This window comes from Pseudomonas sp. NFXW11 (assembly GCF_049887815.1).
Classification (GTDB): Bacteria; Pseudomonadota; Gammaproteobacteria; order Pseudomonadales; family Pseudomonadaceae; genus Aquipseudomonas.
In genome coordinates this window covers 1-56,128 of record NZ_JAGEKI010000028.1, presented here as the reverse complement: position 1 = coordinate 56,128, position 56,128 = coordinate 1, and the positions used below count along the sequence as shown (strand labels likewise).

Below are 56,128 nucleotides of genomic sequence, written 5' to 3'. Positions count from 1 at the left end.
GTGCAGTGTCATGCCGGACGATCCGCCACCGCCGCCTCGGCAAAAGTCGCCATCTGCCCGTGCAGGTCACAGGCCAGGCGCAGCAAGGGCACCGCCAAGGCGGCACCGCTGCCCTCTCCCAGGCGCAGGCCCAGATCCAGCAGAGGCTCGGCCTCAAGGCTGTGCAACAGGTGCCGATGCCCGGGCTCGGCGCCCTGGTGGGCGAACAGCAGCCATGGCCGGCAAGCCGGGTTCAGACGCACCGCCACCAGGGCCGCGACGCTGCAGATAAATCCGTCCACCAGCACTGCGATACCTTCCTGGGCGCAGGCCAGATACGCTCCCACCAATGCCGCCACTTCAAATCCGCCTAGGCAGAACAGCGCCTGCAAGGCATCGCCCTTGCTCGCACCGTGCAGCGCCAGGGCGCGCTCTATCACTTGGGCCTTGTGATTGACCCCGGCGGCATTCAGCCCGGTGCCTGGCCCGGCCAACTGCGCCACCGGAATATCCAGCAAGGCGCAGGCAATGGCACTGGCGGCAGTGGTATTGCCAATGCCCATTTCGCCGCCGATAAACAGCTGGGCGCCGTTGGCCCTGGCACGCAGCGCGCTGTCACGGCCGGCTTGCAGCGCCTGCTCGCCCTGCTCTTGGCTCATCGCCGGGCCCTGGACAAAGTTCTGCGTGCCGGCCCCCAGGTGCAGATGGCGCACCCCCGGCAGGTTCAGGTCAGGGGTTACCGTGCCCAGGTCCACCACCTCCAGTTGCGCGCCCAATTGCCGGGCCAGAACGCTGATTGCCGCGCCGCCACTGACGAAGTTCAGCAGCATCTGCCCGGTGACTTCCTGCGGGTAGGCGGAAACCCCTTCGGCAACCACCCCGTGATCCCCGGCAAAGATCGCGATCCACAGCTGCTCGAGAGCGGGCTTGAGCCGCCCCTGCAAACCCGCCAGGCGCACCGCCAGGGGTTCCAGCCGGCCAAGGGAGCCGGCCGGCTTGGTCAATTGCTGCTGACGCGCCAGCGCCTGCTCGGCCATCTGCGTATCTATTGCCTTGCACGGGTTCAGCCACCAGGAGTGAGTCATAAGGCAGTTCCTTTCAAAGTCAGGGGCAGGCCGGCCACCGTCAGCACCACACGCTGACAACGCTCGGCCAGGGCTTGATGCAGCCAGCCGGCTTCATCCACATAGCGGCGAGTCAATTCGCCCAGCGGCACGACACCCATTCCGGTCTCGTTGCTGACAAAAATGATTTCCCCCGGCAAGGTCGCCAGGCATTCCAACAGGGCCTCGCGTTCGGCGGCCAGGCGCTGCTCGTCCTCGAGCAGCAACAGGTTGGTCAGCCACAGGGTCAGGCAATCCACCAGCAGGCAGCGCCCACTGGCGGCCGCCTGCTGCAGCACCCGGGCCAGCGCCAGCGGCTCTTCGATCAAGCCCCAGTGCGCCGGGCGCCGTTCGCGATGATGGGCGATACGTTGATTCATCTCGCCGTCCAGCGGCTGGCTGGTGGCGATGTAGATCACCTCCAGGGCGCTGTCGCTGGCCAGGCGCTCCGCCAGGCGGCTCTTGCCGGAGCGGGCACCGCCGAGGATCAGTTGCAGCATGGGTGGGCACCTTTGAAAAGAGAGTCGGTCACGGCCCTAGAGGCCGCAGAGCTTGCGCAGGGCGCGGGTGTCCAGATGAGCTTCCACCAGGTCCGCCAGGCGCTCGATATCACGCTCGCGCAAGGCGTGGTAGTCCACCTCCTGCACGTCTTCCAGCCCGGCCCAGCGCAACAGCGCGCCACAGGCTGCCGGGGTTTCGAACAGCCCGTGCAGGTAGGTGCCGAGTATCTGTCCATCGGTGCTGCAGGCGCCATCGCTGCGGCCGTCATCCAGTTGCAGTGCGGCCTGCTCAAGGGCAGGGCCGCGGGTGACCCCGGCATGAATTTCATAGCCGCTGACCGCGGCGTTTTCCAGGCTCAGGCGGCCGCTGACATTGCGCAGTTGCTTCTCGGTTTCGAGCACGGTCTCGAACGCCAGCAGCCCCAGGCCCGGGCTGGAACCCGCCGCGCCTTCCAGGCCCAGTGGATCGTGCAATTGTTCACCAAGCATTTGCAGGCCGCCGCAGATCCCCAGCAGCTTGCCGCCATAGCGCAGGTGCCGGGCAATGGCCCGCTCCCAACCATTGGCGCGCAGGTAGGCCAGGTCGCTGCGCACGCTTTTCGAGCCGGGAAGAATGATCAGGTCGGCGGCGGGAATCGCCTGCCCCGGGCCGATGAACTGCAAGTCCACCTGCGGGTGCAGGCGCAGCGGATCGAAGTCGGTGTGATTGCTGATGCGCGGCAGCACCGGCACCACCACCTTCAGTACCCGTTCGAGCTTGTTGGCCTGACGCGAGTCGATGCCATCCTCGGCCTCCAGGTGCAGGTCCATGACATAGGGCAGCACGCCGATCACCGGCTTGCCGGTGCGGGCTTGCAGCCAGTCCAGCCCCGGTTGCAGCAATGCCAGGTCACCGCGAAAACGATTGATGATGAAGCCCTGAACCCGCGCCTGCTCGCTGGGCGACAGCAGCTCCAGGGTGCCCACCAGATGGGCGAACACGCCGCCGCGATTGATATCGGCGATCAGCAATACCGGGCAGTCCACCGCCTCGGCAAAGCCCATATTGGCGATATCCCCGGCCCGCAGGTTGATCTCCGCCGGCGAGCCGGCGCCTTCCACCATCACCACCTGGTAAGCGTCCCGCAGGCGTTCATGGGAGGCCAGTACGGCCTGCATGGCGATGGCCTTGTAGTCGTGATAGGCCACGGCATTCATGCTGGTGACCGCACGTCCATGGACGATCACCTGGGAACCGGTATCGCTGTTGGGCTTGAGCAGCACCGGGTTCATGTCAGTGTGCGGCGCCAGATGGGCAGCCTGGGCCTGGACCGCCTGGGCCCGGCCGATTTCGCCGCCATCGGCGGTCACGGCGCTGTTGAGCGCCATGTTCTGCGGCTTGAACGGCACCACGCTCACGCCCTGGCGCCGCAACCAGCGGCACAGGGCGGTCACCAGGGTGCTCTTGCCAGCATCCGAAGTGGTGCCTTGAACCATCAGCGTGCTCATGGAAATTCCTTGCGGTAGGCCTGCAGCGCCTGTTCCAGGCGCGCCCAGTCGGCTTCCTCGGCGGGCAGGCCGAAGCGCAGGCTGCTGTTGTGGGTGAACAGCCGCAAGAGAATGCCGCGCCGCGCCATAAAGTGATAAAGGTGCTCGGCCTCGGCACTGATCAGCCATTGGAACAATGCACAGCCGCCCTGGGGCTTGAAGTCGAACCGCTCCAGCACCTCACTCAGGCGCTGGCTAGCGAGCTCGCTGCGCTGGCGTTGCCGGGCGTGACCTTCGACATCCAGCAGGCAGGCCTGCCCCAGCACCCGGGTCGGCCCGCTGACCGCCCAGGGCCCGACCTGTTCGGCGAGCAGCTTGAGCAGCCGATGCTCGGCCAGGACAAACCCCAGGCGCACACCGGCCAGTCCGAAGAACTTGCCGAACGAACGCAGCACGATCAGCCCCACCTGATGGGCATGACGAGCCAGGCTCAGGTGCGGGGTGTTGTCCATAAAGGCTTCGTCCACCACCAGCCAGCCACCGCGTTGCGCCAGCCGCCCATGCCACTCCAGCAAGCGCTCCGGGGTCAGGCTCAACCCGGTGGGGTTGTTGGGGTTGACCACCACCAGCACATCGAGGCTGTCGAGGAAGAAGTCCACCTCCTGCTCCAGCACCTCACGTACCCGGTAGCCACTGCGGCGCCAGGCCTCGGCGTGCTCGGCATAGCAAGGCGACAGCACGCCGACCCGGCCGGTGCGCCGCAACCGTGGCAGCAACTGGATCGCTGCCTGGGAGCCGGCCACCGGCAATACCTCGCTGGCACCGTAGTAGGTGCAGGCCGCCTGTTCAAGGCCGTCGTCGGTTTCCGGCAGGCGTGCCCAGGCACGCAGGGGAATCGCCGGCAGGGGAAACGGCCAGGGCGCCAGGCCACTGGACAGATCGAGCCAGGCTTCTTCGGCGATGCCATGTTCCTTGGCCGCCTTGCGCAACCGTCCACCGTGCTCAAGCATAGAATTGCGCCCCCAGGCAAAGAATCAGTAACCACAACCACACGCCCCGCTGCACCAGTTGCCAGCCACGGTCGATGGAAATGGCACTGGCCGGCTCGCCCTCGCCCAACTGCGGACGCTGGTGCAGCTCGCCGTGATACACCGCCGCGCCACCCAGCTCCACCCCCAGGGCACCGGCCCCGGCCGCCATCACCGGACCGGCATTGGGGCTGTCCCAGGTCGGCCCCTGGCGCCACCAGCAGCGCAATGCCAGGCGAGTCTTGCCCAGCAGGGCGTAGGTCAGGGCCACCAGCCGTGCAGGCAGGTAGTTGAGCAGGTCATCGATCCGCGCCGCGGCCCAGCCGAAGCGTTCGAAGCGCTCGTTACGATAGCCCCACATGGCATCCAGGGTATTGCTCAGTCGGTAGAGCACCACCCCCGGCGCACCGGCCACGGCAAACCAGAACAGGGCAGCGAACACTGCATCGCTGCCGTTTTCCAGCACCGACTCGGTGGCCGCGCGGGCCACCGCGGTGGCGTCCAGTTCGCTGGTCTGGCGGCTGACCAGATAGCCCACCCGACGTCGCGCCTCATCCAGGTCATCGCTGCGCAGCGCCTGGGCCACAGGCTCGACGTGCTCGCCCAGGCTGCGCAACCCCAAGGCGCAGTACAGGGCCAGGGCTTCCACCAGCCACCCCACATAGGGCAACCAGGACAGCGCGGTGGCCAGCAAGGTCAGGGGCAGCACCGCCAACACCCAGGCAGTGACTCCATGGCTGCGCCAGCCACGGCCTGCGGCATTGAAACGTTGTTCGATACGATCGGCCAGGCGACCGAAGGCCACCAGCGGATGCCAGCGCTTGGGTTCGCCCAGCAGCGCATCCAGCGCCACCCCGGCGACACTCAGCAACGCCACACTCATTGACTCACTCCCCAGTAATTCTCATACAGCAACTCGCTCAATGGTCGCGGCTGTGCCCAGCCTTGCAGGGTCAACATGGGGGCCGGGTAGAACTCATCCACCGGCCCCAGGCACAGCACCGCTAGCGGTTTGGCGCCGCTGGGCAAGCCCAGCAGATCAGCCAGGGCCTGGGGTTCGAACAGCGAGACCCAGCCCATGCCCAGGCCTTCGCTGCGCGCCGCCAGCCAGAGGTTCTGAATCGCGCAGGACAATGAGGCCAGGTCCATCTCGGGCAGGGTCCGGCGACCGAAGATATGCCGCTCGCGGCCATCCATCAGGGCCGCCACCAGTACCTCCGCGCACTCGTTGATGCCTTCGACCTTGAGCTTCATGAACTCGTCGGAACGCTCCCCCAATGCCTCGGCGGTGCGTACCCGCTCCTGTTCCACCAACTGTTGGATGCGCCCGCGCAGCGCTCGATCGGTGATGCGGATAAACCGCCAGGGCTGCATCAGGCCGACGCTGGGGGCCTGGTGCGCGGCCTCCAGCAGGCGCTGCAGCAGCTCGGGGGCGACACTGCCACCGGCGAAATGGCGCATGTCGCGGCGCTGGGCAATGGCCTTGTAGACCGCTTCGCGCTCGGCCGCGGAAAACTCCAGTTCACTCACCCGCGACACCCTCTCCCGGAGCGGCAACCGCGCCCGGCATGAACAAGGCCGCTACCGCCGCCGGATTGGATGGGAAATAGAAGTGCACATAGGAGGCCGTCATCCGCCCCTGGCGATACACCGCCTCCGCTCCACGCCCGCCATTGGGGCTGATGCCGCGAGCAATGGGCTCGAGCCCGGTGCTGGTCAGGGAGTGGTGATAGGTGTGCCCGCGCAAACTGCCTTCAGGCAGCTCCACCGCTTGCAGGGCCAGGGCCGCCAGGCGCTTCTGCATCACCGCGTCGCCTGGCAACAACCCCAGCAATTCAGCCCGCTGGCCTTCGACATCGGTCAGCGAGTCCAGCAGGTAGAGCATGCCGCCGCACTCGGCCAGCAGCGGTTTTCCCGCTTGATGATGGGCACGAATGGCCGCAAGCATCGAAGTGTTCCGTGCCAGGGCCTGATGATGCAGCTCCGGGTAGCCGCCAGGCAGGTACAGGCTGTCGGCGTCGGGCAGCTCGGCATCGTGGATCGGCGAGAAGAAACTCAGTTGCGCGCCCATGGCGCGCAGCAGGTCGAGGCTGGCACCGTAGGTGAAGGCGAAGGCTTCATCCCGGGCCACGGCAATGCGCACGCCATCCAGCAATGGCAGGCAAGCCACGGGGGTTGGCGCGGCGAAACCCACGGCCGGTGGCAGCGCTACCTGGCAACTGTCGGCCAGGGCCTGAGCGGCCACATCCAGGCGCAGGTCCAGGTCGTTCAACTCGCTGGCTTGCACCAGCCCCAGGTGGCGGCTGGGCAGCTCGATCCCGGTCTCCCGGGACAAGGCGCCATACCAGCGCAGGCCTTCGGTCAGGCTGCCCTCGAGCAACTGCGCATGGCGCAAGGTGCCGACCCGGTTGGCCAGCACTCCGGCGAATGGCAGGTCCGGCTGATAGCGCGCCAGGCCCAGGGCCAGGGCGCCGAAGGTCTGGGCCATGGCGGTGCCGTCGATCACCGCCAGCACCGGCACGCCGAAATGCCGCGCCAGGTCGGCACTGGATGGCGTGCCATCGAACAGCCCCATGACCCCCTCGATCAGGATCAGGTCGGCTTCAGCGGCGGCTTCCCAGAGCAGGCGGCGGCTTTCCTGCTCACCCACCATCCACATGTCCAACTGGTACACCGGGGCACCGCTGGCACGTTCGAGAATCATCGGGTCGAGAAAATCCGGACCGCACTTGAACACCCGAACCTTGCGCCCCTGATTGCGGTGCAGGCGGGCCAGGGCGGCGGTCACGGTAGTCTTGCCCTGGCCAGAGGCCGGAGCGGCGATCAGCACCGCCGGGCAATGACGAACATCGGTCATGGTTTCACACTCACAGCTCAACACCTTTCTGCGCCTTGATACCGGCCTGGAACGCGTGCTTGAGCATGCCCATTTCGGTGACGGTGTCCGCCAGCTCGATCAGTTCCGGCTTGGCCCCGCGGCCAGTCACCACCACATGCTGCATCGGCGGACGAGCCTGCAAGTCGCTGAGCACCTGGTCCAGGTCGAGGTAGCCATGCTTGAGGGCGATGTTCAGTTCATCGAGCACCACCAGGCCAATCTCCGGATCCCTCAGCAGCTCCTTGGAAACGGCCCAGGCCGCTTCCGCGGCGGCGATATCGCGCTGGCGATCCTGGGTTTCCCAGGTAAAGCCCTCGCCCATCACATGGAACCGCACTTGCTCGGGGAAACGCCGAAAAAACAGCTCTTCGCCCGTGCTGTTGCGCCCCTTGATGAACTGCACCACGCCACAGCGCATGCCATGGCCCATGGAACGCGCCAGCATGCCGAAGGCCGAACTGCTCTTGCCTTTGCCGTTGCCGGTCAGCACCAGCAGCAGCCCGCACTCATTGGGCGAGTTGGCAATGCGTTCGTCGATCACGGCTTTCTTGCGCAACATGCGCGCCAGATGGCGCTCGTCACGATCGGGGGATTCACTCATGGGGCTGCTCTCCATTGAGACAGGGGAACGGCGGGCAGGAAAAGACCGGGACGGCGCTAGCCTGGCATCGCCCACCGTGATGCCGTTGGATGGATCAGGCCGGTCTCCGGGCTCATGAGGGGCATCGCTGCCGGACTGCGCGCCTTCCCGTGTGGTTTGACACAGTGGCATCAGGCGCAGTCTTGACTCATCTACCGTTGCGGGGGCAGCGCCGGAATCGTCGTCGGCTCCATCGCTGGAACAGGCCCTGACCGGCTTCCCTGTTTCACTCTGTCGACCCTCGGCCACAGAGCACCTGAAACAAGTCGCGAAGGTTAAGGGGTCGGGGGTGGAGCGTCAATTGAAGCCGGCCGCAACAAGCAACGGAAAATTGCACTGCATCAACAAAATGACGCCAAACTTGTGCCACACTCAGAGCACTGATATCAAATAGCCACAATCCAAAATCAACAGTCCTGCCACACAACAATAAGGGGTGAGTTCGATGCAAGGCATGATCATCAGCAATCCAAAGCTGGAATTCCTGCGACCGATGCTGGAACGCTGGTTCGATTGCATTGACCGCTACAACGCAGTGCGCGGCGATAATGAAACCCCTTACTGGTTCGACGAACAGGCCAACCTGGGCTTGCTCTCCGCCGCCGCCTGGATGGCCGAGATGGTCAGCCTGGAGCACAGCCCCAGCAAGAAACAGCAGGAAGAAGGCGCACGCAATGCCCGTACCGACCTCTACCTGGCCACCAAGGAAGAACGCGCCTATATCCAGGCCACCCAGCGCTGGCCACGGGTCAACAGCCTGCAACTGACCCAAGCCCTGCAGGACATTGCCAACGACGCGAAGAAAATCAGCTATGCCAGCGACCTGAAGCTCGGCTGCCTGTTCGTCGCCCCGCAGAAGGCCCAGCACAGCGCCACCCCGGAAGAACTCCAGGACATGCTCGACGACCTGCAGAAGGAACACTGCTGCGCAGTGGCCTGGTACTTCCCCTATGCCTACCGCAAGCTGCACAGCGAAGCCGGCAACTACCATCCCGGGGTCGCGGTACTGTTCAAGGAAGCCCGCTAGACAAGGGCAACTATCCGCTGGCTATGCTTCTCTATGACTACGACGTCTGTGCATTCATAGGGAAATCAGCATGTTCAAGCTTCAACACACCTTGCTTGTCGCCATCGCCGCCGGCCTTGCCGCCTGCGGCGAAACGTCCAGCCTGCAGGTCGCCGATGGCACCGGGCCCAACCCCAGCTTGCCGCAACCCAACCCCACACTGATTCCCACGGTAAACATCGCCCCGGCCATCGGCTGGCCCAAGGATGCCAAGCCTTTGGCGGCTGCCGGCACCCAGGTCAATGCCTTCGCCGAGAACCTCGATCATCCACGCTGGCTCTATGTGCTGCCCAATGGCGATGTGCTGGTGGCAGAGACCAACGCGCCGCCCAAACCCGATGACAACCAGGGCCTTCGCGGCTGGATCGCCGGCAAGGTCATGGGCCGGGCCGGCGCCGCAGTGCCCAGCGCCAATCGCATCACCCTGCTGCGGGATGCGGATCATGATGGCGTGGCGGAAACCCGTAGCACCTTTCTGGAGAATCTCAACTCGCCGTTCGGCATGACCCTGGTGGGCAATGACCTGTATATAGCGGACACCGACAAATTGCTGCGCTTCCCCTACCACAACGGTGACACTCGGATCAGCGCCGCCGCGACCAAGGTCGTCGACCTGCCTGGCGGCACGCTCAACCACCACTGGACCAAGAACGTCATCGCCAGCAAGGACGGCAGCAAGCTCTATGTCACCACCGGCTCCAACAGCAACGTCGGGGAAAACGGCATGGACCAGGAACAGGGCCGGGCGGCGATCTGGGAAGTGGACCGTGCCAGCGGCCAGCACCGCCTGTTCGCCACCGGCCTGCGCAACCCCAATGGCCTGGCCTGGGAGCCGGTCAGTGGCGCGCTATGGACGGCGGTGAACGAAAGGGATGAGATCGGCAGCGACCTGGTGCCGGACTACATCACCTCGGTCAAGGACGGCGCCTTCTATGGCTGGCCCTACAGCTACTACGGGCAACATGTGGATGTGCGAGTCGAGCCGCAGAACCCGGAACTGGTGGCCAAGGCGATTGCCCCGGACTACGCCGTGGGACCACACACCGCCTCACTGGGGCTGGCGTTCGCCGAGGGCAGCAAGCTGCCCGCGCCCTTCACCAAAGGCGCCTTTGTCGGCCAGCACGGCTCCTGGAACCGCAAGCCCCTGAGCGGCTACAAGGTGATTTTCGTGCCCTTCAGCGCGGGTCACCCTCAAGGCAAGCCGATTGACGTGCTCAGCGGCTTTCTCAGCGCCGATGACAAAGCCATGGGACGCCCGGTCGGGGTGGTGATAGATCGGCAAGGGGATTTGCTGGTGGCCGATGATGTGGGCAACAAGATCTGGCGTGTATCCGCCGCCAAGGCGCCTTGAATTCAGCGCTTGCGGCACAGGGTCAGGCCGTCTCCCAAGGGCAGCAGTGACAGATCGATGCGCGGGTCATCCTTCAAGGCGCGATTGAGCGCCTGGATGGCCCGGGTATCCTCACTGGCAGCGTGCTGTTCCAGCACCCGCCCACTCCACAAGGTGTTATCGAACACCACCAGGCCGCCGACCCGCAGCAGGCGCAGGGCCGACTCCAGGTACGCCGGATAGTTGGCTTTGTCGGCATCGATAAAGATCAGATCGAAAGAGCCCTGCTGCCCTGCCCGCTCCAGATCGCCCAGGGTTTCCAAGGCAGGTGCCAGGCGCAGGTCGATGCACTGTTCCAGCCCCGCCTCCTGCCAGTAGCGACGCGCCGTGGCGTTGTAGTCGCCTGGAATATCGCAACAGATCAGCGACCCCTCATCAGGCAACGCCTGAGCCATGCACAAGGCGCTGTAGCCAGTGAAGGTGCCCACCTCCAGCACCTGCCGGGCGCCGATCAGCTGGATCAGCAAGGCGAGAAACTGGCCCTGCTCCGGCGCTATTTGCCAGCGGGCATTGGGCAGCGCCTGGGTTTCATCCCGCAGACGCCGCAGCAACGGCGTTTCACGCAGGGAAACGTCCAGCAGGTATTGGTAGAGGGCATCGTCGAGGTTGAGCGTACGGGCGGTCACGAGAACCTCGACTGAAGAGGACTAGGGATTGTGCGCCAGATGTTCCGGCTGCAGCACGCGCTTGGCACCCAGATAGGCTTTCTGCCAATAGGCCTTGGACAGGCTGTCGAGCTTCACCGTACCGCCCGTGGCCGGGGCATGCACGAAGCGCCCTTCACCGACATAGATACCGGCATGGCTGACCTGGGAGCCGCCATTGGTGGCGAAGAAGATCAGGTCGCCGGTCTGCAGGGCAGACTTGCCCACATCCGGCGCCTGCATGCCGATCATCTCGCGGGTCGAGCGTGGCAGCGAGATACCGGCGGCATCGCGGTAGACATAGCCGATCAGACCGCTGCAATCGAAACCGGAATCCGGAGTATTACCCCCCCAGCGATAAGGCGTGCCTACCAGGCCCAGGGCGCGGAACAGCACATCTTCGGCCACCGGATCGAAAGACTGCGAGGAATTGAATACCGGGGCACGCACCACAGGTGCAGGAGGCGAGGTACGGCTGGCGCAGGCGCTGAGCAGCGCGGCGAGAACAATCAGGGCGAAACGGGCTGAGGTCGACATAAGCTGAACAATCCTGATCGGGATGCGGCTTTCTCTGCCGTGGCACTGAAAACAAAACCGCGTAAGCAGGGCTTACGCGGTTAGTTTCAACAATAGATCAGGATTCTAGCGTCTACGCGCCAAACTTCAAGTAAGACTTTAACTTCGCCTTACAAGTTGTCCGCTTATTTGCGCGCGGTGACCACTGTCGGGGCCATGGCGAGTGCGCGCTTGGCTTCGATAAAGGTCTTGCTCCAGTAGCTGTCGCCCAGGCTGTCGACCCGCACGCCACCGCTGCGGCGGCTGCTGGAGTGGATGAATTGATCATCGCCCAGGTAGATACCGGCGTGACTGACGCGGCCACGGCCATTGGTGCTGAAGAACAGCAGGTCACCAGGCTTGAGGTTGTTACGGGCCACCAGAGGGGCCTTGACGTTGATCATTTCGCGAGTGGAGCGCGGCAGGTTCATGCCCGCCTCTTCACGAAACAGATAACCGATGAAACCGCTGCAATCGAAGCCGGCTTCCGAGGTACCACCGAAACGGTAGCGGGTACCGATCAGGGACATGCCGCGCTCGAGGATGCTGTCAGCCAGAACTGGCAACTGATAAGGCTTGCTGTCAGCGAATTCTGCCAGTTCCTTTTCAGTTGCCAGCTCTTCCTGGTAAACAGCGGAAGACGAGTTCTTGGTGGTGACTTGAGCCTGTTGCGCAGGTTGCTGCTGAGACATCGGCGTGTGAGAAGCGCAACCAAACAACAGGGTGACGAGTGCGAGAGGCACGAGGGGTGCGAAGCGATTTAGCATGGGCACGACCGTGGCTTGAAATAAATGAAGACGCGACTATGCCCTCTATCGCCCTCATTTGCAAATTCAATCGATCAGAATGTGACTTATGAGTTTCTTGCGTACATCTAAGGCTTTAAGCCCATTTTATGCCTACCCGCCTCTGGAAACCCTTCCAAAGGTGCGTTTTCTGGCGCCTGGAACTTGCCGAAACACCGCTTCGAAAAGCTCCCAGGCCGCAGATTTACCAGCCCAGGGTCTCTTTCAGAAAAGGGATGGTCAGTTTGCGCTGGGCCTGCAACGAAGCCTGATCGAGGCGTTCGAGCAGCTCGAACAGGGCACTCATGCTGCGGGTGCCGCGAGTCAGAATAAAATGCCCGACCTCGTCGGTCAGGTGCAGCCCGCGACGGGACGCACGCAACTGCAAGGCACGCAATTTGTCTTCATCGGAAAGCGGACGCATCTGGAAGATCAGCGCCAGGGTCAGGCGCGACTTCAAGTCCGCCAGTTTCACCGGCAGTTCGCGAGGAGAGGTGGAAGCGGCGATCAACAGCCGACGCCCGCTGTCACGCAAGCGATTGAACAGATGAAACAGCGCCTCTTCCCAATCAGCCTTGCCAGCCACCGCCTGCAGATCATCCAGGCACACCAGCTCGTACTGCTCGAGATTGTCGAGAATCTCGATACCGCGATCCAGCAACTCCGCCAGTGGCAGGTACACCGCCGGCTCCCCCATCTGTTCGAAACGCAGGCAAGCTGCCTGCAACAGATGGGTACGCCCCACGCCGTGCTTGCCCCAGAGGTAAATCAGGCTTTCGGTCCAACCGGCGTCGGCTTCGCATAGGCGCTCGACGTAGCCGAGTGCAGCGGCATTGGCGCCTGGGTAGTAGTTGATGAAGGTGGCGTCATCACGCAGACGCACACCTAGGGGCAGCTGAATCGGTTTCATGCTGACTGAACAGTTCCAAACGAACCGTTAGTGGCCTCTGTGTAAAGTTTGCAAAGTTTATACCCGTGACGCCGAGCGCACAATGCAACAGACCACAAGCAAAATCAAAGGTTTGCGTCAGTCGAAAAGCCGCAAAGGGGATTCCTTGACAGCCCGGGCGCCGGCCGAGAAGCACTGGCCAAGCCACGCCCGGAGACGACACCCAATACCGCCACAGCCTTACAAGTCAGGGTCTTCGGCGCCGCTGTACAGGTCGGAGTCCTTGTACAGATCGTGCACATGACGCACCAGTACCATGATCACCGCCGCCACGGGCAAGGCCAACAGCACCCCGGTAAAGCCGAACAGCTCGCCGCCGGCCAGAATGGCGAAAATCACCGCCACCGGATGCAAGCCAATCCGATCGCCCACCAGCAAAGGCGTCAGCACCATGCCCTCCAGCGCCTGCCCCACCATGAACACCGCGACTATCCCGATCATCGGGTACAGCTCGCCGCCGAACTGGAACAGGCCGGCGGTCAAGGCCGCGCCAATGCCGATGACAAACCCCATGTACGGCACTATTGCCGCCAAGCCGGCAATCAGGCCGATCAGCAGCCCCAGCTCGAGCCCCACCAGCATCAGCCCCGCCGCATAGATCATGCCCAGGGCCAGCATCACCAGCAGTTGCCCACGAACAAAGGCCCCCAGCACCTCGTGGCACTCGCCCGCCAGCGCCACGACTCGCTCCTCGCGATTGCGCGGCAGCAGGCTGCGGATCTTGGCCATCATCAGGTCCCAGTCCCGCAGCAGGTAGAAGCTGACCACCGGAATCAGCACCAGATTGGCCAGCCAGCCGATCAGCGCCAGGCCCGAAGCCGTCGCCTGGCTCAGCACGGCGCCGACGATATCGGTGGTCTGGCCCATATGCTCGCTGATGGCGGCCTTGACCTTGTCAAACTTCCAGAAGCCCTCCGCCAGGCCCAGCCGCGACTGCGCCCAGGGCATGGCAGTGTGCTGCACCCAGTCGAGCATCTGCGGCGCCAACTCATAGAGACGCAGCAACTGCTTGGCCAGCATCGGCACCAGCACCAGGAGCAAGGTCATCACGATCAGGGTGAACAGGGCGAACACCGTCACCACGCCCCAGGTTCGCGACAGGCCCCAGCCTTCCAGGCGATCCACCAGTGGGTCGAACAGATAGGCCAACAACAGCGCCACCAGGAACGGACTGAGGATCGGGTGCAGCAAGTAGACGAACCCACACACCAGGACCACGCCAGCCAACCAGATCCAACGACGGGTATCAGGCATAAACCACTCCAGCTTCTATATAGAAGGAAACCAACCGCTACCAACGAAAACGCAGTTGCGCCTGCGCAGCCGGTGCCGAGGCCCCAGCCTCGCCCGCCGAGGCGGGCACCTGGGAAGGTTGCGCCTCGCCGGCAGGAATCTCCTGCAACCTGGCCAGGGACAACTGCGCCCGCAGTTGCTCTGCGCTGCCATTGACCCGATAGATCACGCGGTCACCGTCGATGCTCTGCAACTGCGCGCCGAATGGCTCCAGCAAGTGGCCCAAGGTCGCGTAGTGCTCCAGGGTCATGCCCTGGACTTCCAACAACTGCTCGCTGGAGGCCCCCGGACGAGTGACGAAGCGCGGCGCCAGGCGCTGGCTCACCGCCAACAGCACCGCATCGGCCAGGGCCGCGGTATCGGCGCCCTGAACAGTGCCCTGCTCCTTCTGCTCGCCCAGCCACAGGCGCCACTTGGCCTGCCATTGGCCGCCCTCCTCACGGGCATGCACCGCCAGCAGCGCATCGGCACCATAACGCTCGGAAGCGCCCCGCAAAGGCGCCGGATCGGCACCTTCAAGATTCGGCGCCGTGGCAACGATCTGCTCTTCCAGGTCCCCCAGAGGCAAGCGCAACGGCAAGCCACGATGCTGCGCCGCACGCCGCAAGGGCCCGGCACTGGCCTGGCCATCGCCAACCAGGCTCGAACCTTCGGCAGAATCGCTCAGCCACCAGCCGAGGATCGACGGCCGATTGCTGCCCCACAGCGACAAGCCCGCCTGGCGCAGCACCCGGTCGGTGCTGACCGGGTCGAAATCCACCTGCAAGCTCTCCGGCGGCCCGGCATCGTAGCCGTACTGGCTGATGATCTGCTGCGGGTCCTTGCGGACTGCCGCCAGGCCTGGCCCCTGCGCTGCCTTGGCATCACCGGTGAGGCGTAGTACCAGGGTTTCCAGGGCGCGCTGCGTGGCCTGGTCACGCTCTTCGGGTGCCTGGCTCTTCACCGGCTCGCGAACTTGATACAGGCCATTGAGGGTTTCGGCATGACTCGCCAGGCTGACCCATGACAAACAGCCCACAAACAGAAATTTACCCAGACGCATGGAAGATTCCCGAAGACAAAAAATACGATTGAAACAGCCCCCCTGAACCACGGCGGGCAAGGCTGTGACCACAAGCGGCGGCAAAACATTCACCCGCTGCCCGGAAGTTTTGGTGCTGTCATAACGATAGTCACTTGAGCGCTATACCTTATACAGGCACCGGCAGGAGCACCAACACGCTTGAACCTGGTTTTTTTCAGCGGATATGCCTCTACCCGTCGGTCCGAGGATGGCCGCTGCCCCTCAAGCCTGATAAAATCGCGCGCCTTCGCAGACCGGCATCAGCTGGGCCCACCGGACACTTTCGCAGTGCCCGGATCGCCTTCCTGGTTCGGTCGATACCCCTGAATCCCCCCTAAAGGCCTGGATCATGAGCAAGCAACCCTCCCTGAGCTACAAAGACGCCGGTGTAGACATCGACGCCGGTGAAGCATTGGTCGAACGCATCAAGAGCGTCGCCAAGCGCACCGCGCGCCCGGAAGTCATGGGCGGCCTGGGCGGTTTCGGCGCCCTCTGCGAGATCCCGGCCGGCTACAAGCAACCCGTTCTGGTGTCCGGCACCGACGGCGTGGGCACCAAGCTGCGCCTGGCCCTGAACCTGAACAAGCACGACAGCATCGGCATCGACCTGGTGGCCATGTGCGTCAATGACCTGGTGGTCTGCGGTGCCGAGCCGCTGTTTTTCCTCGACTACTACGCCACCGGCAAGCTCAACGTCGACACCGCCGCCCAGGTAGTAACCGGCATCGGCGCCGGCTGCGAACTGTCCGGCTGCTCCCTGGTGGGCGGTGAAACCGCTGAAATGCCTGGCATGTACGAAGGCGAAGACTACGACCTGGCCGGTTTCTGCGTCGGCGTGGTGGAAAAGGCCGAGATCATCGACGGCTCGAAAGTTGCCACTGGCGACGCCCTGCTGGCCCTGCCGTCTTCCGGCCCGCACTCCAACGGTTACTCGCTGATCCGCAAGATCATCGAAGTTGCCGGTGCCGACATCGAGAACATCCAGCTCGAAGGCAAGCCGCTGACCGACCTGCTGATGGCCCCGACCCGCATCTACGTCAAGCCGCTGCTCAAGCTGATCAAGGACACCGGCGCGGTCAAGGCCATGGCCCACATCACCGGCGGCGGCCTGCTGGACAACATCCCGCGGGTGCTGCCAAAAGGCGCCCAGGCCGTGGTCGACGTGGCCAGCTGGAAACGCCCGGCGGTATTCGACTGGCTGCAAGAGCAAGGCAACGTCGACGAACATGAAATGCATCGCGTGCTGAACTGCGGCGTGGGCATGGTCATCTGCGTGGCCCAGGACCAGGTGGACAACGCCCTGAAGGTCCTGCGTGAAGCCGGCGAACAGCCATGGGTCATCGGCCAGATCGCCGCTGCCGCCGAAGGCGCAGCCCAGGTCGAGCTGAAGAACCTCAAGGCCCACTGATGCAAGAGCGGATGTCGCCGACCTGTGATGTTGTGGTGCTGCTGTCCGGCACCGGCAGTAACCTGCAAGCCCTGATCGACAACGCGCGCACCGACGACAGTCCGGTGCGCATCGCTGCCGTGATCTCCAACCGCGCTGACGCCTACGGGCTGCAGCGCGCCCAGGCAGCGGGCATTCCCACCCGCTTCCTCGATCACACCACCTTCGAAGGCCGCGAGGCCTTCGATCAGGGGCTGATCGAACTGATCGATACCTTCCAACCGAAACTGGTGGTCCTGGCCGGATTCATGCGCATTCTCAGCGCTGGCTTCGTGCGCCACTACCAGGGCCGGCTGCTGAATATCCATCCCTCGCTGCTACCCAAATACAAAGGGTTACACACTCATCAGCGGGCGCTGGAGGCCGGAGATACGGAGCATGGCTGCAGCGTGCACTTCGTCACCGAGGAACTCGATGGCGGGCCTCTGGTCGTACAGGCTGTGATCCCGGTAGAGTTGCACGACTCGCCGCAGAGCCTGGCGCAGCGAGTGCACGTCCAGGAACACCGGATTTACCCCATGGCCGTACGCTGGTTTGCCGAAGACCGACTGACGCTCCGCGCCGAGGGTGCTTTACTGGATGGTCAATTACTGGCCGCCAGCGGTTATTTGATTCGAACCTAGGAGATTTTATGCGTCGCGCCCTGCTCCTCGCTTGTGCTCTGTTCGCCCTGCCGGTTGTGCAGGCGGCAGATCTTCACCCGTTCTCCGCCAGCTACACCGCCGACTGGAAGCAACTGCCCATGAGTGGCACTGCTGAACGCAGCCTGGAAAAAACCGCCAACGGCGCGTGGAAGCTCAGTTTCAAGGCCTCGATGATGATCGCCAGCCTGACTGAGGAAAGCACCCTGACCCTGGACAAGGACACCCTGGTGCCCCAGTCCTATCACTTTGAACGCGGCGGCCTGGGCAAGGCCAAGAAGTCCGACCTGGATTTCGACTGGAATGCCAAGATGGTCACCGGCACCGACCGTGGCGACGCGGTCAAGCTGCCACTGAACAGCGGCATGGTGGACAAGTCCACCTACCAGCTGGCGCTGCAGCATGACGTGGCCGCCGGCAAGAAAACCATGAGCTACCAGGTGGTCGATGGCGGCGATGTGGACACCTACGATTTCCGCGTCCTGGGCTCGGAAAAGGTCGACACCAAGGCCGGCCAGATCGATGCGATCAAGGTCGAGCGCGTGCGCGACCCGACGCAGAGCAAGCGCATCACCGTGATGTGGTTCGCCAAGGACTGGGACTACCTGCTGGTACGCCTGCAACAGGTGGAAACCGACGGCAAGGAGTACAACATCATGCTCCTCAACGGCACCGTCAACGGCAAGGCCGTCAAGGGCAACTGAGCCACGGCAAGATCGAAAGCCTCGCGAATGCGGGGCTTTTTTTTGCCTTGAATTCGCCGTCAGCCCCCCTTGCAACCTGATCAGGGCAAGCCCCTGAAGATGAAACTTTCTTCATGAAACCCGCCGTCCTGCGACCCCATGCCGCGGTTTTCGCGGGCCGCAGGATTGTCGCCGATTCTGCAAAGGTCTGTTGCAGCGCCAGGTAATTTACTTAGCAAGCTAACAAAATATATAACGGAGTCCTGCACACGCCTTGCTGCAGATCAACAGAGATTGGAGCTAGCAGATGACTGTAAAAGTGACTGAACGCGACGATTCACATAAATCCCATGAAGGCGTAGCCGCGGGCATACGGATCTGGGATGTGCATCAGCAGGACATGCTGGTGGGCATGTTCCACTCCGAGAGCGAAGCCCACAGCTACAAGGCCGAACTGGAAAAACTCGAGCAATACCGCGCCGGCCAGGGCTCCTGAGCCCGAGCCTGCGCAGGGGTACCGGGATCTCCACGCGGATCCCCGCCCCACCCAAATGAAAAACCCCGCATAAGCGGGGTTGTTCGTTACTGGGGGCTTACCACATCAGATCGTCTGGAATCTGATAGGCCGCGTACGGATCGTCCTCGTCCGGGGCCTCGGTAGGGGTATTGAGCTGGACGATGCGGCTCGGATCGCGCTCCTGGATCTTCAGCGCTGCCTCCCGTGGAATCACCTCATAACCGCCGCCATGATGGACGATGGCCAGGGAGCCACTGCTGAGCTTGTTACGCATCAGGGTGTTCACCGACAGACGCTTGACCTTCTTGTCGTCGACGAAGTTGTAGTAGTCCTCGGTGGTCAGCTTGGGCAGCCGCGACACTTCGATCAGTTGCTTGATCTGCGCCGCACGAGCCTTCTGCTCGGCCTTCTCCTGCAGCTGGCGATTGAGCTCCTGGTCGCGCTTGACCTTCTCGGCCATGGCTTCCTGGGCGGCGCGCTGCCGGGAGTCATCGAGTTCGATCTGCCCCTTGTGGGCCAGACGCTGCTGCTTCTGCTTGTCCTTGCCGACCTGCTTGGCCTGCTTTTGGTTGACCAGCCCTGCTTTGAGCAACTGGTCGCGAAGGGAAAGGCTCATGGTACTCACTCATTCGGGCTGCGGCTGGAACCACAGCTGGGCATATTCTTTTCCTGACGCTTGGCTTCGCCCCACAGGGCGTCCAATTCTTCGAGGGTGCAATCTTCCATGGGACGGGCAGTGTCGCGCAATGCCTGTTCGATAAATCGAAAGCGCCGGTCGAACTTGGCATTGGCGCCGCGCAGTGCGGTTTCCGGATCGACCTTGAGGTGCCTGGCCAGGTTAACCACGACAAACAGCAGATCGCCGATCTCCTCGCCGATTGCCGCCGGGTCGTTGTCGGCCATGGCCTCCAGCACTTCGTCCAGTTCCTCGCGCACCTTGTCCACCACCGGCAGGGCTTCCGGCCAGTCGAAGCCGACCTGGGCCGCGCGCTTCTGCAACTTGGCAGCGCGGGACAACGCCGGCAAGGCAGCGGGCACGTCATCGAGCAGGGACAACTGCTGGGGGGCGTCGGACTTTTCTGCCCGCTCCTCGGCCTTGATCTGCTCCCAACGCTCCTTGACCTGATCTTCATTCAGCCGCGGCGTATCCAGCGGCGCATGCAGGTCGCCGGTGGGGAACACATGGGGATGGCGCCGGATCAACTTGCGGGTGATGCCATCCACCACCCCGGCGAACTCGAAGCGCCCCTCTTCCCGGGCCAGCTGGCTGTAATACACCACCTGGAACAGCAAGTCCCCCAGCTCGCCCGGCAAGTGCTCGAAGTCACCGCGCTCGATGGCGTCGGCCACTTCATAGGCCTCCTCCAGGGTATGGGGGACGATGCTCGCGTAATTTTGCTTGAGGTCCCAGGGGCAGCCATATTGCGGGTCCCGCAGGCGCGCCATGAGGTGAAGCAGGTCGTCAAGGCTGTACATCGGTTGGTCCATTCTCTACAGGCATCACGGGGTGCGGTTGCGGCGGGTCTCGATGATGTTCGGCAGCTGGGAGATTCGCCCCAGCAGACGCCCCAGGGCGTCCAGTCCCGGAATCTCGATGGTCAGGGACATCAGCGCAGTGTTGTCCTCCTTGTTCGAGCGGGTGTTGACCGCCAGCACGTTGATCCGCTCGTTGAGCAGCACCTGGGACACATCACGCAGCAGACCGGAACGGTCGTAGGCGCGAATGATGATGTCCACCGGGTAGGTCTGCACCGGCACCGGCCCCCAACTGACCTGGATGATCCGCTCCGGCTCGCGCCCGGCCAGTTGCAGCACCGAGGCGCAGTCCTGGCGGTGAATACTCACACCGCGGCCCTGGGTGATGTAGCCGACGATCGCATCCCCCGGCAATGGCTGGCAGCAACCGGCCATCTGGGTCATCAGGTTGCCCACGCCCTGGATCTGGATATCGCCACGCTTGCCCGGCTTGTAGCCGGTGGCCTTGCGTGGAATCAGCTCCAACTGCTCGTTGCCGCGCTCCGGCTCCACCAGTTGCTGGGCCAGGTTGACCAGTTGCGCCAGGCGCAAGTCGCCAGCACCGAGGGCGGCGAACATGTCCTCGGCGGTCTTCATGTTGGCTTTATCCGCCAGCTTGTCGAAGTCCACCTGCGGCAGGTCGAGACGGTTCAGTTCGCGTTCCAGCAGGGTCTTGCCGGCGGCGACGTTCTGATCGCGCGCCTGCAGCTTGAACCAGTGGACGATCTTCGCCCGGGCCCGGGATGTGGTGACGTAGCCCAGGTTGGGGTTGAGCCAGTCACGGCTCGGGGTGCCGTGCTTGCTGGTGATGATCTCCACCTGCTCACCGGTCTGCAGGCTGTAGTTGAGCGGCACGATACGCCCGTTGATCTTCGCGCCCCGGCAGTTGTGGCCGATCTCGGTGTGTACCCGGTAGGCGAAGTCCAGCGGCGTGGCGCCCTTGGGCAGGTCGATGGCATGGCCGTCGGGGGTGAAGATATAGACCCGGTCCGGCTCGATATCCACCCGCAACTGCTCGGCCAGGCCGCCGATATCCCCCAGCTCCTCGTGCCATTCCAGCACTTGGCGCAGCCAGGAAATCTTCTCTTCGTAATGGTTGGAACCGGACTTGACGTCGGTGCCCTTGTACTTCCAGTGGGCGCAAACCCCGAGCTCGGCTTCTTCGTGCATGGCGTGGGTGCGGATCTGCACTTCCAGCACCTTGCCCTCGGGGCCGATCACCGCAGTGTGCAGCGAGCGGTAGCCGTTTTCCTTGGGGTTGGCGATGTAGTCGTCGAATTCCTTGGGAATGTGCCGCCACAGGGTGTGCACTATGCCCAGCGCGGTGTAGCAGTCGCGCATTTCCGGCACCAGCACCCGCACCGCGCGCACATCGTAGATCTGGCTGAACTCCAGGCCCTTGCGCTGCATTTTGCGCCAGATGGAATAGATGTGCTTGGCCCGCCCGCTGATGTCGGCGTTGACCCCGGTGGCCTGCAGCTCGTTCTGCAGCTGGTTCATCACATCGGAAATGAAGCGCTCGCGATCCAGCCGCCGCTCATGCAGCAGCTTGGCGATCTGCTTGTATTGTTCGGGCTCCAGGTAACGGAAAGACAGGTCTTCCAGTTCCCACTTGATATGGCCGATGCCCAGGCGGTGAGCCAGGGGCGCGTAGATATCGAAGACCTCCCGGGCCACCCGGTTGCGCTTCTCTTCGTCGCCGCTCTTCACCGCACGAATGGCGCAGGTACGCTCGGCCAGCTTGATCAGCGCCACGCGCACGTCGTCGACCATGGCCACCAGCATCTTGCGCAGGTTTTCCACCTGGGTCTGGCTGCCCAGCACCAGCGACTGACGAGGGCTGAGACTGGCGGTGATGGCCGCCATGCGCTGCACACCCTCGATCAGCTTGGCCACCACCGGGCCGAACTGCTGGCTGACCGCCGGCAACGGGATTTGCCCTTCGCGAACGCCACGGTAAAGCACCGCGGCGACCAGGGAATCCTGATCCAGCTTGAGGTCGGCGAGGATCTCGGCGATCTCCAGGCCCGTGCTGAAACTCGATGCGTCCTCGGTGCTCTGGCCCTTGGTCGCGATGTATTTCAATTCGGCCTCGCGAGCGAACTCGCAGGCTTGCTTCAAGGCTTCACGATCCAGGGCGATATCGACGCTGACCGTGTGATCGAGCCATGCCTCGAGATTGATACTGCCGTCGGTGTTGATCGGCTGGTGCGCTCTCACCTGTACCATCTTTGCTTTACCTTCCCTACGACGCACATTCAATGCGTCAAATCGCTGATCTTCAACCCTCAGGCGCGGCTCGCAGGGCCAGCGAGCCACAACTGAAAGACCAGTCGGATTAGACAAGCCATCCTAGCTCGCTTCGAATAACGCCATGGCCTCGACATGCGCCGTCTGAGGAAACATATCGAGGATCCCGGCACGTTTTAACCTGTAGCCCTGCTTGATCAGTTCGACCGTGTCACGAGCCAGGGTTGCCGGATTGCACGACACATAGACCAACCGTTTGGCCCCCAGGTTCGCCAACTGCCGAACCACCTCGAAAGCACCGTCGCGAGGTGGGTCCAAGAGTACCGCAGAAAAGCCTTCGCCGACCCACTCGGCGACACTCAGGGGTTGGGATAAATCGGCTTGAAAAAAGCGCGTGTTATGCAAATTGTTGCTGGCTGCATTGTCCGCGGCGCGCGCCACCATGGTCGCCACCCCTTCCACGGCCACCACTTCCCGCACTTGCCGAGCCAGCGGCAAAGCAAAGTTGCCCAGGCCGCAGAACAGATCCAGCACCCGCTCCTGGGCTTGCGGCGCCAGCCACTCCAGGGCCTGGGCCACCATCGCCTCATTGACCCCGGCATTGACCTGGACGAAATCGCCCGGGCGATAAGCCAGCTGCAGATCCCATTGCTCCAGGCGATAACCCAGGGCCTGTGCCGGATCGAATGGCTGTGGCCCGTCTTCACCGTGCAGCCAGAGTTGCGCCTGGTGGAAGTCGCAGAAGTCCTTGAGGATCGCCAGGTCGTCTGCCGGCAACGGCGCCATATGCCGCAACAGCAAGGCCAGGGCCGAGCCGCTGAACAGTTCCACATGCCCCAGGGCCTGTGGCTTGCTCAGGCGCCGCAGCATCGCCGGCAAGCGCGTCATGATCGGCTGCAAGGCCTGTACCAGCACCGGGCAATCATCGATGGCGACTATGTCCTGGCTGCTGGCGGCGCGGAAGCCGACTTCCAGCCGCTTGCCCTTGGCATCCCAGCGCACGGCCACCCGGGCCCGGCGCCGATAGCCGAATTCCGGCCCGCTCAGGGGCGCCGCCCAGGCCTCGGGTTCGACCCCGGCCACCTTGGACAGTTGCTCGGCGAGCATGCGCTGTTTCAGGGCAAGCTGTTCGGCATGGGGCAAGTGCTGGACGCTGCAACCGCCACAACGCCCGGCGTGGGCGCAGGCTGGCGCACGGCGCAACTCGCTGGCGCTGAAAATCCGCTCGGCACGGGCCTCCACCACTTTGCCATGGGCGCCCAGCACTCGCGCCTCGACTTCTTCGCCGGCCAGGGCACCGCTGACAAACCAGGTACGACCCTCAACGAAGGCGATGCCGCGACCGTCATTGGCCAAACGCTGGATGCTCAGGCGCTGCTTCTTGCCCACGGGAACCTGGGGCGCCCGGCTGCCGCCCGCAGGCTGGAAGCGCAGGCCTCTTTCGTGCTTAGCCATCAGTTGGGCGCATCGAAAATGCCGGTCGACAGGTATCGATCGCCACGATCGCAGATGATCGCGACCATCACTGCATTCTCCACTTCCCGGGACAGGCGCAGCATCGCCGCCACCGCACCACCGGAGGACACGCCGCAGAAAATGCCTTCTTCCCGGGCCAGACGCCGGGTCACGTCTTCGGCTTCGCTCTGGGCCATGTCGACGATGCGATCGACCCGGCTGGCCTGATAGATCTTCGGCAGGTATTCCTCGGGCCAGCGGCGAATGCCGGGAATGGCCGAGCCTTCCATGGGTTGCAGGCCGACGATCTGGATCTCGGGGTTCTGCTCCTTGAGGTAGCGCGAGGTGCCCATGATGGTGCCGGTGGTGCCCATCGAGCTGATGAAATGGGTGATGCTGCCCTGGGTCTGGCGCCAGATTTCCGGGCCGGTACCGCTGTAGTGAGCCTCGGGATTGTCGCCATTGGCGAACTGGTCGAGTACCTTGCCGCGGCCTTCGGCCTGCATCCGCTCGGCCAGGTCGCGAGCGCCTTCCATGCCCTCTTCCTGGCTCACCAGGATCAGCTCGGCGCCATAGGCGGTCATCGCCGCCTTGCGCTCGGCGCTGGAGTTGTCGGGCATGATCAGGACCATCTTGTAGCCCTTGATCGCCGCAGCCATGGCCAGAGCGATACCGGTGTTACCCGAGGTCGCCTCGATCAGGGTGTCGCCGGCCTGGATCTGCCCGCGCAGTTCGGCGCGGGTGATCATCGACAGTGCCGGACGGTCCTTGACCGAACCCGCCGGGTTGTTGCCCTCGAGCTTGAGCAGCAGGGTGTTGCTGGTGGCGCCAGGCAGGCGCTGCAAACGAACCAGCGGGGTGTTGCCGACGCAATCGGCGATGGTTGGGTACTGCAAGGTCATGGCGTATTCGCAATCCAGACTGCGGGGGCGCCTATCATACCGGCAAACGCCCTGGCGCCATATCACGCAAAGTGCGGGCCTTATGGCTTATTGGCATAAGCAATGGACAGGCGCCTTTCAGGCCCCCAACAGGCGCAAATGGATGCGCAAGCCCTGGGCAGTGTTCTGTGCCCACAGCTGCCCGCCCTGACGCACCACCGCATTGCGCGCGATGCTCAGGCCCAGGCCGAAACCGCCGTCTCCCGGACGCGAGCCATCGAGGCGGATAAAGGGGGCAAAGATCCGCTCTAGGTCCTCTTCGGATACCCCCGGCCCCTGGTCGTCCAGCCACAGGTGCCAATACTTGCCATCGCGTTGTCCGCCAAGGGTGACCCGGGCGCCGGCCGGCGAGTGGCGGATGGCATTGCGCAGGATGTTCTCCAGCGCTTGGGCCAGGCTATTGAGGTGCCCGCGCACCCAGCAATCGGCCGCCAGCTCGCAGCACAGCTGCTCGCACGCCCAGCCGCTTTCGAAGCAGGCATTCTCGCTGAGCATTTCCCACAGCGCCTGGACCTGGATCTGCTCCTGGGGCAAGGGCGCGCGCTCGGCATCCAGCCAGGCCAGTTGCAGGCTGTCTTCCACCAGACGCTGCATGCCGTCGATTTCCCGCGCCAGGCGCTCGCGCAGGGCGCCCGAATCCTGCTCGCTGTCACAGGCCACCCGCAGGCGGCTCAATGGCGTGCGCAACTCATGGGACAGGTCGCGCAGCAACTGCTGCTGCACCGCCACCGTGCTTTGCAGGCGCTCGGACATCTGGTCGAAGGCCCGCCCCAACTCGCCAAGCTCGTCCTTGCGCTGGGTAGTCTCGGAGGACAGGCGCACATTCAACTGCTCAGCGCGCCAGGCATTGGCCTGCTCGCGCAACTGCTTGAGCGGCACCACCAGCAAGCGATACAGACCGACACAGAGCAACAAGGTGAACAGCCCGGGAATCACCCCATTGGTCATCAACCGCCAGAACAATCGATAGCGGCCGGGCATAAAGCGTTGCGGCAACTCGATCACCAGGCTGCCGGCGGAAGGGTCTTCGGGAAAGGGAACCTTCAGCCAGGGCAGGCCTTGACTGTGCCGGCTCACCGGCCAGTCGGCACCGCGCAGGAAGGTCAGGCGCTGGGCTTCGATCCAGTTCAACGGGCGGCTGCTCAAGGATTGCAGGTCGCTGCCAATGACCCCGACCCAGGTCGTCTCGCGAGCGGCCATCTGCTGCACCCAGGCATCTACACCGCCGCTCTGGCCGCGCTTCCAGGCCTGTTCCGCTTCGCTGGCGTACTGGCCGAGGGTGGCCCGAGCCTCGTCGGAGAGATAGAGGTTCTTCTGCTCCACATAGCGGCCCCAGGACCAGCTGAGCCAGATCATCAGCAAGCAGAACGCCACCAGCAGACACGCCAGCTTCCAGAACAGCGAGTGCCGCCCGGGCAGTTCAGGCCAGCTCATCGCCGGCACTCAGTACATAACCCTTGCCCCACACGGTGCGCAGCTCTCGCTCGATGTAGCCCAACGCCTTGAGCTTGCGACGGATCTGGCTGACATGCATATCCAGGCTGCGGTCATGGGCTGCGTAGCCACGCTGCAGCACGTGCTGATAAAGGAAGGCCTTGCTCAACACTTCGTCGGCGCTGCGGTGCAGGGTTTCCAGCAATCTGTATTCGCTGCGGGTCAGGCCGGCCCATTGCTCGGCAAAGCACACATCGCACAGTTCGTCGTCGAAACGCAGGTTCTGCAGCGTGCTGCTTGGTGCCGGCGGAGTCGGCCGACGGTCCAGGGCCACCCGGCGCAGGATGGCTTCGATGCGTACCCGCAACTCGGCCATGCTGAAGGGCTTGGGCAGGTAATCGTCGGCCCCCAGGCGAAAACCGCTGATGCGGTCGGCCTCGGCGCCCAGGGCCGACATCAGCAGCACCGGCGTGGAATGGCTCTGGCGCAAGTGGGTCAGCACAGCCAGACCATCCATTCCAGGCAACAAGATGTCCATCAGCACCACATCGAAGGGCTGTTGCCGGGCAACACCCAAGCCTTCCTGGCCATTGCGGCACCAGGTCACGGCAAAGCCGCAACGCTCAAGTTGCTCGTGGACATAGGCACCGAGCACAGGGTCGTCTTCGATAGTGAGGATACGGGGAGGCTCAACAGATACGGGATTCATTGGCTTGTGCAAGTGATTCTCAGTTGAGCGATTATTCAAGATTGCCCCGAGCGCGGCAACCAATGCCTTGGTCGCAGTCGCACTATCGCCCTCGCAGCTGTCGGCCGCCGCCGCGCAATTTGCCAGGATCAGCTTCCGGCAAATCGTTACACTGCGCAGGTGGCGCATCACGGACGTGCCCGTCGACCTATCAAAATCGCGTGGAAGCAGGAGAGTTGCGTGCTCAAGAAACTGGGAATCAAAGGCCGCGTACTGTTGCTGACCTTGTTGCCCACCAGCCTCATGGCCCTGGTGCTGGGCGGTTATTTCACCTGGATGCAGCTCTCGGACCTGCAGACCCAACTGCTGCAACGTGGCGAAATGATCGCCGAACAGCTGGCCTCCCTGGTGGCTCCGGCCATGGGCAACCGCAACAGCCAGATGCTCGAGCGCATCGCCACCCAGGCCCTGGAACAACAGGACGTACGCGCGGTGTCGCTGCTGGCCCCGGACCGCACGCTGATGGCCCATGCCGGGCCGAGCATGCTCAACCCGGCGCCCAGCGGTAATGGCACCCACATGCTGCAACGCAGCGGTAGCGATGCCACGCGCTATCAATTGCCAGTCTTCGGCCGCCATCGCAACCTGGCGGGCGACCTGATTCCCGATGAATCCGACCGCTTGCTGGGCTGGGTCGAACTGGAGCTGTCCCACAGCGGCATGTTGCTGCGTGGTTACCGCAGCCTGTTCGCCAGCCTGCTGTTGATCGCCGCGGGCCTGGCCGGCACTGCCCTGCTGGCGGTACGCATGGGGCGCACCATCAACAACCCGCTGACCCAGATCAAACAGGCGGTGGCGCAACTCAAGGACGGCAACCTGGAAACCCGCCTGCCGCCCCTGGGCAGCCAGGAACTGGACGAGCTGGCCTCGGGCATCAACCGCATGGCCAGCACCCTGCAGAATGCCCAGGAAGAATTGCAGCACAGCATCGACCAGGCCACCGAAGACGTGCGCCAGAACCTGGAGACCATCGAGATCCAGAACATCGAGCTGGACCTGGCGCGCAAGGAGGCCCTGGAGGCCAGCCGGATCAAGTCGGAGTTCCTGGCCAACATGAGCCACGAGATCCGCACTCCGCTCAACGGCATTCTCGGCTTCACCCACCTGTTGCAGAAAAGCGAACTCACTCCGCGCCAACTGGATTACCTGGGCACCATCGAGAAATCCGCCGACAGCCTGCTGGGCATCATCAACGAGATCCTCGACTTCTCGAAGATCGAGGCCGGCAAGCTGGTGCTCGACAGCATTCCCTTCAACCTGCGGGACTTGCTCCAGGACACCCTGACCATCCTCGCCCCGGCGGCCCACGCCAAGCAGCTGGAACTGGTGAGCCTGGTCTATCGCGATACACCGCTGTCGCTGGTGGGCGACCCGTTGCGGCTCAAGCAGATCCTCACCAACCTGGTGAGCAATGCCATCAAGTTCACCCGCGAAGGCACCATCGTCGCCCGGGCCATGCTGGAAGAAGAGCACGAAGACAGCGTGCAACTGCGCATCAGCATCCAGGACACCGGCATCGGCCTGTCGAACCAGGATGTGCGCGCCCTGTTCCAGGCCTTCAGCCAAGCCGACAACTCGCTGTCGCGGCAACCCGGCGGCACTGGCCTGGGGCTGGTGATCTCCAAGCGCCTGATCGAGCAGATGGGCGGCGAGATCGGCGTCGACAGCACCCCAGGCGAAGGCTCGGAATTCTGGATCAGCCTGAGCCTGCCGAAAACTCGTGACGATGCCGAGGACCTGCCCGGCCCGCCGCTTCTGGGACGCCGTGTGGCGGTGCTGGAAAATCACGAACTGGCGCGCCAGGCCCTGCAACACCAGTTGGAAGACTGCGGCCTGGAGGTAACCCCGTTCAACACCCTGGAGGCCCTGACCAATGGCATTACCGGGGTGCACCAGAGCGATCAGGCAATCGATCTGGCGGTACTGGGCATCACCACCAACGACATGTCCCCGGAACGCCTGAGCCAGCACATATGGGACCTGGAACACCTGGGCTGCAAGGTCCTGGTGCTGTGCCCCACCACTGAACAGACGCTGTTCCACCTCTCAGTGCCCAACCCCCACAGCCAGTTGCAGGCCAAGCCGGCCTGCACCCGCAAGTTGCGCCGCGCCCTGTCCGACCTGGTCACCCCGCGCCGTCCGCGCAGCGAGCCCGAGGAAAACCTCTCCAGCCGCGCCCCGCGCGTGCTCTGTGTCGATGACAACCCGGCCAATCTGCTGCTGATCCAGACCCTGCTGGAAGACATGGGCGCCAAGGTGCTGGCGGTGGACAACGGCTACGCAGCATTGAACGCGATCCAGAACGAGCCCTTCGACCTGGTGATGATGGACGTGCAAATGCCCGGCATGGATGGCCGACAAAGCACCGAGGCGATCCGCCAGTGGGAAAGCGAGCGCCACGGTACCCCGCTGCCCATAGTCGCCCTGACCGCACACGCCATGGCCAACGAAAAACGCGCCCTGCTGCAAAGCGGCATGGACGACTACCTGACCAAGCCCATCAGCGAGCGGCAACTGGCCCAGGTGGTGCTGAAGTGGACCGGGCTGGCCCTGCGCAACCAGGGCCCGGAGCGGGCCAGCGACCGCCCGGAACTGGGCCTGGAACTGCAAGTGCTGGACCAGGACGAAGGCCTGCGCCTGGCTGCCGGCAAGGCTGACCTGGCGGCGGACATGCTGGCCATGTTGCTCGCCTCGCTGGAGGCCGATCGCGAGGCGATCAACGCAGCAAGGGCCGCCAATGACCAGAGCGCGCTGATCGAACGGGTACACCGCCTGCATGGCGCCACCCGTTACTGTGGCGTACCGCAATTGCGCGCCGCCTGCCAACGCAGCGAAACCCTGCTCAAGCAGGAAGACGCCAAGGCGTTCGCCGCCCTCGACGAACTGGAGCACGCCATCAACCGCCTGGCCAGCGAGGCGCGGATCAACGCCTGACCCAGGGCAATACCTGCCCGGCGCCCGGCCTGCATGCTGGGCGCCCCGAACAAGGAAACCAGCATGCGCACCCTTCTTTTCAGCAGCCAGAACTACGACCGTGAGAGCTTTCTCGGCGCCCCGCTGCCAGCGGGCATCGAACTGCAGTTCCAGGCCGCGCGCCTGAGCCTGGATACCGTGGCCCTGGCCGAACGCCATGAAGTGGTCTGTGCCTTTATCAACGACGACCTCAGCGCTCCGGTCCTGGAACAACTGGCCGCTGGCGGCACTCGGCTGATCGCCCTGCGCTCGGCCGGTTACAACCATGTCGACCTGGCTGCGGCCCAGCGCCTGGGACTGGATGTGGTACGGGTGCCGGCCTACTCCCCGCACGCCGTGGCCGAGCATGCGGTGGCCCTGATCCTGGCACTCAATCGACGCCTGCATCGGGCCTACAACCGTACCCGTGAAGGCGACTTCACCCTGCACGGCCTGACGGGCTTCGACCTGGTGGGCAAGACCGTGGGCATCGTCGGCACCGGACAGATCGGCGCCACCTTCGCCCGCATCATGGCCGGTTTCGGCTGCCAGCTGCTGGCCTACGACCCCTACCCCAACCCTGCAGTGGAAGCCCTCGGCGCCCGCTACCTGAGCCTGCCGGAGCTCCTGGCGCAATCGCAGATCATCAGCCTGCACTGCCCGCTTACCGACGAAAGCCGCTACCTGATCAACCAGGACAGCCTGGCGCACATGCAGCCCGGGGCGATGCTGATCAACACTGGGCGCGGCGGCCTGGTGGATACCCCGGCGCTGATCGAGGCGCTGAAAAGCGGCCAACTGGGCTACCTGGGCCTGGACGTCTATGAAGAGGAGGCCCAACTGTTCTTCGAGGACCGTTCCGACCTGCCGCTGCAGGACGACGTGCTGGCCAGGTTGCTGACCTTCCCCAATGTGATAGTCACCGCGCACCAGGCCTTCCTCACCCACGAAGCCCTGGCGGCCATCGCCGACACCACCTTGCACAACATCGCCAGTTGGGCCGCGGGCCAACCGCAGAACCGGGTACAGGGCTGAAACCTATGCGGCGGCCTGATCGAAGGTCGCCTGCCCGCACGCAGCGGCGCCAGGGCCCGTGCTAGCATACGCGGCAGATTTGGAGGACCCATGGTCGAACACGATTTCCGCTACACCCTGATGAACCCGCAACACACCCTGATCGAATGCCGCGCCCTGGTGCCAGGCCGCTACCAGGTCACCGGCAATGGTGGCTCGATCCGCACCGACGACGTACTGCTGGTCACCCTCAAGGGCAGCAAGGACCTGTCCATGCGCCTGACGGTGGACACCGTGCGCCACCTGATCAATCCCGTCGGCCAATGGGTCGCCGTAGCCCGTGGCCCGGTGTTTGGCGAGCTGGCGATTCATCAATGGCAAGTCAACTGCGACAGCTGCGCCGCCACCCTGGACTTCGAGTTCGCGGTGGATGCCAAGCTCGGCAGCAAGGCGCAGAAGCCTGCCGCCAGCGCTCGCATCGCCGAACTGGGCTGGAACAGCGAAGGCGAACGCCATCTGTGCCCGAAATGCCAGCAGGCCGGCCAATGAAACAGCTGATACTGGTGGCGGCGCTGGGGGCCGGCCTGCTGGGCTGCGCCGCCGAGCCGCTGCAGTTGCAGCAGGAGCGCAGCTACGTGCTGGAATGGATTGGCGAGCGTCCGCTGATCGACTACAGCCACCTGACCATCACCTTGGGCGAAGACGGCCGCGCCTATGGCAATGGCGGCTGCAACCACTGGTTCGCGCCTTACACCCTGGATGGCCAGAAACTCAGCTTCGGCAAGGTTGGCAGCACCCGCAAGCTCTGCGCCCCGGCGCTGATGGAGCAGGAGCGGCGCTTCCTCCAGGCCCTGGAGGGCGTCGAGCGCTGGGATGTCTCGCCGATCGAGCAAGTGCGCTTCTGGCCTGCCGAGGGCAAGTCGCTGCGCTGGTGGCTGGAGGAAGGCTGATAGAGCCTGAAGCCCGCTGCAGTAGCGGTGATCAGTGATCGCCGCTCCTGCATTAGCGCACCATCAGTGCCCGCGCAGGACCTGGAGCCGCTCCAGTACGCCGGCGGCGGTCTGCTCACCCAGCAGTTGCTCACGCACCTTGCCCTTGTCATCGATGATGTAGGTCACCGGCAGCGCCTCGCTGCGGGGCAGGTCGAAGATTTGCGCCGGATTCTGCGCCAATACGCTGAACTTGATCCCCAGCTTCTCGCTGGCGGCCTTGAGCTCCTCGCCCTGCACATTGTCGAAATTGACCCCGAATACCGACACCGACTGCCCCTTGAGCTGTTCGTTCAAGGCATTCAACTCAGGAATTTCAGTGCGGCAAGGCCCGCACCATTCCGCCCAGTAGTTGAGCACCAGCCATTGTTTGTCGAGGCGCTCGGCGGCGACTTTCTGGCCATACTGATCGACCCCGTAGTCATTGCCGCAGCCGCCCAGCAGCAGGCTCATGAAAATCGCCAGTGCTGCTGCCCATTGCCTTGCCATGCCGTGTTCCTTGTCTGAAAAATGATCGATGACCCTGGTTGCTGCGACCTATCGACTCCCAAGGTTCAGCAGAACCCGTCGCGCGGGTAGAATAGCCGCCACCTTACGCAAGATGCGACCCGCACATGACCGATCTGACGCTTTATCACAACCCGCGCTGCTCGAAATCCCGCGGTGCGCTGGAACTCCTGGAACAACGCGGCCTGGCCCCTACCCTGGTGCGCTACCTGGAAACCCCACTCAACGCCGCCCAATTGCGCAGCCTGCTGGCCAAGCTTGGCCTTGGCGCGCGACAACTGCTGCGCACCGGCGAAGACGAGTACAAAGCCCTCAACCTGGCCGACAGCAGCCTCAGCGAAGAGCAACTGATCGACGCCATGGTCCAGCACCCGAAACTCATGGAGCGGCCGATCCTCGAAGCCGGGAACAAGGCCATCATCGGCCGGCCGCCAGAGAAGGTGCTGGAGATCCTGCCTTGAGCACGCCCTATATCCTGGTGCTGTATTACAGCCGCAACGGCTCCACCAACGAGATGGCCCGGCAGATCGCCCGCGGGGTCGAGCAGGCCGGGCTGGAAGCGCGCCTGCGCACCGTCCCGGCGATCTCCAGCGAATGCGAGGCCGTGGCGCCCAGCATCCCCGACAGCGGCGCGCTGTATGCCAGCCTCGATGATCTCAAGCACTGCTCGGGCCTGGCCCTGGGCAGCCCGACCCGTTTCGGCAACATGGCGGCGCCGTTGAAGTACTTTCTCGACGGCACCAGCAACCTGTGGCTGACCGGCGCCCTGGTGGGCAAGCCGGCCGGGGTTTTCACCTCCACCGCCAGCCTGCACGGCGGCCAGGAAGCCACCCTGCTGTCGATGATGCTGCCATTGCTGCACCACGGCATGCTGATCACTGGCCTGCCCTACAGCGAGTCGGCGCTGCTGGAAACCCGCGGCGGCGGCACCCCTTACGGCGCCAGCCATCATGCCGGGGCAGACGGCAAGAGCCCGCTGGATGAACATGAAATCGCCCTGTGCCGAGCCCTGGGCCTGCGCCTGGCGAAAACCGCACAACGACTGGAGAACGGCCGTGGCTAGGAAGCCGAAGATTCTCCCGGCAGTGGAATGGCTGCAACCTCGGGTGCGAGTGGCACGGGTGCTTAGCCTGGTGTGTTTTTTCGCCCTGGTGGGGCTGCTCTGCGGCTACTACTTGCTGGTGGCCGACCTGCACGGCGCCCGCCCCTGGGTGATCCTGCTGATCGAACTGGTACCGCTGTTGCTGATGGCGCCCGGCATGCTCAGCGGCAGTGCTCGCGGCCACTCGTGGATGTGTTTCGTGGTCAACCTGTACTTCATCAAGGGCGCCCTGGCTGCCTACGACCCGAACCGCCAGCTGTTCGGCCTGCTGGAGATGCTCGCCAGCCTGGCGGTGTTCACTTCGGCGTTGCTCTACGTGCGCTGGCGCTTCCAGCTCAACCGTAAGCTGGCCGGCGAAGGCGCCAGCCCGGCCTGACCTCAACCTCGCCGAATCGACCTGGAGCAGGTATGCACGATTACAAATGGCTGAATGAATACTGTCTCAACCGCTTCGGTTCCGCCGCGGCCCTGGAAGCCATGCTACCGACACCGGCCAGCCCGGATCAGCTGCGCGCAATGAGCGCCGATCGCTATCTCTCGACCCTGGCCTTGCGGGTGTTTCGCGCCGGGCTCAAGCACAGCCTGGTGGACGCCAAGTGGCCGGCCTTCGAGGAGGTGTTCTTCGGTTTCGACCCGCACAAGGTGGTGTTGATGGGGGCCGAGCACCTGGAACGGCTGATGCAGGACACGCGGATCATCCGCCACCTGGGCAAGCTCAAGAGCGTACCGCGCAACGCCCAGATGATGCTCGATGTGGAGCGCGAACACGGTAGTTTCGGGGCCTTTATCGCTGACTGGCCGGGGCAGGACATCACCGGGCTCTGGCAGTATCTGGCCAAGCACGGCAACCAGATGGGCGGCCTTTCGGCCCCGCGCTACCTGCGAATGGTGGGCAAGGACACCTTCATACCCAGCTATGACGTGGTGGCGGCGCTCAACGCGCAGAAGATCGTCGACAAGGCACCCAACAGCAAGCGTGACCAGGCCCTGGTGCAGGACGCATTCAACCAGTGGCAGGCAGAAAGCGGCCGTCCGCTGTGCCAGCTCTCGGCCATGCTGGCCTATACCGTCAATCACTGACGTCCCGCCTCCCGAGTCTCGCCCCTGCTCTTTCTGAACAGGGGTGAAGCTCGTACTGCACAACCCCGCCAAGCTGACAATCAGCTGAACTGAATGCGGGGTTTTTTCATTGGCGTTTTTTTATCGGATAAAGTTCTGCGCCTAACGCAGGAACGATAAAGACGATTGGGCAACAACCCGCCATATAGACAGCCAGAGTCGCGAACTAGGCACTGTTCAGGCCAACAACCTGAACAGCAGCTGTCCGGCCTTGAAATATTCACTGTCGCCCATTCGTTTTTTTCACATTGCTTTCACCCGACATGAACTTGGCCCGCTTTAAATTGGCTGAAACCGCAGCTTGGGCCAATAAACCGCCTACTCTTTCTCAGAACAACAGCTGCCACCCGCATGACCCGCCCCCCCAATTCTGTTCAGGTAAGCGACGTGATCAAAACTGCTGAACCCGACATCGGCACCAAGCGCCCACGGCTTTCCCGCCCCCGGAAGATCATGCTGACCGCAAGCGCACTGCTCCTGACCCTGGTCGTCAGCGGTTTCGTGCTGTGGCCGGGTACGCCGCTGGACCTGGGTATGGGCAACCAACTGCAACAAGTCGGTTTCTACCACCACTGGCAAAACGGCGAGGTGATCGCCCTGGTGCGTCATGCCGAGCGTTGCGATCGCTCCGACAACCCCTGCCTGGGGGCTGCAGACGGTATCACCCAAGCTGGAAGCCAGGTCGCAAGCGACCTCGGGCATGCCTTCCGCACCCTGGGCATGGCCTCTGCCGATATCATCAGCAGCCCAGCGACCCGCACCCTGCAAACTTCGCAATTCATGTTCCAGCAGCCGGTACAGACTCAAGACTGGTTGAGCAACTGTGATGAGCACTTCCAGGACGCGATCAAGAGCCACAAATCCGCACGGCGCAATCTGGTGCTGGTCACCCATAGCGGCTGTATCAGCAAGCTGGAAAGCCGGCTGGGCTTCGAACATGCCCTGGCCAGCGAATATGCCAGCTCACTGTTCGTCACCCTGAACGCAGAGGGTCGCCTGCAAGTTCTCGGCATTATGAACGCCCGGAACTGGCAACAAGCTCTTGATCGTCCGCACAAGTAAGTTGTAACTATTTTTAACAACATACCAACAGACTTTAACCCGCCAACCAACAACTTCCGGGTTAATTAATTGACTTTATTAAAACCTGTACTAATAGAGAACGGATGCTGGCATTTGCAACAGACTGCTAGCCTAACAATCGATCAGCAGAACCTGAAACTAGTGGCAACTTTAAGTAGCAGCCATTAGGCCAATGCTGAGCACTTCATCAGCACATTCTGATGCAACTGACGCCACCGGCTATCCGTAGATGACTTCGAGGACAGAAATGCACCGCACCTTACCGCCCCAGGCTTATGGAACAAGCGCCACGCCGTCCGGCTACTCAATGGGTGGAAGTACGACCGGCATCATCCAGCGCTGGGCACTGTTGTTTCTGCTGCTGGCCTTCGGTCTGTTCTATCTGCTGCCACTGACGGCCCACGGCTTATGGATTCCCGATGAAACCCGCTACGCGCAAATCAGCCAGGAGATGCTGCTGCGAGGCGACTGGGTGGCGCCGCATTTCATGGGCATCCGCTATTTCGAGAAACCCATTGCCGGCTACTGGATGATCGCCATCGGCCAGGCGCTGTTTGGCGACAACCTGTTCGGCGTGCGCATTGCCTCGGCGGTGAGCACCGGCCTCAGTGTGCTGTTGGCCTACCTGATTACCCAGCGGATGTGGGGCGAGCGCTCCAAGAGCCTGGCCGCCGCCTTGCTGTATATGAGCTTTGGCCTGATTGCCGGGCAGGCCGGTTACTCCAACCTCGACCCGCAATTCACCCTGTGGGTCAACCTGAGCCTGGTGGCCCTGTGGTTCGCCCTGGACAGCCGCAGCACTCGTGGCCGACTGCTGAGCTGGGCGGCCCTGGGCGCCGCCTGCGGCATGGGCTTCATGACCAAAGGGTTCCTGGCCTGGCTGCTGCCGGTACTGATCGCCCTGCCCTACATGCTCTGGCAACGCCGCTTTGGTGAGCTGCTGCGCTACGGGCTGGTTGCGGTGCTGGTGGCCATTGGCATCAGCCTGCCCTGGGTATTGAGCATCCATGCCCACGAAACGGATTTCTGGCGTTTCTTCTTCTGGCATGAGCACATCCGCCGCTTTGCCGCCGAAAATGCCCAGCACACCCGCCCCTGGTGGTTCTACCTGCCGCTGCTGGTGGCCTCGAGCCTGCCCTGGGCGGCCCTGCTGCCAGGCACGCTGATCCAGGCCTGGAAGGACAAGCGCCAGCCCGCCAGCGGCTTCCTGCTGCTGTGGCTGGTACTGCCGCTGGTGTTCTTCAGCCTCAGCCGCGGCAAGCTGCCGACCTACATCATGCCCTGCCTGTTGCCCTTGGCCGTGCTGATGGGCAATGCCCTGATCGAGCGGATCAAGGCCGCCAAGACCCGGGAAATCCGCCTCAACAGCCTGCTCAACCTGCTGCTTGGCGTCGGTGCACTGGTGGCGTTGGTGGTGATCCAGTTCACCCGGCCGGTGTATGGCCACACGGAAATGCTCAGCCTGTCGCTGGTGTTCATCATGCTGATGGGCTGGATCATCGCCAATCTGTTGCCACTCTCCAAACCGCTGCACTACTGGGCGGCACCGGCCCTGGGCATCTGGCTGCTGGTGGCCCTGCTGCCGGCGGGCATGCCGGCACTGATCGTGCACGACAAGATGCCGGACCAGTTCATCAAGGAGCACCTGGAGGAGCTCAAGCAGGCCAAGACCCTGCTGAGCAATGACCTGGGCGCGGCCTCGGCCCTGGCCTGGCGCCTGCAGCGACCGGAAGTGTCGCTGTACAACACCGAGGGCGAATTGAAATATGGCCTGGCTTATCCTGACTCGGTTCAGCGCAAGGTCGACATGAGCACTATCAGCCAATGGATGACCGATGCACGCAAACAAGGGCCGGTCGGCGTGGTGATGCGGGTCAAGGACGTGGTCGAGAATCAGGAAGTGGCGCTGCTGCCGCCGGGTGGCAAGCGTTACGAGGAAGGCAATATGCTGATCCTGATCCTGCCCGCGCTGCAGCCCTGATCCCTACCGCCCCTGTGGCCACAGACAGCGTCAGCGTCGACCCCGGTTGATCCTGACGCTTTTTTTCCAGCGAACATGGCGGACCACCGCCGACCTGCCTCCCGCCCACGGAACTCCAGCCATGAAGATCTGTAACAACGAGCGCAAGGCCCTGGCCTTGCTCCTTGGCGTGTCCGCGCTGATCCTGCTCCTCGGCCTGGGTTCGCGTGAGCTGTGGGGCCCCGAGACGCGCTGGGCCAACATCGTTCTGCAAATGCTGCAAAGCGGCGACTATTTCGATCCCTACCTCAAGGGCAGCCCCTACTACGACAAGCCCCTGCCGTCCTACTGGCTGATCAGCGCCAGTACCTGGCTGACGGGCGGGCTGGGCCACTGGTCGCTGCGCCTGTCCTCAGTAGTGGCCGGCTGGTTGAGCATCTGGCTGGTGTACCTGCTCGGCGAGCGACTGTTTCAAAAGGGCACCGGGCTGATCGCCGGCTGGATGCTGGCCACCACCTTCTATTTCGCCTTCTGGGCGCGGGTGGCCACCGCCGACATCCTCACCGTCTGCGGTGTACTGGCGGCGGTGTGGTGGTACTGGCGCGGGCCGGAGGACACCCGCCTGGGGCGCTATTGCGGTTTTTTTCTGCTGCTGGCGCTGACCTCGCTGTTCAAGGGCCTGATCGGCTTTGTCCTGCCGGGGCTGATCCTGCTGCCGCACCTGCTGAGCCAAGGGCGCTGGAAACGCCATTTGAACCTGCGCCTGGGCCTGGCGCTGCTGCTAGGCGCAGCCGTCTATATGGTGCCGTTCGCCCTCTCGCACTGGTATGGCGCGCCAAGCACCGGCAAGAGCGGCCTGAGCCTGGTATTTCGCGAGAACGTGGTGCGCTTCTTCGACCCGTTCGACCATATCGGCCCCCTCTACACCTACCTGATCTACCTGCCGGCCTACACCCTGCCCTGGGCGCCGTGCTGGGCGCTTGGCCTCTGGGTAGCGGCGCGGAACTGGCGCCAATTGCAGCCCAACGAGCGCTGGCTGGTCTGGGCCCTGGGCCTGTTGTTCCTGTTCTTCACCGCCAGCGGTAGCCGCCGCAGCTATTACGTCCTGCCACTGGTGCCCTTCGCCCAGTTGCTGGGCGCCTGGTGGCTGAACCGGCATCTGCTGCAGCGACGGTCCAGGGGCCAATCCAGCGACCGGCGCTGGGCCCTGGGCTTTGCCAGCGCGGCGCTGCTGCTGCTGGCGCTGCTGGGGCTGGCCTATCCCTGGAGCAATGGCGGTGGCGGCGTGATGCGCTTTGCCGAGCAGGTCAAGGCCGAGGCGAGCCGGATCGCGCCCTGGGATCAGTGGCGCATGGTCATGGTCGAGGTGGACAACAAGCTGCCGATGTACCTGCAAAACCAGGGCGCGCCCTTCTACTACGTGGCCGAAACCGAGGATTTCCCGCGCAGCGGCAGCAGCGCAGAGTTCATGGCCTGGCTGGAGCGGACCAGCGGCCAGCACTGGGACCCGCAGCGCACCCTGATCTTCGTCCAGCAGAAGCGTGATGAACCGCGGATGCTGGAGTACCTGGGCAAGGATCATCAGGTGCTGCGTACCCTGCCCACCAATGGCGAGCGCCTGGCGAAGAAGTCCGCAGACGGCAACCTGGTCTTCATCCCCCGCGTGCCGGGGGCCTGAAGCGTGAGTGCGCCGCCAGCCAGGGAGCGGCGGCGCAGCAACTGCCGGCTAGCGGCAGATCAGAGATTCAGCACATTGACGAAACGCGGCGTGGCGCTGTCGTCGATACGCAGGCTGTTGAAGTCGAACAGGTTGCGGTCCGCCAGCTGCGAGGGGATCACATTCTGCAGGCCACGGAAGATGCTCTCGGTTCGCCCAGGGCTCTTGCGCTCCCATTCCTGGAGCATTTCCTTGACCACCTGGCGCTGCAGGTTCTCCTGGGAGCCGCAGAGGTTGCACGGAATGATCGGGAACTGCTTGAGGTCGGAATAGGCCTGGATGTCCTTCTCGTTGCAGTAGGCCAGTGGCCGGATCACCACGTTGCGCCCGTCATCGGCCAGCAGCTTGGGCGGCATGGCCTTGAGCGAGCCGTTGTAGAACATATTGAGGAAGAAGGTCTCGACTATGTCGTCGCGGTGATGCCCTAGGGCCATCTTGGTCGCGCCGATTTCGTCGGCGAAGGTGTACAGCGTGCCGCGGCGCAAGCGCGAGCACAGCGAGCAGGTGGTCTTGCCTTCGGGGATCAGCTCCTTGACCACCGAGTAGGTGTCCTTCTCGACGATGTGGTACTCGATCCCCAGTTCCTTGAGGTAGGCCGGCAACACGTGCTCGGGGAAGCCGGGCTGTTTCTGGTCCATGTTCACTGCGACGATCTCGAACTTGATCGGGGCCACCTTCTGCAGGTGCAGCAACACATCGAGCATGGTGTAGCTGTCCTTGCCGCCGGACAGGCAGACCATGACCTTGTCGCCGTCCTCGATCATGTTGAAATCGGCGACCGCTTCGCCCGCCAGCCGGCGAAGGCGTTTCTGCAGTTTGTTCTGGTTGACCGTAAGAGTGCCCATGGCGCTTGGAATCCGCGAGGTGTGTGACGAAAAGCCGAGCATTTTACGCAAAAACCCCGGCCCCGTGAAAGCGCCGCACAGCAGCAGGGCCCGGGGCCAAAGCGACAGACAGCCGCGCGATTACCCGCGGGGTTTACAGCGCAATTTGCTCTAAAGGTGCGTACATCGGACGAAAACTCCTCCCTATACTGCGACATAAGGTCGCATGCAATTACAGACCTATACTGACTGTACCACTTGGCTGTAAGCGCTCCGTTGGGGGGCGATGGCAACGATAAAGGAGTGACTGACCATGATTCATCATGTCGTAGGACTCTTCACCCACCCCGATCAGGAATGGCGAGACATCCGTGGCGATGCCGAGGAAAGCATCAGCCATATGTACCTCACCCACACACTGATACTGGCAGCGATCCCGGCCATTTCGGCCTTTATCGGCACCACCCAGGTCGGCTGGGTGATCGGCAACCGCGCCCCAGTGATGCTGACCATGGAAAGCGCGCTGTGGATGACCGTGATGTCATACCTGGCCATGCTTGGCGGCGTAGCGGTGATGGGCGCCTTCATCCACTGGATGGCCCGCACCTATGATGCCAACCCGAGCCTGTCGCGCTGCGTGGCCTTCGCCACCTACACCGCCACTCCCCTGTTCGTTGGCGGCCTGGCGGCGCTGTATCCGCACCTGTGGCTGGGGATGATCGTCGGCACCGCGGCCATCTGCTACACGGTGTACCTGCTATACGTGGGCTTGCCGACCTTTATGAACATCCCATCGGATGAAGGCTTCCTGTTTTCCAGCTCGGTTCTGGCGGTAGGGCTGGTGGTCCTGGTGGCGATCATGGCGTTCACCGTGATTGTCTGGGGCCTGGGCGTCGGCCCCGTGTATACCAACTGACGCCACACCCATAATAATCCGCTGTCTGCCAGCACAGGCCGCCGCAAGGCGGCCTTTCCAATTGGGCCGGGCCCACGACCATTCGGCGCCTCGACGATTCGGTTCAGCCGATGTTTGCGGCATACTCAGCCGCTCTGGAGAGCCGTTAAGCATGCCCGAGCAACTCAATACCCGCGTCGAAGACTGTTTCCTACTCGCTGAATCCTTTTTCAAACGTCCTTTCAAACGCCCGGTGGTCAGCCTCAAGTTGCGTGGCCAGAAAGCCGGAGTCGCCCATTTGCACGAGAACCTGCTGCGCTTCAACCCGCAGCTGTACCGAGAGAACAGCGAGGACTTTCTCAAGCAGACCGTGGCCCATGAAGTGGCACACCTGATCGCCCATCAGCTGTTCGGCGAGCGTATCCAGCCCCATGGCGAGGAATGGCAACTGATCATGCGCGGGGTCTACGAACTGCCGCCCAATCGCTGCCACACCTACGCCGTCAAACGCCGCAGCGTGACCCGCTATATCTACCGCTGCCCTTGCGCCGCGAGCGATTTCCCGTTTTCCGCACAACGCCACAACCTAGTGGCCCAGGGGCGTCGCTACCTGTGCCGGAGTTGTCGACAAACCCTGGTCTACAGCGGCGAAACCCGAGTCGAATAAACTCGCAGGCAGCTCCTAGACGATGACTCGGTCGCGCCGCAGCTGCTCTATGCGTTCGGCGCCGTAGCCCAGCTCCGCCAGCACCTGGTCGGAGTGCGCGCCCAACCCGGGGCCTATGTATCGCGGCGGCGGCAAACCGGCGGAGAACTTCAACGGACAGGCCATCTGCGCCTGCAAGCTGCCATCTTCCCGAGGCACCTGGCTGACCAGTTGGCGCGCTTGCAACTGCGGATGCTGCAGCGCCTCGGCCAGGCTCAATACCGGCTCGACACAGGCATCCAGGCCAGCGAAACGCTGGCACAGCTCGGCGAAATCATGTTTCTCGAACTCGATCTGCAACGCCTGCTTCAGGGCCCGTTGCTGCTCGGGCTGAGGCGATAGCCCCTGGGCCGCCAATTCCGGTCGGCCCAGGGCCTGACACAGCTGCTGCATGAACACCGGCTCCAGGCTGCCCACCGACAGCCAGCGACCGTCGCGACTGCGGTAATAGTCATAGAAGCTGCCGCCATTGAGCACCTGCTGCTCCATCCCCGGCTCCACCCCGCAGGCCAGGTAGCCGGCACCGGCCATGGCGCTCAGGCTGAATGCGCAGTCGGTCATGCTCACATCCACCTGCTGACCCTGACCGCTGTGCTGGCGGGCGATTACCGCCGCCAACAGGCCGATTACCCCATGCAGGGAACCGCCGGCGATATCCGCGGCCTGGATGCCCAGGGGCAAGGGCCCCTGCTCGCGCCGCCCGGTCTGGCTGGCCAGCCCGGACAGGGCCAGGTAGTTGATGTCGTGCCCGGCGCGGTCCTTGTAGGGCCCGGTCTGGCCGTAGCCGCTGATGGACACATAGATCAGCCGCGGATTGAGCGCCTTCAGCGTCTCGTAGCCCAGCCCCAGGCGCTCCATCACCCCGGGACGAAACTGCTCCAGCAGGATGTCGTACTCCTGCACCAGCTGGCGCACCACTGCCAGGCCTTCGGGGTGCTTGAGATCCAGGGCCAGGCTGCGCTTGTTGCGGTTGAGGTAGGCATGGCTGGCGGAAATCCCCTGATCATGGGGCGGCAGCACCCGCACCAGGTCCATGCGGGTCGGCGACTCGATACGCAGCACCTCGGCGCCCATGTCCGCCAGCAGCAGCGAAGCGAAGGGCCCCGGCAGCAGGGTGGAGAAATCCAGTACCTTGAGTGACGCCAATGGCCCTTGCATATGCCCGCTCCCGTTGATTGACCCACCCAGAGTAGGCAGCCGCGTGCCGCGCAACAATCACCACAACGGTCAGCGGCAATGACCGTTGCGCTCAATACCTGGGCAATAAAAAACCCGCCGTAGCGGGTTTTCTATCTTCAGCCAGCCTTACTTGATGCTGGGCGCCGGGCCTTCGGCCACACCCAGGTCATCCGTTTCACGACCGTCGATGATGGCCCGGCCACCGGACGCCAGTTCAGCTTGCAGCTTGTCTTCGTCCAGCTCCTTGACCCACTTGGCGACCACCACGGTGGCCACGGCGTTGCCCACCAGGTTGGTCAGGGCGCGGGCTTCGGACATGAAGCGGTCGATACCCAGGATCAGCGCCAGGCCAGCCACCGGTAGGTGACCCACGGCCGACAGGGTGGCCGCCAGCACGATGAAGCCACTACCGGTCACGCCAGCGGCACCCTTGGAGGACAGCAACAGCACCAGCAGCAGAGTGATCTGATGGGTGATGTCCATATGGGTGTCGGTGGCCTGGGCGATAAACACCGCGGCCATGGTCAGATAGATCGAAGTACCGTCGAGGTTGAAGGAGTAACCGGTAGGAATCACCAGGCCGACCACCGACTTCTTGGCACCCAGGCGCTCCATCTTGATCAGCATGCGCGGCAGGGCCGATTCCGAGGACGAGGTGCCCAGCACGATCAGCAGTTCTTCACGGATGTAGCGAATCAGCTTGACCACGCTGAAGCCGTGGGCGCGGCAGATTGCCCCCAGCACCACCAGCACGAACACCACGCAGGTGATGTAGAAGCAGATCATCAGCTGGCCCAGTTGCACCAGGGAACCGACACCGTAGGCACCGATGGTGAAGGCCATGGCACCCAGCGCACCCAGGGGCGCGAGCTTCATGATCATGTTGATGATGTTGAACATCACATGGGCGAAGCGATCGATGAAGTCCAGCACCGGCTTGCCGTAGGCACCCAGGCGATGCAGGGCGAAACCGAAGATCACCGAGAACATCAGCACTTGCAGGATGTCGCCATTGGCGAAGGCGCCGACTATGGTCGCCGGGATGATGTTGAGGATGAAGCCGACGATGCTCTGATCGTTACCGGCAGTCACGTAGGCCGCGACTTTCGAGGCGTCCAGGGTCGAGACATCGATATGCATGCCGGCACCCGGCTGCACCACGTTGACCACGATCAGGCCGATCAGCAGGGCGATGGTGGAAACGATCTCGAAGTACAGCAGCGCATAGCCGCCGGTCTTGCCCACCGACTTCATGTTCTGCATGCCGGCGATACCGCTCACCACGGTGCAGAAAATGATTGGCGCGATGACCATCTTGATCAGTTTGATGAAACCGTCACCCAGCGGCTTGAGGGCCACGCCGGTCTGAGGATAGAAGTGACCGAGCAGAATGCCGATGGCGATGGCAACGATCACCTGGAAATACAGGGATTTGTACAGTGGCTGACGAGTCGTCATTGCAAAGTTCCTCAAGAGCCCCGCAGTGCAGCTTCCATCGCTGCATACGGCGCCTAACATGCGAACCCTCCTGCGCTGGAGGGATTTGTTGTGTCGAGCTGCGTGCTGGCAGTTCTGCCGGCTCTATCGCAAAGCCCGTGCCACCTTGAGAAAAAGCCCTGCAGGCCTTTAGACATCAGGGGTTCGGGCCGACCTTCGCATCCCTTGCAGAGGGTGAGGCTGGCGGATTTCCGCCCTTTGGCCGAGTCTCGTCCTACAATTTGGCGGATATCCGCCTTGTTCCTTTCCTGGGAGCCTGGCTAAGATCCGCCACTCAACGGACGGACCTGCCTGCATGCGTGAACGCACCATCGCCAGCCACTTTGCCCGCGCCGCCTTGGGCGGGGCGCAACGTCGCGGCCACGATTGGGCACCGCTCCTGCAACAACTGGGCATCAGCCTCGAACTGCTGAACCAGCCCAAGGCGCGCATCGCCCCCGAGCAGTTCACCGCGCTGCTGCAACAACTGTGGCTGGAGCTCGACGACGAATACCTCGGCTTCGGCAACGCTCCCAGCAAGCGCGGGACATTCGCCATGATGTGCCACGCGCTGATCTACTGCCCGACCCTGGAGAAGGCACTCAGGCGTGGATTACTGTTTTATAGCTTGTTTCCGGAAGGGCCGCGGCTAAGTCTGACGCTTGAAGGAGAAATGGCTCGGCTGAGCCTGGACGACTCCGAACTATGGGACCCCGAGCACTTTCTCAGTGAAAGCCTGCTGGTGATCTGGCACCGCCTGGGCAGTTGGCTGATCGGCCAGCGCATCCGCCTGGAGCAGGCCTGCTTCAGCTACCCGAAGCCCGAACACGGCGCGGAATACGACCTGCTCTTCCCCTGCCCGCTGCAGTTCGACGAGCCGCGCAGCAGCCTGCTGTTTCACAGCCGCTACCTGGGCATGCCGCTGCTGCAGGATGAACGCACCCTCAAGCATTTTCTTGAACGCTCACCCGCCGACCTGCTATCCCGCCCGGACGACGGCGACAGCCTCAGCAGCCAGCTGCGGCGCTTGCTCAGCCGGGATCGCGAGCGCTGGCCAGACCTGGAAAGCGTGGCCCAGCACCTGCACATCAGCCCCCAGACCCTGCGCCGCCATCTGCGTGAGGAAGGTTCGAGTTTTCAGGGTTTGAAGGACGAACTGCGCCGCGATATCGCCATCTACCACCTGGGGCGCGCCGACCTGTCGTTGCAACAGATCGCCGAACAGCTGGGTTTTTCCGAGCCTTCGGCCTTTCATCGAGCCTTCAAGAAATGGACCGGCCTGACCCCGGGAGCCTATCGCGCCCGGGAACGCTAGGGCCCCTTACAGCGCCGGAAAGTGAATGCGAAAGGCCGCGCCGCCCAGGGCTGAGTCACCCAGGGTCAACTGGGCGCTGTAGCTTTCAATGATGTCCTTGACCACCGCCAAGCCGATGCCCTGCCCCGGATGCTGGCGATCCAGGCGCTCACCGCGCTGAAGAATCCGCGCCCGCTGATCGGGCGGCACGCCGGGGCCGTCATCTTCCACGCAGATTTCCGAGCCATCGAGGGTCTCGCGCACGCTGATGCGCACCGAGCTCAGGCACAGGCGATAGGCGTTCTCCAGCAGGTTACCGAGCAACTCCAGCAAGGCCCCCTGCTCGATCGGCACATAGCAGCGCTCGGGCAAATCGAACGAGACCCGCACCTGTTTGTCGCGATAGACCTTGTCCAGGGTGTCGCACAGGCTTTGCAGCACCGGCCGTAGCCGCACCTGGTGGCGCACCAGGCCGCTCTTGCGCAGGCTGGCACGTTGCAACTGGTAGCTGATCTGCTGGCTCATGCGTTCAATCTGCGCCTGCAGCACCCAGGCCTGGTCACGGTCCTCGGGACGCTGGGCCATGTCCTCGCTGACCCCTTGCAGCACGGTCAACGGGGTTTTCAGGCTATGGGCCAGGTCATCCAGGGAATCCCGGTAACGGCGACGCTGCTCGCGCTCGCTTTGCAGCAGGCGGTTCAACGAGCCGGTCAGGCGCAGCAGCTCCCGTGGGTGCTCTTCGCTCAGGCTCTGGCGGGTGCCGCTCTCGATCTGGTCCAGCTCCTGGCTCAGGCGCCGCAAGGCCTGCAGGCCCCAGGTCAGCCCCAGCCAGAGCAGTGCCAGGAGCACCAGCAGCGCCGCGCCAAAGCCCAGGTAGAGGTTTTCCCTGACGCCTTCCAGGGTTTGCTGATACTCGCGCACCGGCTGCAAGGCAACGATGCTGAAGGCCGCACTCTTGCCCCCCAGCAGCTTGATCTCGACGTCGTAGACAAAGAATTCCTGGCCGTTGGCCTCGCGAATCCTGGCGAACTCGTTGCCCCGCCCGTCATAGCGCGGCCGATAGTTGATGTTCTCTTCCTGGGTGGCCCGGGAGCGCCAGACCAGATGCCCCTCCCGGTCGTAGATGTAGCCCAGCAGGCGGCTATCGGCGAGGTTGAAACGCTCGTCCGGCAACTGCGCGGGCATCTGCAGGCGATTGTTCTCGATCCGCGCCGCGGAAATCAGCGTGGTGACATCGGAGGCCAGGCGTTGCTCGATGGAATCCTGCAACGCCAGGCTGAATGCGCCCTGCATGGCCGGCAGCAAGGCCAGCATGAACAGCACCGCGAGGAGGGTGGCGGCCAGCATCAGCCGCAGGCGCAGCGAACGAATCATCGGCAGCGCTCATTGAACAGGTAGCCCAGGCCGCGCACGGTATCGATCGGCTTGAAGCCCGAGGGCCCTTCCAGCTTGCGCCGCAGACGCCCGACCAACACCTCGATGACATTCGGATCGCGCTCGTCGTCGTCCGGGTACAGCTGCTCCATCAACCGGTCCTTGGCCACCACCTGCTGATGGTGGCGCATCAGGTATTCGAGAATCCGGTATTCGTAGGCGGTCAGGGCCAAGGGCTGCTCATCCAGGCAGGCCTGCTTGCGATTCAGGTCCAGCAGCAGCGGGCCGGCCACTATGGTCGAGTGGGTAAAGCCACTGGAGCGGCGCAGCAGTGCATTGAGCCGGGCATCCAGTTCCTCGAACTGGAAAGGCTTGACCACATAGTCATCGGCGCCGGCCGCCAGGCCCTCGACCTTGTCCTGCCAGTTGCCACGGGCAGTCAGGATGAGGATCGGAAAGGTCTTGCCTCGGGCGCGCAGCTGGCGGATCAGGTCCAGCCCGCCCATGCCGGGCAGGCCCAGGTCGATCACCGCCAGATCGTGATTGAACTGCTCGGTCTGATACAGCGCCTCCTCGGCGTTGGCCACCGACTCGACCACATGGCCGCTGTCGGTGAGACGGGTTTGCAAGTGATGGCGCAGCAGCGCTTCATCTTCGACAACCAGCAGTTTCATGACGCTCTCCCAGACAACATTCGCTATCCCCAGGGGGCGCTCCTGCGCCCTGATGATCAATATGCCAACGCCGGATCCAGCTCGAGGCGGGATCCGGCGCGGTTCAGGCCAGGTCGCTTTGGTTTAGAAAGCGTAGTTGGCCGACAGGTAGGTCTGGGCGCTGCTGGTCAGGCTCAGCGACCCCTGCTTGCTCCCGCCCCGCTCGCTCATCTCGACCCCGGCATTGCTGCGCAGGTAACGGTAGCCGAGCTCTACCGAGGTGTTCTGTGAAACCTGTTGCAGGACACCGGCCTGCACTCCCACGGCATAACCGATATCGCTGTCGCGGCTGAAGCCCGGGGACTCCTGGGTCAGCTTGGTCAGGCCGGCCGTGGCGCCGCCAAACAGCTGGGTGCTGCTGGTTATCGGCAGGAACCGGTCGTAGCTGCCCAACAGGTTCTGCTGGCGCAGTTTAATCCCATTGTGGCTGCCGGAAACGTAGTCATAGGTGGCGTAGTAGCGGCCCTGGTCGTTCTGCCGACCGAAGCGTGCGCCCCAGGTGTTGTCTTTGCCGATCACTCCATCGGCATTGGGGTGACCGAGGTTGTCGTTGAGTTGGCTGGACTTTTTGACCTTGTCGCTGGTCTGGCCGAAGGTCAGGCCGGCGAAGTTGCTGTCAGCGGCCTGAGCGGCAGCGCTGGCGCCGAGTACGGTAAAGGCGAGGATCAGTTTTTTCAATGAAGTCATAGGAAGTTTCCTTTGTGCTATTGGCTTTTTGGGTGCCGGGCAAGACTAAACAGCAGGCCCTGAACTCCCCCTGAACGCATCCTTAACCTCGCCTGAATCAACCTCGTTCAACCGCCGAATAGGCCGCGCATGGCCATTGTCGTAAGCGCGACTACCCTCCCACGTGGCAACCCGGCACACTAGCGCCCATGAATGCACTCCCCCCTCTTCCCGCTTGCTGCACCCCTCTGGACGCTTCCTGGCCGCTGCCCGAAGCCCTGCCCCACAGCCTCTGGCTCAGCACCCGGTTCGACCCCAGGCAACTAAGTGCGGATGACTTCCCCCGCAGCGGCATCCAGGCGCCACCCAGCATCCAGCGCTCGGTGGCCAAGCGTCAGGCTGAATTCCTCGCCGGGCGCCTGTGCGCCCGGGCTGCCCTGTGGCAACTGCAGCAACTGGACTGGGTGCCCGACATCGGGCCCGACCGGGCACCGATCTGGCCTACCCATATCTGTGGTTCGATTACCCACAGCACCGGACGCGCCGCCGCCATAGTGGCCGACAAGCAACACTGGCGAGCGCTGGGCATGGATCTGGAGCAGCTTCTGGACGAGCAGCGTGCGGCCAGGCTGGCGGAGCAGATCCTCACCCCGGCGGAGCTGCAACGACGCGATCGGTTGCCCCCGGAGCTGCACGCCCTGGCGGTGACCCTGACCTTCTCGATCAAGGAAAGCCTGTACAAGACCCTGTATCCGCTGGTGCAGAAGAACTTCTACTTCGAACACGCCGAAGTGCTGGAGTGGTCCCAGACGGGCCAGGTACGGCTACGGCTGCTGACGGAGCTGTCCGCGGAGTGGCACCAGGGCCGGGAGCTGCAGGGCCAGTTCGCCGTCGACGACGGGCAGTTGCTCAGCCTGATCGCCATCAGGGCCTGACCCAGGAGCTTCAGCGTGGCTCCTGATGTCGCGGCCAGCTCAAGCTGAAGCAGGCGCCGCCCAGGCTCTTGCTCTTGCTGATCAGCGCCCGGCCATCGTGCCAGTGGATGATCCGCCGCACGATCGACAGCCCCAGCCCGTGCCCGCCGGAAGCCCGGGTACGGCTGTCATCCAGGCGCAGGAACGGGGTGAAGATCTTTTCCCAGGCACTTTCCGGTACACCGGGGCCGTCATCCTCCACATCCACCCGACAACGCAATTGGCCCACCTGATAACTGATGGTCACCTGGGATTCGGCATGGCGCATGGCGTTGCTCACCAGGTTCTGCAAGGCTCGGTGCAGATAGCGCGGTTCGGCCTCCACCCAGGTGCCGTCGCACTCCGCGGCTGACAGGCACAGCCCGCGGCGCACCTGCAGTGTGGCCCGCAGCGGCGCCAGTTCGCTGATCACCTGATTGATCAGCGCATCCAGGTCGATGCGCTGGAAGTTCAGGGCCGGCGAACCCTGCTCCAGGCGAGCGTAAGTGAGCATCTCGTCCACCAGCCGATCGAGGTCCTGGATATCGTTGTCCATGCCGTCGAGGTACTTCTGCCGGGCCTGGTCGGTGCTCGCCGAGGCGATCATCTCCAGGCCGAAACGCAGGCGCGCCACCGGCGTGCGCAGCTCATGGGACACCGCCCGCACCAGCTCACGCTGGATCGCCAGCAGCCGCTGCAGATGCTCGGCCATGCCATTGAAGGCCGCTGCCAGGCGCCCCACCGAGTCGGCCCCGCGAGCTGGCACCCGGACCTCCAGGCTGCCCTTGGCAATCCGCGTGGCCGCCGCCTCCAGGCCGCTGACGCGGCGCTCCAGCTGGCGCACCAATAGATAGACGATCAGGCCAATCAGGCTCAGGCCAAGTACGGCAATCAGCACCAGCCATTGCGGCGGATAGGGGTTCATCTGGTACAGCGGGCCGATTTCCAGCACCCAGGGCGTGCCCACCAGGCCGGCGAACACCCGGATCGAATCGCCGCCCTTGCCCAGGGCCATCACCGTATCGCCCTCGGCCACCCGCCGTCGCTGGTCCTCGTCCAAATCGGCGGCGTCGAGGGTCGAAAGATGCATGTCGAAGCCAAACCCCTTGGCCTCCTTCAAGCTCGCCAGGCGCTGCGGCTGCTCGGCCACCGGGTAGCGCACCAGCTCATCGGCCAGCAAATAGATGGTGGCCCGGGCCAGCTGTTCGCTGATCTGTTGCACCTCGGCGCTGAGCAGCAACTGTTCCTTCTCGCTAACCAGGCGATAGACCCGGGCGGCGAAGGGCCCGGTCTGCTCCACCAGCGCTTGGCCCCGCAGTACCTGGCCACGCTGACGGCTGTCCAGATCGACCTGATTGAAGGTCTTCAAACTCAGGGGAATCCCCAGCAAAGGCTCCCAGAGCGCCAGGGCCCGACGCCGCTGGATCTCGCTCATCGGTTGCAGGTTGTCGGCCATCAGGGAAAAGGTGCCGTGGGCCAGGCGCTCGCGATACTGCTCGCTGCGTACCTGGTTCAGCAGGTGCAGGGCCAGCACCCCGAGCAGCGCTACCAGCACCAGCGCGGCGCACATGCCGCCATAGATGCGCAGGAAGATCGAGTTCACAGGGGCAGGTCGACAGCGGCTTCGGGAACGAACAGATAACCCTTGCTGCGGATGGTCTTGATCAGCCGCGGGTGCTCCGGGTCGTCGCCGATCTTCGGCCGGATGCGCGAAATGCGCACATCGATGGAGCGGTCCTGGCCGTCGTAGCCAATGCCGCGCAAGGCGGTGAAGATCTCTTCCCGGGACAGTATCCGCCCGGCATTGACCACCAGCAGCCACAACAGGTCGAACTCGGCGCTGGTCAACTCGATGCCGACATCGCTCAGCCAGGCTTCACGCAGGGCGTTATCCACCACCAGCGGGCCGAACTGCAAGCGTCGGGCTTTCTCCGCCACCAACTCCGGCGCCTCGCTGCGCCGCAGCAGGGCCTGGATGCGCGCCAGCAGCAAGCGCGGGCGCACCGGTTTGCAGACATAGTCGTCAGCCCCCAGATCCAGGCCCATGACCTGGTCCATATCATCGGTACGGGCGGTGAGCATGAGGATAGGTCCGTCATAGCGATCCCGGACCTTGCGGCAGATGCTCAGGCCATCTTCGCCGGGCAGCATCAGGTCGAGGATCACCAGGTCCGGCTGCTCGGCGATGATTCTCGCCGCGGCCCGGGCCCCATCGCCCTCGATCGCTACCTGCAGGCCGTTGCTCTCCAGGTATTCACGGGTCAACTCAGCCAGACGCTGGTCATCCTCGACAATCAGTACCTGCCAGGTTCCCTGTTCCACACTCGACCTCTTCTTATTGTCAGTACTGCCGCGCGAGCAGTTTTCCATCGTTCTGTCATGAAAAAGGTGCATAACCGGACGTGCTGTACACGGCGTGCCGGCGATGCCAGAAACCCGCTCATAACCTGTGGATCACCGCGGATTCTAGCAACCGACACAAGCCCCCGCGCAAGCGGCTAAAACGACTCGGTCAGGGCGTTTTTTTGTGATAGGGTTCGCGCCCGCAAAAATCCGCCCAAGGCAATTTTTTCCCGCAAGAAACAGTGACAAACGGTTTCATCCACTGGGACTGCGGGCTGCGTGAGTTTTACCCAGCCCATGCACAATTTACGCACAAACTTATCCACAGGCAGCACGTTGCATTCAGCCCCCAAAACGCATTATCTTGTAGCCCGGCGGCCAAAAAACCCTATATCTAGGGTTTTCATAAAAAAACCAAACACAAATCAGACAAGAAACTCAAGCCCTTTTCTTGCCCCGTTTGGTGGAACCAATCACTGATTCAGAAGACCAACACCGCGCGTGCGGATGGCATCGTTTTCCACCCTGTCCAGGAGAAAGCGGTACGGGTGTTGCAGCAACCAAGGCTGCCACCCCACCAGGAATAAAAGTGCCGAGCTCAGGCTCGGCACCATGACTTCGGCATGGAAGCGGCGCCAATGGGCCCCTTCCTGAACTGTCCCGAAGTCGTTATGCCCGGCCTCTGCCGGCTGTAGTGCTTCAGGACGGAACGGTGGGCACCCAAAAGGTGCCCAAACAAACATAGAGAACGTGGAGACACCCATGCAAACCGACACAACTCGCGAGAACCCGCAGGCCAATGCGCCGCAGACCACCGATGCCAACCTGGATCTGTCTGCTACCGCACCTGGCCAACTGCGCGTGATCAAGCGTAACGGCACTGTCGTTCCTTACACCGACGACAAGATCACCGTCGCGATCACCAAGGCGTTCCTCGCAGTTGAAGGCGGCACCGCCGCTGCCTCGTCGCGCATCCACGATACCGTGGCGCGCCTGACCGAACAGGTCACTGCGACTTTCAAGCGTCGCATGCCTTCGGGCGGCACCATCCACATCGAAGAAATCCAGGACCAGGTCGAACTGGCCCTGATGCGTGCCGGCGAGCAGAAAGTAGCCCGCGACTACGTGATCTACCGTGACTCCCGAGCCAAGGAACGCGCCAACCGCTCCACCGGCGAAGCACCGGTACAGGCTCACCCATCGATCCGCATCACCCGCGCCGACGGCACTCTGGCACCCCTGGACATGGGCCGCCTGAACACCATCGTCAACGAAGCCTGCGAAGGCCTGGAAGAAGTCGACGGCGAGCTGATCGAACGCGAAACCCTGAAGAACCTCTACGACGGCGTGGCCCTGAAGGACGTCAACACCGCCCTGGTGATGACCGCCCGCACCCTGGTGGAACGCGAGCCGAACTACTCCTTCGTCACCGCCCGCCTGCTGATGGACACCCTGCGCGCCGAAGGCCTGGGCTTCCTCGGTGTCGCCGAAAGCGCCACCCACCACGAAATGGCCGACCTGTACGCCAAGGCGCTGCCGGCCTACGTGGCCAAGGGCATCGAATTCGAACTGCTGAACCCGGTACTGGCCGAGTTCGACCTGGAAAAGCTCGGCAAAGCAATCAACCACGAGCGCGACCAGCAGTTCACCTACCTGGGCCTGCAAACCCTGTACGACCGCTACTTCATCCACAAGGATGGCGTGCGTTTCGAACTGCCGCAGATCTTCTTCATGCGCGTGGCCATGGGCCTGGCGATCGAAGAGAAACAGCGTGAAGACCGTGCCATCGAGTTCTACAACCTGTTGTCGTCCTTCGACTACATGGCCTCGACCCCGACCCTGTTCAACGCCGGCACCCTGCGTCCACAGCTGTCGAGCTGCTACCTGACCACGGTTCCAGACGACCTGTCGGGCATCTACGGCGCCATCCACGACAACGCCATGCTGTCGAAATTTGCCGGCGGCCTGGGCAACGACTGGACTCCGGTACGTGCGCTGGGTTCCTACATCAAGGGCACCAACGGCAAGTCCCAGGGCGTCGTGCCTTTCCTCAAAGTGGTCAACGACACCGCAGTGGCCGTGAACCAGGGTGGCAAGCGCAAGGGCGCTGTCTGTGCCTACCTGGAAACCTGGCACATGGACATCGAAGAGTTCATCGAGCTGCGCAAGAACACCGGTGATGACCGTCGTCGTACCCACGACATGAACACCGCCAACTGGATCCCCGACCTGTTCATGAAGCGCGTCTTCGACGACGGCAAGTGGACCCTGTTCTCGCCATCGGAAGTGCCTGATCTGCACGACCTGACCGGCAAGGCCTTCGAAGAGCGCTACGAGTACTACGAAGCCCTGACCGAGTACAACAAGATCAAGCTGTTCAAGACCGTCCAGGCCAAAGACCTGTGGCGCAAGATGCTGTCCATGCTGTTCGAGACCGGCCACCCATGGCTGACCTTCAAGGACCCGTGCAACCTGCGTAGCCCGCAGCAACACGTGGGCGTGGTCCACAGCTCGAACCTGTGCACCGAGATCACCCTGAACACCAACAAGGATGAGATCGCGGTCTGCAACCTGGGCTCGATCAACCTGCCGAACCACATCGTCGACGGCAAGCTGGACACCGCCAAGCTGCAACGCACCGTGAACACCGCCGTGCGCATGCTCGACAACGTGATCGACATCAACTACTACTCGGTGCCGCAAGCGAAGAACTCCAACTTCAAGCACCGTCCAGTGGGCCTGGGCATCATGGGCTTCCAGGATGCGCTGTACCTGCAGCACATCGCCTACGGTTCCGATGCAGCCGTCGAGTTCGCCGACAAGTCCATGGAAGCGGTCAGCTACTTCGCGATCCAGGCTTCCTGCGACCTGGCCGACGAGCGCGGCGCCTACGAGACCTTCCAGGGCTCGCTGTGGTCCAAGGGCATCCTGCCGCTGGATTCGCAACAGATCCTGATCGAGGCCCGCGGCCAGAAGTACATCGATGTGGACCTCAACGAATCCCTGGACTGGGCACCGGTACGCGCCCGGGTACAGAAAGGCATTCGTAACTCCAACATCATGGCCATCGCACCGACCGCCACCATCGCCAACATCACCGGCGTGTCGCAGTCGATCGAACCGACCTATCAGAACCTCTATGTGAAATCCAACCTGTCGGGCGAATTCACCGTGATCAACCCGTACCTGGTTCGCGACCTCAAGGCTCGCGGCCTGTGGGACTCGGTGATGATCAACGACCTGAAGTACTACGACGGTTCGGTGCAGCAGATCGAGCGCATTCCGCAGGAGCTCAAGGAGCTCTACGCGACGGCCTTCGAAGTGGAAACCAAGTGGATCGTCGACGCTGCCAGCCGTCGCCAGAAGTGGATCGACCAGGCTCAGTCGCTGAACCTGTACATCGCCGGCGCTTCGGGCAAGAAGCTCGACGTGACCTACCGCATGGCCTGGTACCGTGGCCTGAAGACCACCTACTACCTCCGCGCCCTGGCCGCCACCAGCACCGAGAAGTCGACCATCAACACTGGCAAGCTGAACGCTGTTTCCAGCGGCGGCAACCATGCTGATGACTCGGTACTGGCCGCTCCGGCAGGCCCTGCTCCGGTGCCGAAGGCTTGCGCCATCGACGAGCCGGATTGCGAAGCCTGCCAATAAGCTGAACCGACAAGCGCCTTCTGGCGCTTGCCCCAACCCCCGTCGGGCCCCTGGCCTGTCGGGGGTTTTCTTTTGCCGGCGATAAACCCGGGGGAATGGGTTGATCGGCGCACAGTCCGCAAGATACGCAGCCGCTCGAAGGACGTCTTCGCTGGCAAGCCAGCTCCTACGCGGGTCGCGATTTCGGCGGGGCATATTGACCCAGGACCAGACTCTGGAATGCTTTTCTCAGCAAGCCAGCACCTGAAAGACAGGCATGAAAAAGCCCCTCGATGAGGGGCTTTTTTGCAACAGCGCTTCAGCGAACCAGCATCAGGTCATCTGGATGATGGTCTGCATGATGGTGCTCTGAGTGGAGATGGTCTTGGCGTTCGCCTGATAGTTGCTCTGGGCCTTGATCAGGTTCACCAGCTCGTTGGTCAGGTTGACGTTGGACTCTTCCAGGGAGTTGGATTGGATCGCCCCCAGGGTGCCGGTCTTGGGTGCGTCATAACCTGGAATGCCGGAAGAGTAGGTTTCTTTCCACTGGGTGCCGCCCACTGGCTGCAGGCCCTGCTCGTTGGTGAAGCTGGCCAGGGAAATCTGGCCGATCGGCTTGGTCTGCTCGTTGCTGAAGTTGGCCAGCATCACGCCGGTG

General features: G+C 63.3%; 54 protein-coding genes and 1 riboswitch (1 of these 55 cut by a window edge). Of the genes, 22 read left to right on the top strand and 32 right to left on the bottom strand.

Features of this window, described 5'->3' with window-relative positions:
* The 9 genes in view from cobC to cobO are tightly spaced (at most 36 nt apart) and all read right to left on the bottom strand, a layout consistent with a single transcriptional unit that may run on beyond the window.
* Window positions 1–12, bottom strand: partial view of an alpha-ribazole phosphatase family protein gene (gene cobC, locus J4P02_RS29240; RefSeq protein WP_426196974.1) — the beginning only. It extends 564 nt beyond the left edge of the window; 12 of the gene's 576 nt are visible here — the first part of the coding sequence; the start codon lies at window positions 10–12; the stop codon falls past the left edge of the window.
* Window positions 9–1,064, bottom strand: a complete 1,056-nt coding sequence (gene cobT, locus J4P02_RS29235) for a nicotinate-nucleotide--dimethylbenzimidazole phosphoribosyltransferase (protein WP_426196972.1) — start codon at window positions 1,062–1,064, stop codon at window positions 9–11. The genes cobC and cobT overlap by 4 nt, the downstream gene beginning before the upstream one ends.
* Window positions 1,061–1,582, bottom strand: a complete 522-nt coding sequence (cobU, locus tag J4P02_RS29230) for a bifunctional adenosylcobinamide kinase/adenosylcobinamide-phosphate guanylyltransferase (RefSeq protein ID WP_426196970.1) — start codon at window positions 1,580–1,582, stop codon at window positions 1,061–1,063. Before cobU ends, cobT begins: the two co-directional genes overlap by 4 nt.
* A 36-nt stretch (window positions 1,583–1,618) precedes the next feature.
* Window positions 1,619–3,070 (bottom strand): cobyric acid synthase, encoded by a 1,452-nt coding sequence (locus J4P02_RS29225; protein WP_426196968.1) that lies wholly within the window; start codon window positions 3,068–3,070, stop codon window positions 1,619–1,621.
* Window positions 3,067–4,059 carry a threonine-phosphate decarboxylase CobD gene (gene cobD / locus J4P02_RS29220; RefSeq protein WP_426196966.1) on the bottom strand — a complete coding sequence of 331 codons (993 nt, stop codon included), beginning with the start codon at window positions 4,057–4,059 and terminating at the stop codon, window positions 3,067–3,069. Before cobD ends, J4P02_RS29225 begins: the two co-directional genes overlap by 4 nt.
* Window positions 4,052–4,960 (bottom strand): adenosylcobinamide-phosphate synthase CbiB, encoded by a 909-nt coding sequence (gene cbiB / locus J4P02_RS29215; RefSeq protein ID WP_426196964.1) that lies wholly within the window; start codon window positions 4,958–4,960, stop codon window positions 4,052–4,054. Before cbiB ends, cobD begins: the two co-directional genes overlap by 8 nt.
* Window positions 4,957–5,607 carry a 5,6-dimethylbenzimidazole synthase gene (bluB, locus tag J4P02_RS29210; protein ID WP_426196962.1) on the bottom strand — a complete coding sequence of 217 codons (651 nt, stop codon included), beginning with the start codon at window positions 5,605–5,607 and terminating at the stop codon, window positions 4,957–4,959. The genes cbiB and bluB overlap by 4 nt, the downstream gene beginning before the upstream one ends.
* Window positions 5,600–6,934: a cobyrinate a,c-diamide synthase gene (locus J4P02_RS29205; RefSeq protein WP_426196960.1), complete on the bottom strand. Its 1,335-nt coding sequence runs from the start codon at window positions 6,932–6,934 to the stop codon at window positions 5,600–5,602. Before J4P02_RS29205 ends, bluB begins: the two co-directional genes overlap by 8 nt.
* A gap of 10 nt (window positions 6,935–6,944) precedes the next feature.
* Window positions 6,945–7,556, bottom strand: coding sequence for a cob(I)yrinic acid a,c-diamide adenosyltransferase (gene cobO / locus J4P02_RS29200; protein WP_426196958.1), 612 nt, complete (start codon window positions 7,554–7,556; stop codon window positions 6,945–6,947).
* A gap of 80 nt (window positions 7,557–7,636) precedes the next feature.
* Window positions 7,637–7,870, bottom strand: a riboswitch (cobalamin riboswitch).
* Between the two features lie 170 nt (window positions 7,871–8,040).
* On the opposite strand from cobO, the gene J4P02_RS29195 reads away from it, so the two are divergent.
* Together J4P02_RS29195 and J4P02_RS29190 are read left to right on the top strand one after the other, a co-directional pair.
* A complete protein-coding gene (locus J4P02_RS29195; protein ID WP_426196956.1) occupies window positions 8,041–8,622 on the top strand; it encodes a hypothetical protein in 582 nt (193 codons plus the stop codon).
* 70 nt (window positions 8,623–8,692) lie between these two features.
* Window positions 8,693–10,012, top strand: a complete 1,320-nt coding sequence (locus tag J4P02_RS29190) for a PQQ-dependent sugar dehydrogenase (protein ID WP_426196954.1) — start codon at window positions 8,693–8,695, stop codon at window positions 10,010–10,012.
* 2 nt (window positions 10,013–10,014) lie between these two features.
* On the opposite strand, the gene J4P02_RS29185 is transcribed toward J4P02_RS29190, so the two are convergent.
* The 6 genes from J4P02_RS29185 to J4P02_RS29160 form a co-directional block, all read right to left on the bottom strand.
* Complete coding sequence (locus J4P02_RS29185; protein ID WP_426196952.1) at window positions 10,015–10,677, bottom strand: O-methyltransferase; 663 nt, start codon at window positions 10,675–10,677, stop codon at window positions 10,015–10,017.
* A 21-nt stretch (window positions 10,678–10,698) separates the two neighbouring features.
* A complete protein-coding gene (locus J4P02_RS29180) occupies window positions 10,699–11,232 on the bottom strand; it encodes a C40 family peptidase (RefSeq protein WP_426196949.1) in 534 nt (177 codons plus the stop codon).
* A gap of 164 nt (window positions 11,233–11,396) precedes the next feature.
* A complete protein-coding gene (locus tag J4P02_RS29175) occupies window positions 11,397–12,017 on the bottom strand; it encodes a C40 family peptidase (RefSeq protein ID WP_426196947.1) in 621 nt (206 codons plus the stop codon).
* A gap of 223 nt (window positions 12,018–12,240) precedes the next feature.
* Complete coding sequence (gene hda / locus J4P02_RS29170) at window positions 12,241–12,945, bottom strand: DnaA regulatory inactivator Hda (RefSeq protein WP_034146365.1); 705 nt, start codon at window positions 12,943–12,945, stop codon at window positions 12,241–12,243.
* A gap of 219 nt (window positions 12,946–13,164) precedes the next feature.
* Window positions 13,165–14,238, bottom strand: coding sequence for an AI-2E family transporter (locus J4P02_RS29165; protein ID WP_426196945.1), 1,074 nt, complete (start codon window positions 14,236–14,238; stop codon window positions 13,165–13,167).
* A 37-nt stretch (window positions 14,239–14,275) separates the two neighbouring features.
* Window positions 14,276–15,319, bottom strand: a complete 1,044-nt coding sequence (locus tag J4P02_RS29160; protein WP_426196942.1) for a DUF2066 domain-containing protein — start codon at window positions 15,317–15,319, stop codon at window positions 14,276–14,278.
* Window positions 15,320–15,689: 370 nt separating this feature from the next.
* Between J4P02_RS29160 and purM the strand changes: the two genes are divergently transcribed.
* The 4 genes from purM (at window position 15,690) to J4P02_RS29140 (ending at window position 18,607) form a co-directional block, all read left to right on the top strand.
* Window positions 15,690–16,748, top strand: a complete 1,059-nt coding sequence (gene purM, locus J4P02_RS29155) for a phosphoribosylformylglycinamidine cyclo-ligase (protein ID WP_426196940.1) — start codon at window positions 15,690–15,692, stop codon at window positions 16,746–16,748.
* 11 nt (window positions 16,749–16,759) lie between these two features.
* A complete protein-coding gene (purN, locus tag J4P02_RS29150; protein WP_426196938.1) occupies window positions 16,760–17,410 on the top strand; it encodes a phosphoribosylglycinamide formyltransferase in 651 nt (216 codons plus the stop codon).
* A gap of 8 nt (window positions 17,411–17,418) precedes the next feature.
* Window positions 17,419–18,132 carry a DUF3108 domain-containing protein gene (locus tag J4P02_RS29145; RefSeq protein WP_426196936.1) on the top strand — a complete coding sequence of 238 codons (714 nt, stop codon included), beginning with the start codon at window positions 17,419–17,421 and terminating at the stop codon, window positions 18,130–18,132.
* Window positions 18,133–18,418: 286 nt separating this feature from the next.
* Window positions 18,419–18,607, top strand: a complete 189-nt coding sequence (locus J4P02_RS29140) for a hypothetical protein (protein ID WP_426196934.1) — start codon at window positions 18,419–18,421, stop codon at window positions 18,605–18,607.
* A gap of 97 nt (window positions 18,608–18,704) precedes the next feature.
* On the opposite strand, the gene J4P02_RS29135 is transcribed toward J4P02_RS29140, so the two are convergent.
* From J4P02_RS29135 to J4P02_RS29105, 7 genes are all read right to left on the bottom strand, one after another.
* Window positions 18,705–19,244 carry a DUF2058 domain-containing protein gene (locus J4P02_RS29135; RefSeq protein ID WP_426196932.1) on the bottom strand — a complete coding sequence of 180 codons (540 nt, stop codon included), beginning with the start codon at window positions 19,242–19,244 and terminating at the stop codon, window positions 18,705–18,707.
* A gap of 5 nt (window positions 19,245–19,249) precedes the next feature.
* Window positions 19,250–20,104, bottom strand: coding sequence for a nucleoside triphosphate pyrophosphohydrolase (gene mazG, locus J4P02_RS29130; RefSeq protein ID WP_426196930.1), 855 nt, complete (start codon window positions 20,102–20,104; stop codon window positions 19,250–19,252).
* Window positions 20,105–20,128: 24 nt separating this feature from the next.
* Complete coding sequence (gene relA, locus J4P02_RS29125; protein ID WP_426196928.1) at window positions 20,129–22,372, bottom strand: GTP diphosphokinase; 2,244 nt, start codon at window positions 22,370–22,372, stop codon at window positions 20,129–20,131.
* Between the two features lie 123 nt (window positions 22,373–22,495).
* Window positions 22,496–23,848, bottom strand: a complete 1,353-nt coding sequence (gene rlmD / locus J4P02_RS29120) for a 23S rRNA (uracil(1939)-C(5))-methyltransferase RlmD (protein ID WP_426196926.1) — start codon at window positions 23,846–23,848, stop codon at window positions 22,496–22,498.
* Window positions 23,848–24,750 carry a cysteine synthase CysM gene (gene cysM / locus J4P02_RS29115; RefSeq protein ID WP_426196924.1) on the bottom strand — a complete coding sequence of 301 codons (903 nt, stop codon included), beginning with the start codon at window positions 24,748–24,750 and terminating at the stop codon, window positions 23,848–23,850. Before cysM ends, rlmD begins: the two co-directional genes overlap by 1 nt.
* Window positions 24,751–24,867: 117 nt before the next feature.
* Window positions 24,868–26,223 (bottom strand): histidine kinase sensor domain-containing protein, encoded by a 1,356-nt coding sequence (locus J4P02_RS29110; RefSeq protein ID WP_426196922.1) that lies wholly within the window; start codon window positions 26,221–26,223, stop codon window positions 24,868–24,870.
* Window positions 26,210–26,932, bottom strand: coding sequence for a response regulator transcription factor (locus J4P02_RS29105; protein WP_426196920.1), 723 nt, complete (start codon window positions 26,930–26,932; stop codon window positions 26,210–26,212). The genes J4P02_RS29110 and J4P02_RS29105 overlap by 14 nt, the downstream gene beginning before the upstream one ends.
* Window positions 26,933–27,151: 219 nt before the next feature.
* Between J4P02_RS29105 and J4P02_RS29100 the strand changes: the two genes are divergently transcribed.
* The 4 genes from J4P02_RS29100 (at window position 27,152) to J4P02_RS29085 (ending at window position 31,887) form a co-directional block, all read left to right on the top strand.
* The gene (locus tag J4P02_RS29100) at window positions 27,152–29,905 is read left to right on the top strand and encodes a response regulator (RefSeq protein ID WP_426196918.1); all 2,754 of its coding nucleotides are present in this window, start codon (window positions 27,152–27,154) and stop codon (window positions 29,903–29,905) included.
* A gap of 63 nt (window positions 29,906–29,968) precedes the next feature.
* Entirely contained in the window at window positions 29,969–30,958 is a 990-nt protein-coding gene (locus tag J4P02_RS29095; protein ID WP_426196916.1) for a 2-hydroxyacid dehydrogenase, read from the top strand.
* Between the two features lie 90 nt (window positions 30,959–31,048).
* Window positions 31,049–31,486 carry a hypothetical protein gene (locus J4P02_RS29090; RefSeq protein WP_426196914.1) on the top strand — a complete coding sequence of 146 codons (438 nt, stop codon included), beginning with the start codon at window positions 31,049–31,051 and terminating at the stop codon, window positions 31,484–31,486.
* A complete protein-coding gene (locus J4P02_RS29085) occupies window positions 31,483–31,887 on the top strand; it encodes an META domain-containing protein (RefSeq protein ID WP_426196912.1) in 405 nt (134 codons plus the stop codon). The genes J4P02_RS29090 and J4P02_RS29085 overlap by 4 nt, the downstream gene beginning before the upstream one ends.
* A gap of 63 nt (window positions 31,888–31,950) precedes the next feature.
* On the opposite strand, the gene J4P02_RS29080 is transcribed toward J4P02_RS29085, so the two are convergent.
* Window positions 31,951–32,415 carry a TlpA disulfide reductase family protein gene (locus tag J4P02_RS29080; RefSeq protein WP_426196910.1) on the bottom strand — a complete coding sequence of 155 codons (465 nt, stop codon included), beginning with the start codon at window positions 32,413–32,415 and terminating at the stop codon, window positions 31,951–31,953.
* A 125-nt stretch (window positions 32,416–32,540) separates the two neighbouring features.
* On the opposite strand from J4P02_RS29080, the gene arsC reads away from it, so the two are divergent.
* The 7 genes from arsC (at window position 32,541) to J4P02_RS29045 (ending at window position 39,375) form a co-directional block, all read left to right on the top strand.
* Complete coding sequence (gene arsC / locus J4P02_RS29075) at window positions 32,541–32,894, top strand: arsenate reductase (glutaredoxin) (RefSeq protein WP_426196908.1); 354 nt, start codon at window positions 32,541–32,543, stop codon at window positions 32,892–32,894.
* Window positions 32,891–33,496: an NAD(P)H:quinone oxidoreductase gene (wrbA, locus tag J4P02_RS29070; protein WP_426196905.1), complete on the top strand. Its 606-nt coding sequence runs from the start codon at window positions 32,891–32,893 to the stop codon at window positions 33,494–33,496. Before arsC ends, wrbA begins: the two co-directional genes overlap by 4 nt.
* Window positions 33,489–33,911: a DUF2069 domain-containing protein gene (locus tag J4P02_RS29065; RefSeq protein ID WP_426196903.1), complete on the top strand. Its 423-nt coding sequence runs from the start codon at window positions 33,489–33,491 to the stop codon at window positions 33,909–33,911. Before wrbA ends, J4P02_RS29065 begins: the two co-directional genes overlap by 8 nt.
* A 32-nt stretch (window positions 33,912–33,943) precedes the next feature.
* Window positions 33,944–34,615, top strand: coding sequence for a DNA-3-methyladenine glycosylase I (locus tag J4P02_RS29060; protein ID WP_426196901.1), 672 nt, complete (start codon window positions 33,944–33,946; stop codon window positions 34,613–34,615).
* A gap of 492 nt (window positions 34,616–35,107) precedes the next feature.
* On the top strand, window positions 35,108–35,716 hold the full coding sequence (locus J4P02_RS29055) for a histidine phosphatase family protein (protein ID WP_426196899.1): 609 nt from the start codon (window positions 35,108–35,110) through the stop codon (window positions 35,714–35,716).
* Between the two features lie 328 nt (window positions 35,717–36,044).
* Entirely contained in the window at window positions 36,045–37,718 is a 1,674-nt protein-coding gene (gene arnT, locus J4P02_RS29050; RefSeq protein ID WP_426196897.1) for a lipid IV(A) 4-amino-4-deoxy-L-arabinosyltransferase, read from the top strand.
* A 121-nt stretch (window positions 37,719–37,839) separates the two neighbouring features.
* Window positions 37,840–39,375, top strand: a complete 1,536-nt coding sequence (locus tag J4P02_RS29045) for an ArnT family glycosyltransferase (protein ID WP_426196895.1) — start codon at window positions 37,840–37,842, stop codon at window positions 39,373–39,375.
* A 59-nt stretch (window positions 39,376–39,434) separates the two neighbouring features.
* Here J4P02_RS29045 and ttcA read toward each other — a convergent pair whose 3' ends face one another.
* Window positions 39,435–40,259, bottom strand: a complete 825-nt coding sequence (gene ttcA, locus J4P02_RS29040) for a tRNA 2-thiocytidine(32) synthetase TtcA (RefSeq protein WP_426196893.1) — start codon at window positions 40,257–40,259, stop codon at window positions 39,435–39,437.
* A 292-nt stretch (window positions 40,260–40,551) separates the two neighbouring features.
* On the opposite strand from ttcA, the gene J4P02_RS29035 reads away from it, so the two are divergent.
* Both J4P02_RS29035 and J4P02_RS29030 read left to right on the top strand, forming a co-directional pair.
* On the top strand, window positions 40,552–41,154 hold the full coding sequence (locus tag J4P02_RS29035; protein WP_426196891.1) for a Yip1 family protein: 603 nt from the start codon (window positions 40,552–40,554) through the stop codon (window positions 41,152–41,154).
* A 151-nt stretch (window positions 41,155–41,305) separates the two neighbouring features.
* Window positions 41,306–41,800 carry a SprT family zinc-dependent metalloprotease gene (locus J4P02_RS29030; RefSeq protein WP_426196889.1) on the top strand — a complete coding sequence of 165 codons (495 nt, stop codon included), beginning with the start codon at window positions 41,306–41,308 and terminating at the stop codon, window positions 41,798–41,800.
* Window positions 41,801–41,815: 15 nt separating this feature from the next.
* Here J4P02_RS29030 and J4P02_RS29025 read toward each other — a convergent pair whose 3' ends face one another.
* Both J4P02_RS29025 and J4P02_RS29020 read right to left on the bottom strand, forming a co-directional pair.
* Window positions 41,816–42,997, bottom strand: a complete 1,182-nt coding sequence (locus tag J4P02_RS29025; RefSeq protein ID WP_426196887.1) for a CaiB/BaiF CoA transferase family protein — start codon at window positions 42,995–42,997, stop codon at window positions 41,816–41,818.
* Window positions 42,998–43,144: 147 nt separating this feature from the next.
* On the bottom strand, window positions 43,145–44,476 hold the full coding sequence (locus tag J4P02_RS29020; protein ID WP_426196884.1) for a dicarboxylate/amino acid:cation symporter: 1,332 nt from the start codon (window positions 44,474–44,476) through the stop codon (window positions 43,145–43,147).
* A 334-nt stretch (window positions 44,477–44,810) separates the two neighbouring features.
* Between J4P02_RS29020 and J4P02_RS29015 the strand changes: the two genes are divergently transcribed.
* Window positions 44,811–45,809, top strand: coding sequence for an AraC family transcriptional regulator (locus tag J4P02_RS29015; RefSeq protein ID WP_426196882.1), 999 nt, complete (start codon window positions 44,811–44,813; stop codon window positions 45,807–45,809).
* Window positions 45,810–45,815: 6 nt separating this feature from the next.
* Here J4P02_RS29015 and J4P02_RS29010 read toward each other — a convergent pair whose 3' ends face one another.
* From J4P02_RS29010 to J4P02_RS29000, 3 genes are all read right to left on the bottom strand, one after another.
* Window positions 45,816–47,162 (bottom strand): ATP-binding protein, encoded by a 1,347-nt coding sequence (locus J4P02_RS29010; protein ID WP_426196880.1) that lies wholly within the window; start codon window positions 47,160–47,162, stop codon window positions 45,816–45,818.
* Window positions 47,159–47,836, bottom strand: coding sequence for a response regulator (locus J4P02_RS29005; RefSeq protein WP_426196877.1), 678 nt, complete (start codon window positions 47,834–47,836; stop codon window positions 47,159–47,161). The genes J4P02_RS29010 and J4P02_RS29005 overlap by 4 nt, the downstream gene beginning before the upstream one ends.
* Before the next feature lie 123 nt (window positions 47,837–47,959).
* Window positions 47,960–48,562, bottom strand: a complete 603-nt coding sequence (locus tag J4P02_RS29000; RefSeq protein ID WP_426196875.1) for a hypothetical protein — start codon at window positions 48,560–48,562, stop codon at window positions 47,960–47,962.
* A gap of 188 nt (window positions 48,563–48,750) precedes the next feature.
* Between J4P02_RS29000 and J4P02_RS28995 the strand changes: the two genes are divergently transcribed.
* Window positions 48,751–49,476 (top strand): 4'-phosphopantetheinyl transferase family protein, encoded by a 726-nt coding sequence (locus tag J4P02_RS28995; protein WP_426196873.1) that lies wholly within the window; start codon window positions 48,751–48,753, stop codon window positions 49,474–49,476.
* A 10-nt stretch (window positions 49,477–49,486) separates the two neighbouring features.
* Here J4P02_RS28995 and J4P02_RS28990 read toward each other — a convergent pair whose 3' ends face one another.
* The gene (locus J4P02_RS28990; RefSeq protein ID WP_426196871.1) at window positions 49,487–51,097 is read right to left on the bottom strand and encodes an ATP-binding protein; all 1,611 of its coding nucleotides are present in this window, start codon (window positions 51,095–51,097) and stop codon (window positions 49,487–49,489) included.
* Window positions 51,094–51,816 (bottom strand): response regulator, encoded by a 723-nt coding sequence (locus J4P02_RS28985; protein WP_426196869.1) that lies wholly within the window; start codon window positions 51,814–51,816, stop codon window positions 51,094–51,096. Before J4P02_RS28985 ends, J4P02_RS28990 begins: the two co-directional genes overlap by 4 nt.
* A 783-nt stretch (window positions 51,817–52,599) precedes the next feature.
* Here J4P02_RS28985 and J4P02_RS28980 point away from each other — a divergent pair.
* Entirely contained in the window at window positions 52,600–55,491 is a 2,892-nt protein-coding gene (locus tag J4P02_RS28980) for a ribonucleoside-diphosphate reductase subunit alpha (RefSeq protein WP_426196867.1), read from the top strand.
* Window positions 55,492–55,803: 312 nt separating this feature from the next.
* Here the strand turns inward: J4P02_RS28980 and J4P02_RS28975 are convergent.
* A partial coding sequence (locus J4P02_RS28975; protein WP_426196865.1) for a flagellar hook-basal body complex protein occupies window positions 55,804–56,128 on the bottom strand: 325 nt, incomplete at its 5' end.

Excerpts from the sequence above, each read along its gene's own strand:
- cobT (WP_426196972.1), bottom strand. The coding sequence starts at position 1,064 with ATGACTCACTCCTGGTGGCTGAACCCGTGCAAGGCAATAGATACGCAG.
- cobU (WP_426196970.1), bottom strand. The coding sequence starts at position 1,582 with ATGCTGCAACTGATCCTCGGCGGTGCCCGCTCCGGCAAGAGCCGCCTG.
- J4P02_RS29225 (WP_426196968.1), bottom strand. The coding sequence starts at position 3,070 with ATGAGCACGCTGATGGTTCAAGGCACCACTTCGGATGCTGGCAAGAGC.
- cobD (WP_426196966.1), bottom strand. The coding sequence starts at position 4,059 with ATGCTTGAGCACGGTGGACGGTTGCGCAAGGCGGCCAAGGAACATGGC.
- cbiB (WP_426196964.1), bottom strand. The coding sequence starts at position 4,960 with ATGAGTGTGGCGTTGCTGAGTGTCGCCGGGGTGGCGCTGGATGCGCTG.
- J4P02_RS29205 (WP_426196960.1), bottom strand. The coding sequence starts at position 6,934 with ATGACCGATGTTCGTCATTGCCCGGCGGTGCTGATCGCCGCTCCGGCC.
- cobO (WP_426196958.1), bottom strand. The coding sequence starts at position 7,556 with ATGAGTGAATCCCCCGATCGTGACGAGCGCCATCTGGCGCGCATGTTG.
- J4P02_RS29195 (WP_426196956.1), top strand. The coding sequence starts at position 8,041 with ATGCAAGGCATGATCATCAGCAATCCAAAGCTGGAATTCCTGCGACCG.
- J4P02_RS29190 (WP_426196954.1), top strand. The coding sequence starts at position 8,693 with ATGTTCAAGCTTCAACACACCTTGCTTGTCGCCATCGCCGCCGGCCTT.
- J4P02_RS29180 (WP_426196949.1), bottom strand. The coding sequence starts at position 11,232 with ATGTCGACCTCAGCCCGTTTCGCCCTGATTGTTCTCGCCGCGCTGCTC.
- J4P02_RS29175 (WP_426196947.1), bottom strand. The coding sequence starts at position 12,017 with ATGCTAAATCGCTTCGCACCCCTCGTGCCTCTCGCACTCGTCACCCTG.
- hda (WP_034146365.1), bottom strand. The coding sequence starts at position 12,945 with ATGAAACCGATTCAGCTGCCCCTAGGTGTGCGTCTGCGTGATGACGCC.
- J4P02_RS29165 (WP_426196945.1), bottom strand. The coding sequence starts at position 14,238 with ATGCCTGATACCCGTCGTTGGATCTGGTTGGCTGGCGTGGTCCTGGTG.
- J4P02_RS29160 (WP_426196942.1), bottom strand. The coding sequence starts at position 15,319 with ATGCGTCTGGGTAAATTTCTGTTTGTGGGCTGTTTGTCATGGGTCAGC.
- purM (WP_426196940.1), top strand. The coding sequence starts at position 15,690 with ATGAGCAAGCAACCCTCCCTGAGCTACAAAGACGCCGGTGTAGACATC.
- purN (WP_426196938.1), top strand. The coding sequence starts at position 16,760 with ATGTCGCCGACCTGTGATGTTGTGGTGCTGCTGTCCGGCACCGGCAGT.
- J4P02_RS29145 (WP_426196936.1), top strand. The coding sequence starts at position 17,419 with ATGCGTCGCGCCCTGCTCCTCGCTTGTGCTCTGTTCGCCCTGCCGGTT.
- J4P02_RS29140 (WP_426196934.1), top strand. The coding sequence starts at position 18,419 with ATGACTGTAAAAGTGACTGAACGCGACGATTCACATAAATCCCATGAA.
- J4P02_RS29135 (WP_426196932.1), bottom strand. The coding sequence starts at position 19,244 with ATGAGCCTTTCCCTTCGCGACCAGTTGCTCAAAGCAGGGCTGGTCAAC.
- mazG (WP_426196930.1), bottom strand. The coding sequence starts at position 20,104 with ATGTACAGCCTTGACGACCTGCTTCACCTCATGGCGCGCCTGCGGGAC.
- relA (WP_426196928.1), bottom strand. The coding sequence starts at position 22,372 with ATGGTACAGGTGAGAGCGCACCAGCCGATCAACACCGACGGCAGTATC.
- rlmD (WP_426196926.1), bottom strand. The coding sequence starts at position 23,848 with ATGGCTAAGCACGAAAGAGGCCTGCGCTTCCAGCCTGCGGGCGGCAGC.
- cysM (WP_426196924.1), bottom strand. The coding sequence starts at position 24,750 with ATGACCTTGCAGTACCCAACCATCGCCGATTGCGTCGGCAACACCCCG.
- J4P02_RS29110 (WP_426196922.1), bottom strand. The coding sequence starts at position 26,223 with ATGAGCTGGCCTGAACTGCCCGGGCGGCACTCGCTGTTCTGGAAGCTG.
- J4P02_RS29105 (WP_426196920.1), bottom strand. The coding sequence starts at position 26,932 with ATGAATCCCGTATCTGTTGAGCCTCCCCGTATCCTCACTATCGAAGAC.
- J4P02_RS29095 (WP_426196916.1), top strand. The coding sequence starts at position 29,969 with ATGCGCACCCTTCTTTTCAGCAGCCAGAACTACGACCGTGAGAGCTTT.
- J4P02_RS29090 (WP_426196914.1), top strand. The coding sequence starts at position 31,049 with ATGGTCGAACACGATTTCCGCTACACCCTGATGAACCCGCAACACACC.
- J4P02_RS29085 (WP_426196912.1), top strand. The coding sequence starts at position 31,483 with ATGAAACAGCTGATACTGGTGGCGGCGCTGGGGGCCGGCCTGCTGGGC.
- J4P02_RS29080 (WP_426196910.1), bottom strand. The coding sequence starts at position 32,415 with ATGGCAAGGCAATGGGCAGCAGCACTGGCGATTTTCATGAGCCTGCTG.
- arsC (WP_426196908.1), top strand. The coding sequence starts at position 32,541 with ATGACCGATCTGACGCTTTATCACAACCCGCGCTGCTCGAAATCCCGC.
- J4P02_RS29060 (WP_426196901.1), top strand. The coding sequence starts at position 33,944 with ATGCACGATTACAAATGGCTGAATGAATACTGTCTCAACCGCTTCGGT.
- J4P02_RS29055 (WP_426196899.1), top strand. The coding sequence starts at position 35,108 with ATGCTGACCGCAAGCGCACTGCTCCTGACCCTGGTCGTCAGCGGTTTC.
- arnT (WP_426196897.1), top strand. The coding sequence starts at position 36,045 with ATGGGTGGAAGTACGACCGGCATCATCCAGCGCTGGGCACTGTTGTTT.
- J4P02_RS29045 (WP_426196895.1), top strand. The coding sequence starts at position 37,840 with ATGAAGATCTGTAACAACGAGCGCAAGGCCCTGGCCTTGCTCCTTGGC.
- ttcA (WP_426196893.1), bottom strand. The coding sequence starts at position 40,259 with ATGGGCACTCTTACGGTCAACCAGAACAAACTGCAGAAACGCCTTCGC.
- J4P02_RS29035 (WP_426196891.1), top strand. The coding sequence starts at position 40,552 with ATGATTCATCATGTCGTAGGACTCTTCACCCACCCCGATCAGGAATGG.
- J4P02_RS29030 (WP_426196889.1), top strand. The coding sequence starts at position 41,306 with ATGCCCGAGCAACTCAATACCCGCGTCGAAGACTGTTTCCTACTCGCT.
- J4P02_RS29025 (WP_426196887.1), bottom strand. The coding sequence starts at position 42,997 with ATGCAAGGGCCATTGGCGTCACTCAAGGTACTGGATTTCTCCACCCTG.
- J4P02_RS29020 (WP_426196884.1), bottom strand. The coding sequence starts at position 44,476 with ATGACGACTCGTCAGCCACTGTACAAATCCCTGTATTTCCAGGTGATC.
- J4P02_RS29015 (WP_426196882.1), top strand. The coding sequence starts at position 44,811 with ATGCGTGAACGCACCATCGCCAGCCACTTTGCCCGCGCCGCCTTGGGC.
- J4P02_RS29010 (WP_426196880.1), bottom strand. The coding sequence starts at position 47,162 with ATGATTCGTTCGCTGCGCCTGCGGCTGATGCTGGCCGCCACCCTCCTC.
- J4P02_RS29005 (WP_426196877.1), bottom strand. The coding sequence starts at position 47,836 with ATGAAACTGCTGGTTGTCGAAGATGAAGCGCTGCTGCGCCATCACTTG.
- J4P02_RS29000 (WP_426196875.1), bottom strand. The coding sequence starts at position 48,562 with ATGACTTCATTGAAAAAACTGATCCTCGCCTTTACCGTACTCGGCGCC.
- J4P02_RS28995 (WP_426196873.1), top strand. The coding sequence starts at position 48,751 with ATGAATGCACTCCCCCCTCTTCCCGCTTGCTGCACCCCTCTGGACGCT.
- J4P02_RS28980 (WP_426196867.1), top strand. The coding sequence starts at position 52,600 with ATGCAAACCGACACAACTCGCGAGAACCCGCAGGCCAATGCGCCGCAG.